Source organism: Micromonospora sp. NBRC 101691 (assembly GCF_030269285.1).
Taxonomy (GTDB): domain Bacteria; phylum Actinomycetota; class Actinomycetes; order Mycobacteriales; family Micromonosporaceae; genus Micromonospora; species Micromonospora echinospora.
Window position 1 is genome coordinate 1 of the sequence record NZ_BSTB01000024.1, and the last position, 57,671, is coordinate 57,671.

At 73.2% G+C, this 57,671-nt stretch carries 21 protein-coding genes (1 of these 21 running past the window's edge); 15 read left to right on the forward strand and 6 right to left on the reverse strand.

Annotated features, from left to right (window positions below; all coding sequences use genetic code 11):
* Positions 1–5,726 (reverse strand): non-ribosomal peptide synthetase (locus QSK20_RS27865; protein ID WP_285791586.1); only part of this gene is annotated, 5,726 nt, incomplete at its 3' end.
* Between the two features lie 257 nt (positions 5,727–5,983).
* Between QSK20_RS27865 and QSK20_RS27870 the strand changes: the two genes are divergently transcribed.
* Positions 5,984–6,541 (forward strand): hypothetical protein, encoded by a 558-nt coding sequence (locus tag QSK20_RS27870; protein ID WP_285791587.1) that lies wholly within the window; start codon positions 5,984–5,986, stop codon positions 6,539–6,541.
* An 84-nt stretch (positions 6,542–6,625) separates the two neighbouring features.
* Here QSK20_RS27870 and QSK20_RS27875 read toward each other — a convergent pair whose 3' ends face one another.
* Positions 6,626–7,225 (reverse strand): TetR/AcrR family transcriptional regulator, encoded by a 600-nt coding sequence (locus QSK20_RS27875; RefSeq protein ID WP_285791588.1) that lies wholly within the window; start codon positions 7,223–7,225, stop codon positions 6,626–6,628.
* 70 nt (positions 7,226–7,295) lie between these two features.
* Between QSK20_RS27875 and QSK20_RS27880 the strand changes: the two genes are divergently transcribed.
* The gene (locus QSK20_RS27880; RefSeq protein ID WP_285791589.1) at positions 7,296–7,838 is read left to right on the forward strand and encodes a hypothetical protein; all 543 of its coding nucleotides are present in this window, start codon (positions 7,296–7,298) and stop codon (positions 7,836–7,838) included.
* A gap of 42 nt (positions 7,839–7,880) precedes the next feature.
* On the opposite strand, the gene QSK20_RS27885 is transcribed toward QSK20_RS27880, so the two are convergent.
* The gene (locus QSK20_RS27885; RefSeq protein ID WP_285791590.1) at positions 7,881–8,213 is read right to left on the reverse strand and encodes a putative quinol monooxygenase; all 333 of its coding nucleotides are present in this window, start codon (positions 8,211–8,213) and stop codon (positions 7,881–7,883) included.
* A gap of 407 nt (positions 8,214–8,620) precedes the next feature.
* Here QSK20_RS27885 and QSK20_RS27890 point away from each other — a divergent pair, with 407 nt between their 5' ends.
* Positions 8,621–9,232, forward strand: a complete 612-nt coding sequence (locus QSK20_RS27890; protein WP_285791591.1) for a dienelactone hydrolase family protein — start codon at positions 8,621–8,623, stop codon at positions 9,230–9,232.
* 94 nt (positions 9,233–9,326) lie between these two features.
* Here the strand turns inward: QSK20_RS27890 and QSK20_RS27895 are convergent, their stop codons facing one another.
* Genes QSK20_RS27895 through QSK20_RS27905 form a run of 3 tightly spaced genes read right to left on the reverse strand, consistent with a single transcriptional unit; the run spans position 9,327 to position 12,203 of the window.
* On the reverse strand, positions 9,327–10,355 hold the full coding sequence (locus tag QSK20_RS27895; RefSeq protein WP_285791592.1) for a methyltransferase: 1,029 nt from the start codon (positions 10,353–10,355) through the stop codon (positions 9,327–9,329).
* The gene (locus QSK20_RS27900; protein ID WP_285791593.1) at positions 10,352–11,479 is read right to left on the reverse strand and encodes an aminotransferase class V-fold PLP-dependent enzyme; all 1,128 of its coding nucleotides are present in this window, start codon (positions 11,477–11,479) and stop codon (positions 10,352–10,354) included. Before QSK20_RS27900 ends, QSK20_RS27895 begins: the two co-directional genes overlap by 4 nt.
* A gap of 1 nt (position 11,480) precedes the next feature.
* Complete coding sequence (locus QSK20_RS27905; protein ID WP_285791594.1) at positions 11,481–12,203, reverse strand: tryptophan 2,3-dioxygenase family protein; 723 nt, start codon at positions 12,201–12,203, stop codon at positions 11,481–11,483.
* Positions 12,204–13,412: 1,209 nt separating this feature from the next.
* Between QSK20_RS27905 and QSK20_RS27910 the strand changes: the two genes are divergently transcribed.
* The 12 genes in view from QSK20_RS27910 to QSK20_RS27965 are tightly spaced (at most 51 nt apart) and all read left to right on the forward strand, a layout consistent with a single transcriptional unit that may run on beyond the window.
* Positions 13,413–21,524 (forward strand): type I polyketide synthase, encoded by an 8,112-nt coding sequence (locus QSK20_RS27910; protein WP_285791595.1) that lies wholly within the window; start codon positions 13,413–13,415, stop codon positions 21,522–21,524.
* A gap of 19 nt (positions 21,525–21,543) precedes the next feature.
* Positions 21,544–28,104, forward strand: a complete 6,561-nt coding sequence (locus QSK20_RS27915) for a type I polyketide synthase (protein WP_285791596.1) — start codon at positions 21,544–21,546, stop codon at positions 28,102–28,104.
* Positions 28,097–30,883, forward strand: coding sequence for a type I polyketide synthase (locus QSK20_RS27920; RefSeq protein ID WP_285791597.1), 2,787 nt, complete (start codon positions 28,097–28,099; stop codon positions 30,881–30,883). The genes QSK20_RS27915 and QSK20_RS27920 overlap by 8 nt, the downstream gene beginning before the upstream one ends.
* A gap of 5 nt (positions 30,884–30,888) precedes the next feature.
* A complete protein-coding gene (locus QSK20_RS27925) occupies positions 30,889–31,638 on the forward strand; it encodes a polyketide synthase (RefSeq protein ID WP_285791598.1) in 750 nt (249 codons plus the stop codon).
* A 23-nt stretch (positions 31,639–31,661) separates the two neighbouring features.
* Positions 31,662–32,909, forward strand: a complete 1,248-nt coding sequence (locus QSK20_RS27930) for a hydroxymethylglutaryl-CoA synthase family protein (protein WP_285791599.1) — start codon at positions 31,662–31,664, stop codon at positions 32,907–32,909.
* Positions 32,910–32,911: 2 nt separating this feature from the next.
* Positions 32,912–33,721 carry an enoyl-CoA hydratase/isomerase family protein gene (locus tag QSK20_RS27935; protein WP_285791600.1) on the forward strand — a complete coding sequence of 270 codons (810 nt, stop codon included), beginning with the start codon at positions 32,912–32,914 and terminating at the stop codon, positions 33,719–33,721.
* Positions 33,696–34,442, forward strand: a complete 747-nt coding sequence (locus QSK20_RS27940) for a polyketide synthase (protein WP_285791601.1) — start codon at positions 33,696–33,698, stop codon at positions 34,440–34,442. The genes QSK20_RS27935 and QSK20_RS27940 overlap by 26 nt, the downstream gene beginning before the upstream one ends.
* A 27-nt stretch (positions 34,443–34,469) precedes the next feature.
* On the forward strand, positions 34,470–34,718 hold the full coding sequence (locus tag QSK20_RS27945; protein ID WP_145832868.1) for a phosphopantetheine-binding protein: 249 nt from the start codon (positions 34,470–34,472) through the stop codon (positions 34,716–34,718).
* 51 nt (positions 34,719–34,769) lie between these two features.
* The gene (locus QSK20_RS27950) at positions 34,770–41,825 is read left to right on the forward strand and encodes a type I polyketide synthase (RefSeq protein WP_285791602.1); all 7,056 of its coding nucleotides are present in this window, start codon (positions 34,770–34,772) and stop codon (positions 41,823–41,825) included.
* Entirely contained in the window at positions 41,826–47,420 is a 5,595-nt protein-coding gene (locus tag QSK20_RS27955; protein WP_285791603.1) for a type I polyketide synthase, read from the forward strand.
* The gene (locus QSK20_RS27960) at positions 47,417–53,998 is read left to right on the forward strand and encodes a type I polyketide synthase (protein WP_285791604.1); all 6,582 of its coding nucleotides are present in this window, start codon (positions 47,417–47,419) and stop codon (positions 53,996–53,998) included. The genes QSK20_RS27955 and QSK20_RS27960 overlap by 4 nt, the downstream gene beginning before the upstream one ends.
* A protein-coding gene (locus QSK20_RS27965) for a type I polyketide synthase (RefSeq protein WP_285791605.1) crosses the window boundary here: on the forward strand, positions 53,991–57,671 show its 5' portion. Its footprint extends 1,293 nt past the window's final position; the window shows 3,681 of its 4,974 coding nt (coding positions 1–3,681); its start codon is at positions 53,991–53,993; its stop codon lies beyond the right edge, outside the window. Before QSK20_RS27960 ends, QSK20_RS27965 begins: the two co-directional genes overlap by 8 nt.

Here is a 57,671-nt window from a genome sequence, read left to right on the forward strand (position 1 = left end):
TGGTCGTCGGTGCGGCCGAGGAAGTGCAACTGGCCGGCGGCGTCCCAGCGGGCGAGGTCGCCGGTGCGGTACATGCGGGTGCCGGCGGGTCCGTGGGGGTTGGCGACGAAGCGGGTGGCGGTGAGGTGGGGTTGGTTGACGTAGCCGCGTGCGGTGCCGGCTCCGGCGAGGTACAGCTCGCCGGGTACGCCTGCGGGGACGGGTTGGAGGTGTTGGTCGAGGACGTGGAGGTGTGTGCCGCTCAGTGGGTGTCCGAGGGGGACGGTGGTGCCGGCCTGTTCTCCGTGTTTCCAGGGGTACTGGGTGACGCAGAGGGTCATTTCGGTGGGGCCGTAGGTGGTGCGGACGATGGTGGTGGGGCAGTTTTGGAGGGTGTGGTTGACGGCTTGGGCGGAGATGATGTCGCCGCCGGTGGTGACTTCGGTGAGTCCGGCGAAGGCGTCGACGAGTTCGTCGGCGACGACGCGGAAGAGGCCGGCGGTGAGGCTGAGTCGGGTGATTTTGTGTTGGTGGATGAGGTTCTGGAGGGCGGCGGCGTCGAGGTTGCCGGGTGGGGCGATGACGATTTGTCCGCCGGCGAGGAGGGGTCCCCAGAGTTCCCAGGTGGAGGCGTCGAAGGCGTGGGGGCTGTGGAAGAGGGTGCGGTCGTCGGTGTGCATGGTCCAGCTGGGGTCGCGGACGAGGTCGACGACGCCCTGGTGGGTGATCTGGATGCCCTTCGGTTCGCCGGTGGAGCCGGACGTGTACATCACGTAGCAGAGCTGCTGTGGATGCACCCTCGGCAGCGGCCCGTCGTCCGCCACCGGGTCGGCGTCGCAGCCCAGCACCCGACGCCCGGCGGAGACCTGGTCGGCGACCAGCTCGTGGTCGCGGAACGCGTCGTCGACGAGGATCACCGGAGATCCGGACGCCGCGACCACCGTCCGCATCCGGGCCAGCGGGTAGGCGGTGTGGATGGGCAGGTAGGCGCCGCCGGCCTTCAGCACGGCGAGGATGGCGACGACGAGGTCGACCGACCGTTGCATGAGCATCGGTACGGGCGTCTCGACGACCACCCCGGCCGCCCGTAGCGTCCGGGCCAGCCGCTCGGCGCGCTCCCGCAGATCCGCGTACGTCAGGACGGTCGAACCGTCAGTGACCGCGAACGCGTCCGGGCTGCGCGACGCCTGGTCGTCGAACGCCCCGACCACGCTGCACGCCACGGCCGCCGGGGTCGACGTCTGCGCTTGCCGTGCCCGCTCGCCGTCGACCAGGACGTCGAGCCGGCTGATCGGGGTGGCGGGTTGCCGGGCGACCTGGCGCAGGATCGCGTCGAGGCGCTGCCCGAGCAGTTCGACGGTCTCCTGGACGAAGAGGTCCCGCGCGTAGCCGATCGCGATGTCCAGGTCCCCGTCGACCGGCTCGTCCATGACCGTGAACTCCAGGTCGAACTTGGCGATGGCCAGCCGGGTCGGTTCCGGCGTGCAGTCCAGCCCTGGCAGGGGAGTGGCGCTCGGGGCGCGGTCGGCCCGGGACAGGGCGACCTGGAACAGCGGGTGCCGACCGAGGGACCGCGCTGGTTGCAGGTGCGTGACCAGTCGCTCGAAGGGGAGGTCCTGGTGGTCGTAGGCGGTGAGGTCGGTGTCGCGTACGCGGTGGAGGAGTTGGGTGAAGGTGGGGTTGTCGGTGGTGTCGGTGCGCAGGACGAGGGTGTTGACGAAGAAGCCGATCAGCTGGTCGAGGGTGTCGTCGGTGCGTCCGGCGACGACGGTGCCGAGGGGGATGTCGGTGCCGGCGCCGAGTCGGGTGAGGAGGGTGGCGATGGCGGCTTGGACGACCATGAAGAGGGTGGCGTCGTGGTTGCGGGCGACGGCGCGTAGCGCGGTGTGGGTGGCGGGGTCGATGGTGAGGTCGACGCGTCCGGCCCGGTAGGTGGCCTGGGCGGGGCGTGGGTGGTCGGTGGGCAGCGGCAGTTCCTCCGGCAGCCCGGCCAACGCCGTGCCCCAGTAGTCGAGCTGGCGGCTGACCTCACTGTCCGGGTCGTCGTCGGCACCGAGCAGTGCCTGCTGCCAGAGGGCGTAGTCGGCGTACTGGACCGGCAGCGGTTCCCAGTCGGGAGCGCGACCGGTGGCGCGGGCGCTGTAGGCGGCGGCGAGGTCGCGGGCGAGAGGGGCCATGGAGGCACCGTCGCCGGCGATGTGATGGAGGTTGACCAGGAGGAGGTGCTCCTGTTCGCCGGTGGTGATCAGGTGGACGGCGAGAGGCACCTCGCGTGACAGGTCGAAGGGGTGCGCCGAGGCGGTGGCGAGGAGGGCTTCGGCCTGCTCGGGGGTGACGGTGTGGTGCGTGAAGGTGGTGATTCCGGGGGCGGGGTCGAGGATCTGCTGGCCGGGTTCGCCGTCGGTCTCGGTGTAGAGGGTGCGGAGGATTTCGTGTCGGTTGACGAGGTCGTCGACGGCGGCGCGGAGGGCGTCGGCGTCGACGGTGCCGTGCAGGCGGGTGGTGACCGGCACGTTGTACGTCGCCGACGGACCCTCGATGCGGTGCAACACCCAGAGCCGACGTTGGGCGAACGACACGGGCAACGGATCCGGTCGCGGGGCGACGGTCAGCGCCGGGCGGGCGACTCCCGTGGTCAGGTGGGGTTCGAGGGTGGCGACGGTGGGGTTTTCGAAGAGGTGACGGACGGTGAGTTCGACGCCGAGGGTGGTGCGGATGCGGTTGACGAGGCGGGTGGCGAGCAGGGAGTGGCCGCCGAGGTCGAAGAAGTTGTCGGTGGTGCCGATGTCGGGGAGGCCGAGGACGGCGGCGAAGAGTTGGCTGAGCACGGTCTGCCGGGCGTTGCGGGGCGCGGCGTGGGTGCTGCTGGTGGTGTGGGCGGGGGCCGGTAGGGCCGCGCGGTCGAGTTTCCCGTTGGCGGTCATGGGGAGGGCGTCCATGGTCACGAAGGCGGTGGGGACCATGTAGTCCGGTAGCTGTGCGCCGAGATCCCGACGGAGGTCGGCCACGTTCACGGTGGTGTGGTCGGTGGGGACGAGGTAGGCGACGATCCGCTTCTCGCCGGGTTGGTCTTCGCGGGCGATGACGGCGGCGTGGCGGATGTCGGGTCGGGCGGTGAGGGTGGTTTCGATTTCGCCGAGTTCGATGCGGAAGCCGCGGATCTTGACCTGGTCGTCGGTGCGGCCGAGGAAGTGGAGGTGGCCTGTGGTGTCCCATTGGACGAGGTCGCCGGTGCGGTACATGCGGGTGCCGGCGGGGCCGTAGGGGTCGGCGACGAACCGGGCGGCGGTCAGGGCGGCCCGACCCAGGTAGCCACGGGCGAGACCTTCCCCGGCCACGTGGAGTTCGCCCGGCACACCGACGGGGACGGGCTGGAGGAACTCGTCGAGGACGTAGAGGTCGGTGTTGGCGACCGGGACGCCGATGGTGACGGGTCGGCCGGTGGGCAGTGGTCCGCCGCTGGCGCAGACGGTGACCTCGGTGGGGCCGTAGGAGTTGACCAGGCGGTGGTCGACGGACCAGGTGTCGACCAGCCATTGCGGACACGCCTCGCTCGCGGTGATCACCATCGCCCCGGCGGGAAGAACATCGGGACGGAGGGAGGCGAGCAGCGAGGGCGTGACCGTGACGTGGGTGGTCCGGGCGATCAGGCCGGCGTGCTCGTCCCCGGGGTCGAGGAGCCGTTCCGGGGCGAAGGGGACGACGGTGCCGCCGGCGAGCAGGGCCATCAGCACCTCCCAGACCGAGCCGTCGAAGCCGATCGAGGCGATCTGGAGGATGTGACTGCCGGGGCGGACCTCGAAGTCCTGCTGGTAGCGGTGGGCGAGGCGGCTGATGCCCCGGTGGGTGACCGTGACACCCTTCGGCGCGCCGGTCGACCCCGACGTGTAGATCACGTACGCCGCGTTGTCCAGGTGCAGCGGCGGGAGCCGGTGACCGGTGGGCGGGTCGGTCAGCCCTTCCCACGCCGCACCACTGGCCACGACGACCACTGCCGTCGCGGGTGAGGGCTGGGCTGCGGCGTCGTCGACGATCAGGACCGCCGGTGCGGCGTCACGGAGGATGAACTCCCGGCGGGCAGTCGGGTACGCCGGGTCCACCGGCACGTAGCAGCCACCGGCCGTGCTCACCGCGAGCAGGGCGACGACCAGGTCCACCGACCGTCGCATGCAGACCGCCACCGGCACGTCCGGCCCGACCCCGAGCCCCACGAGGTGGTACGCCAGCCGACCGGCCCGCGCAGCCAACTCCCGGTACGTGATCCCCACGTCGTCACCGTGGACGACCGCGACGGCGTCCGGGTGCTGCCGTACCTGCCGGTCGAAGAGCGCCGGAAGGGTCTCGCACGGCACCCGGGGCGTGGCGCGCTGGAAGCCGCCGAGGACCTGGCGGCGCTCCTCGGCGGTCAGCACCTGCACCGTGCCGACCCGCAGTGCGGGGTCGGCGGCGACCTGGACGAGCAGGGAGATCAGTCGTCGCCCCAGCGCCTCCGCGTTCGTCCGGGTGAACAGGTCCTCCGCGTAGATGAGGCCCAGCGTGAGTTCTCCCGAGCGGTGCTGCGGGACGAATCCGAAGTAGAGATCGAACTTGGCCGTCTCGAACGGTGGCCTCTCCGCGACGACGTCGAGTGTGTCCAGGTCGAGGACGAGTCCGCCGTCGACGGCGAACGCCACCTGGACCAACGGGTTACGCCCGGGCGACCGGGTCGGTCTGAGGTGTTCGACGAGGCGTTGGAAGGGGAGGTCCTGGTGGTCGTAGGCGGTGAGGTCGGTGTCGCGTACGCGGTGGAGGAGTTGGGTGAAGGTGGGGTTGCCGGTGGTGTCGGTGCGCAGGACGAGGGTGTTGACGAAGAAGCCGATCAACTGGTCGAGGGTGTCGTCGGTGCGTCCGGCGACGACGGTGCCGAGGGGGATGTCGGTGCCGGCGCCGAGTCGGGTGAGGAGGGTGGCGATGGCGGCTTGGACGACCATGAAGAGGGTGGCGTCGTGGTTACGGGCGACCGTTCGCAGCGCGTCGTGGGTGACCGGGTCGATGGTGAGGTCGACGCGTCCGGCCCGGTAGCTGGCCTGCGGCGGGCGTGGGTGGTCGGTGGGCAGCGGCAGTTCGTCCGGCAGCCCGGCCAACGCCGTGCCCCAGTAGTCGAGCTGGCGGCTGACCTCACTGTCCGGGTCGTCGTCGGCACCGAGGAGTTCGCGCTCCCAGAGGGCGTAGTCGGCGTACTGGACCGGCAGCGGTTCCCACTCGGGAGCGCGACCGGCCGTGCGGGCGGCGTACGCCCGGGAGAGGTCCCGGGCGAGCGGACCGAGTGACCCGCCGTCCCCGGCGATGTGGTGCAGGTTCAACACCAGCAGGTGTTCCCGCTCGGTGAGGGTGAACAGCCGTACCCGCAGCGGCAACTCGGTGGACAGGTCGAACGGCCAGCGGCAGGTCTCCGCGACCGCCGCGTCGACCCTGTCCGCCTCGACCGCCAGATGAACGGCGTCGACAGACGCGCCGGCAGCCGGCAGGACGCGCTGCACCGGTTCCCCGTCGACCTCCACGTACACGGTGCGCAGGATCTCGTGCCGGCCCACCACATCCCTTACCGCGGCGAGCAGCGCGTCGGCGTCCACCCGGTCACGGATGCGGGTGACGATCGGGATGTTGTAGGTCGCCGACGGCCCCTCCAGCCGGTACTGGAACCACAACCGCCGTTGCGCCGACGACAGGGGGAACTCGGTGCTCGCGTCGGCTCCAGCGGGATCCATCCCGGCAACACCTCGTACTCTCCGTGAATGGCCAGCTTCCCTGCGCCGTCGGAGTAAGGATCGAGGTGGACGCTCACCGGCAGCTTCCCGGATCCTTCCCGCCGAACCGCCGGGCGGTCGCGCCATGGTCCGGGCGGGAGCGTCGAGTCGTCGGGTCGGGCGAACACGAGTAAATTGCCGTTTTGGCCCGAATGATGCGCGTGCGGCTGCACACTGTCGAGGTAGGCGGAATGGGCTCGACAAGGAGGAGGCCGACGATGAAGGTGCGCACCCTGCTGCTGGCTCTCGCGGCGCCAGCCGTCGTGGCGCTCACGACGGGCGCGCAGCCCGCCGGCGCGCAGCCCGTCGCTGAGCTGCCCGAGCCGGTGATCATCGATTGGCCGACCCAGGACAAGCTCCTCGACTGGGCGGCGGCCGTGGAGCGCGAGGGCCAGCAGAATCACCCCGAGGCGTATGCCGGTGTGGCGATCGACCCCATCCTCGGCACGGTGATCGTGCACCGCGTCCCCTCGACCGGGTTCGATGACGCCGTACGCCGAGTGCTGCCACCGTCGGCCGCCGTGCGGTACGTCGACGCCGTGTACCCCGAACGGGAACTCGCCGCCTGGGCGGCCGGAGTGGTCGCGGACACCGACTACTGGCGGGAGCGCGGCGTCGAGCTGAACCTCGTCGGCAGCGTGCCCGGTCAGTGCGTCCTGGTGGGCACCGAGGAACCCGCGCGTGATGTCGCCCCGATCAGCGCGCGGTATCCGGGGTGGCCGCTCTGCCTGGAGCACGACGGCGGGGCGGTGCTCCTGACCGGCGACGAGGCCTGAGGTTTCCCACGCGGCATCGGGAAGAGAACCGCTGTGCGGCGAGCAGGGCCACGCCTGCCGGAGGCGGAGGTGCGGCGGTCCGCGTCAGGCGGCCGGGCGGACCAGGTCGTCGAGGTGGTGGACGAGGGTGGCCCGGACCCGGTCGGGCGGCATCACGTCGGGGTGCAACAGGGCGTGCAGGGCGAGCCCGTCGACCAGGGCGTGCAGCCGGGCCGTCTCGCTCGGCACGTCCCGGTCGGCGGCCACCAGGCCGGCGTCGGCGAGCGTGACGACGGCCAGTTCGGTGGCCCGCCGTACGCCGTCGTCGGCCTCGGCGATCCGGGCCCGTGCCACCGGGTCGGCCGGGCTCCGGGCGGCGAGCAGCAGCCACACCTCCATCTCCCGAACGCGCTGCCGGTCCAGGGGCAGGAACTCCTCCAGCATCCGTTGGACGACCTCGCGGACCGGCCCGGTCCAGTCCTTGGCGTGGAAGCGCCGGGTCGCCTTGGTGATGACGTGTTCCATGGCGAAGGCGAGCAGCTCGGTCTGGGTGGTGAAGTAGTGCCGCAGCGCGCCGGGTGACCAGCCGGCCTCGGTCGCGATGCTGCGGACGGTCGCCGCGGCGGCCCCGTCACGGTAGACGACGCGCCACATCGCCTCGGCCAGCTCGGCGCGTCGGGCCTCGTGGTCGACGATCTTGGGCAAGGCCCCTCCGGTCGGTGTGTGCGACCCGCTGCTACGGTTATCGCACAGCGTACTAAAAACGGGGTGGGACATGCTCGTCGGACTGATCATCGCGTGTGAGGTGGCCTTCTGGGTGGTGCTGGCGGCCGGGCTGATCGCCCGTTATCCGCTGCGGCGCCCTCGACTGGGTGCCGCACTGCTACTGGCGGTGCCCCTGGTCGATGTCGTGCTCCTGGTCGCCACCCTGATCGACCTACGCTCCGGAGGCACCGCCACGCTCGCGCACGGCCTCGCCGCCGCGTACCTCGGCTTCTCGGTGGCCTTCGGTCACAGCGTGGTCCGCTGGGCCGACCAGCGCTTCGCGCACCGCTTCGCCGGTGGCCCGCCGCCGGTCAAGCCGCCCCGCTGCGGCTGGGCCCGGACCCGGCACGAGTGGCGCGAGTGGGGCAAGGCCCTGCTCGGCTGGGCCGTCGCCTGCGCCCTGCTGGTCGGCGGGATCGTCCTGGTCGGCGACCCCGACCGGACGCGGGAACTGGAGGCCTGGATCGGCCGGCTCAGCCTGGTCGTCGTGGTCTGGCTGGTCTTCTGGCCGCTGTACTACACGGTCTTCCCGAAGCGGGAGCCGCGCCACTGACCCTGCCCGGCCGACCGGCGGCGTCGCTCCCGCGCCTCGTGGTCAGCCGCGGTCGGGGACGGCCATCTCGCCGAGCAGGGACCAGTCGTCCTGCGGGACGGTCACGTTGACGATGCGTGGCGTCTCGGCGAGGTGCGGTGGCAGGGCCTGCTGTGCCGCCGTGAAGTGTGGGGACTGGACGTGCGCCGCGCCGGCGGCTTCGTCGCGGAACGCCTCGATCAGGACGTACTCCGTCGGGTCGTCGACGCTGCGGGACCAGGCGAACCACAGGCATCCCGGCTCACGGCGAGTGGCCTGGGTGAACTCGTCGGCGATCTCGGGCCACCGGTCGGCGTGCTCGGGCAGCACCCGGAACTTGGCGGTAATGAAGATCATTAGTATCTCCCGTTTCGTCTTCCTGCTGTTCGGCCGGGGTCGACCGGCTCGGATCGTGCCGTACCCGATCCACCCCACCCTTGCACGTGCCCGGCCGTACCTGCGCTGATTCCACAGCCGGCGCCAACCACATGCCGATGAGCTCCTTCGTGATACGTTCGGCCCCGCTGTGCGTCGCTGCGACCTGAGGAGGTGAGACCGATCAACGCTGTGACAGGTCGGGGCTCCCTCCCTCGCATGGCCTAGGGAGTGCCCGAGAGAAGGCATCCCGAAAGGCTCGAAACGCTGTGCGCTTCACCTCCACGACGTCGTCCGATGGCGTCCTCGAACAACTCTTCACCCTCGGTGAGATTCCCGGCGTGCTGTGGACGCCGGTAGACGCCGTCGGTCCTCGCCCCCTTGTCCTGATGGGACACGGTGGCGGCCAGCACAAGAAGGCCCCCGGCGTCCTGTTCCGGGCACACCGCTTCGTGACCGCGTGCGGGTTCGCGGTGGCGGCGGTCGACGTGCCGGGCCATGGCGACCGGCCGAAGGACGAGGAGTACCACCGGATCGCGACCGAGAACCAGGCCCGCGTGGACGCCGGGGAGGAACTTGCTCCGCTGATCGCCGCTTTCCAGGCGCTCGTGGCGCGCCAGACCGTGCCGGAATGGCAGGCGGTCCTGGACGCGCTTGAGCAACTCGACCACGTCGGGGCTGGTCCGGTGGGCTACTGGGGGGTGTCGTTGGGCTGTGGGCTCGGCGTGCCGTTCGTCGCCGCCGAACCCCGGGTCCGGGCGGCCGTGCTCGGCCTGGGCGGGGCCCTCGCATCGGCCGAGGCCGCCGCGCGGATCACCGTCCCGGTGGAGTTCCTGCTCCAGTGGGACGACGAGCGGGTGCCCCGGGCCCAGGGCCTGGCGCTGTTCGACGCCCTGGGGTCCGCCGAGAAGAGCCTGCACGCCAACCCCGGCAGGCACGCGGAGATTCCGTCGTACGAACTGGACAGCACGTTACGGTTCCTCACCCGCCACCTCCGCTGACCACCGTCCTGCCGGGGCGGAGCACGTGACGATCGTGGTGGGAAACGGCCCTCCAGGGGGCCACCTCCCACCACGATCCATGCCGCTGCGGGTGTCAGCGCTCCGGCTTGTGGGCAGCGATCAGCTCCCAGCCGCCGGGGAGCACCTCGATCTTCTCGAAACCGGTCCCGGTCAGCAGGCTGGTGTAGAACTCCACCTCCCGCAGCCGGCTGACGCAGCTGTCCACCCCGATCAGGAAGTACGACCAGAAGAACTGCATCGCCAGCCGGTCCGGCGTACGGAACTCCTCGCAGATCAGCAGCATCCCGCCGGGCGGCAGCGCCGCGTACGCCTTCTCCACCAGCATCCGGGCGACGTCGTTCGGCCAGTCGTGCAGCACCCGGACGAAGGAGATCGTGTCGTACCCGGTGGGCAGCGGCTCGGCGAAGAAGTCGCCGCCGACGAAGCCGAGCCGGTCCGGGTCGGCGCACCCGGCGCGGGTCTGCTCGACCAGTGGCCCGACCGCCGGCAGGTTGTAGACGTCGACCCGCAGCTCCGGGGCGTCCCGGAGCACCCGGGCGGCGAGGGTGCCGTCGCCGCCGCCGACGTCGAGGAAGCGGCGACGCCCCGCCCAGAGCCGGTCGGCGTGCTGGCCGAAGACCTCGACCACCGGGCCGAGCCCGACCGACATGCTCTGCTCGAACGACGCGGTCTGCTCGTCGGTCTTCGGCGGCCAGGCGAAGTCGTCGTCGGTCATGCTGACCTCGCCGCGCAGGCTGTCGGCCAGCCGGCCGTGCAGCCGCCGCCACGGGTACCGGTCCCGGTCACGTTCGATCGAGCCCGGCCCGACCACCGCCCGGACGGCGTCCCGCAACCCGGGCACCGCCCGGTAGCTGGCCTCGGTGATGTGGTCGCTCTTCTCCTCCCGTTCGACGACGCCGACGCTCTCCAGGCAGTCGAGGAACTTGTAGAGCCGCAGCGGCCGTACGTCGAACCGGGTCGCCAGGTCGCCCAGGCCCACCGGACCGGGTTCCAGCGCGTCGAGCAGCCCCATGGTGTGGGCGGTCTCCAGCACGTCCATCGCCTTGCTGGCGTTGAACAGCAGGCTCATCAGCGCGCGCGGCGACAACGACGGTGTGCTCATCGGTGGTTCTCCTGCCATTCCTGAACTAGTGCGTCCATGAACTCGTCGATCTCGTCGAGGGTGTTGTAGACGTGCGGGCCGATCCGCAGGTAGCCACGCCAGCTGCACACCAGGTTCCGGGCGGCGAGCCGGTACTTCAGCGCCTCCCCGTCCGGGACGTCGAGGCAGACCACGCCGCCCCGCTCCGGGCCGACCGGGCTGACCACCGGGATGCCGGCGGCCCCGGCCCGGTCGACGACCCGCTGTGTGCAGCGCAGCGAGTGCGCCCGGATCGTCTCGATGCCCACCCCGGCCAGCAGGTCCAGGCCGACCTGGGAGATGAGCGAGGTGAGCGGGTACGGGGTGCCGCCGGCGAACCGCTGCGCGCCGTCCGCGAACCCGGTCGACGGCTGGAAGGTCAGCGCCCGGTCGCCCGCCTGCCAGCCGGTGGCCGCCGGTTCGAGTTCGGGCAGCAGGTCGGGGCGGACGTAGAGGAAGGCCGTCCCCGCCCCGCACATCCACTTGTGTGCGCCGCCGAGCAGGAAGTCGACGCCGAGCGCGGTGACGTCCAACGGCATGATCCCGACGGTCTGGAAGGCGTCGACCACCACCCGGGCCCCGACCGAGTGCGCGTGCTTCACCAGCCGGCCGAGGTCGACGGTGGCTCCGGAGATGAAGCTCGCGTGCGGTACGCACACCAGCAGCGTCCGCTCGTCGATCTGCTCCTCCAGGGCGTCCTGGTCGATCCGGGGGCCGCCGGTACCGACCACGACGGGCTGCGCCCCGTGCCGGCGGAACGCGTTCCAGATGAACGGCACGGTGGGGAACTCCAGGTCGGTGGTGACCACCCGGTTCCGGGGCGCCCGGTAGTCGAAGCAGGAGGCCACCCGGACCAGAAGCGCGCTCAGATTGGCGTCGGTGACCACGCTGCCGGGGGGCGCGCCGACGAACGCGGCCACCCCGTCGGCGTACCGGTCGAGCCCCTCGTGCCAGCCGCCCCAGACGTCGTCCCGCCAGGTGCGCAGTGTCTCCCAGTAGCCGGCCAGGACGTCCTGGACGCCCCGGGGCACCGCGCCGGTGGAGTTGCTGTTCAGGTAGACGCAGGTCTCCAGGACGGGGAACTGCGCGCGGAAGGCGGCGTCCACGTCAGCCCGCCGCGTCCGGGGTGATCCCGGTCGGGTCCGCCGGCCCCCCGACGAGCGCGGTACGCGCCTGCCACAGCTCCGGGAAGAACCGGTGGTCGATCAGCTTGGCCAGCCAGTTCGCCGGGCTGCCCGGGGTGCCCGTCGGGCCGTGGCTGCCGATCCGGATGGCGATCTTGTAGTGCCGTACCCGCCAGAGCGCCACCCGCTCGTCCCAGTCGACCATCGCCTCGGCCATCCGGTAGACCGGGTCGGCGGGGCTGCCCGCGTAGAGCTTGCGCAGGTCGATCTGCCGGTCGGCGAGGTACCGGGCGAACGCCTGGTCGAGCCGGCGGCTGGCGGCCTGCGCCTGCTTCCAGCCCGGCGACTCCGCGCCGGAGCCGTTGCCGAGCACCGGCACCAGGGCCTGGAAGGTGGCCGGCGGCAGGTACCGGAACATGTCCAACTGGTCGGTGACGAGCCGGACGGCGAGCGAGGCCCGACCCAGCAGGAGTTCGGCCTCCGACAGTTCGCCGTCGTCGACCCGACCGGCGGCCTCGGTCAACTCGGCCACCGCGAGCTTGAACCACAGTTCGGCGGACTGGTGCACCACCTGGAAGAGCAGTTCGTCCCGGTGGACCATCTCCGCCGGTTCCCGTTGCAGGGTGAGCAACTCGTCCGTACGCATGTAGCGCGCGTAGTCCGTGGCACCCTCGCCGGGGAGCACGGGCGAGTGGTCTCGCTTCACAGAATCGTCCCTTCCCTGGGTTTCGGTGCGTCCGTTCCCGGTGCGCCCGGGATCATCGCGCGGCTCATTATCCAGTGATGTCCGGCAATCGAAAGGACGCCCCCGGCGTATGGGTGACCGGCCGGAAGAGGTGCCCGCCGGCGCATGTGCCGGAATCGGCCGGCAATTCACCGGCGTGGCGTGTGGGTATGCGCGACGGTGGCGGGGCACGGGGTCGGACGGTGGCGACGCGCCGGCGGCGACGAGGTGGAGCCGTTCGGTGGACCACCAGCTGGCCGTCCGATGAGGACCGACCGGGCGGGTCGGCCGTCGTGGGGGAGCCGGACGGGTGGATGTCGGATGGTGGACACCGGGGCCGCGTCAGGTCGGGTCGAACGGCTTCCCCGGACCGGCGGGAGTCGGCCGCGAGGGGGGCGTTTCACGTGAGTAAACCGCAGGTAAAACCTTTGCTCCACAGTGGCGGGTGCGACGGGGTCGACTCCGGGCGGGTGGCGTGGTGGCGGGCCGGGTGGGTGCGGAATCCCGTGGCGGGCGGTGCCCCGGTCGGGGCTGGTAGGCGCCCTTTAATCGAGATATGTGCATTGGCCGAAATTATGAGGCGGTAAGTCATTCCACTGTGGAGCTGACTGGCCACTTAGTATCCTTGATCCACAAAAGAGTCCCAAAACCGACGTATCGAAAGTGGTTGCGTCGGCAACGACTGCCGCTGCTAGCATTCCGATGCGATCCGCTGGGGTTGCGGGAAAGAAGCCGCCGGGCCGATGCTGTGGCGGAATTGTTCATGGCTGTTCCGGCCCCCGGGCCGGTGGTGGCCCGTGCCCATTTCCGAGCTGCTGCGACAGATCGGTCGGGCGCGGGGCCGGATATTGGGGTGTGCTGTGGGTGAGGTTCCCGAACGGTCGACGTCCGACCGTACGCCATGGGCCGGAATCGGCACGCCGACGACGTGTTTCGCCGTTCCCGAGTTGCCGGACGAAGCTTTTCTCCGTCCGTCGCCACGGCGCGGCCCGGACCGGACCGCGCGCGAGCGTCGCCGGCCGGTGCCCGGGGCCGTCGTAGCGGCCGGGGGCGCCCGCACCTGCTGACCCGAGTACCCGAGCCTGCTACCCACCGCGTCGGCACCTCCCCGGCCGGTCGACCCGAGCCACCTCGACGACGAGGCATGGCCGGGCCCGGTCGACGGAGCAATCTCCCGTTGAGGACACGTCCATGCAGCATCCCGATCAGGCAGCGTCGCGTCACGACTCGCCCACCGCGCCGGCGGTGGAGGAATGGCTCCGGCAGCACCTGGCCGTCCAGCTCGGTCTGGACGCCGCTGGTCTGGACGCGCACGAGCGTTTCCACCGGTACGGTCTCACGTCCCTGCGCGCCGCAGGGCTCATCGCCGGCCTCTCCCAGTTTCTCGGGCGACCACTTCCGGCGACTCTTGTCTGGGACCATCCGACCATCGATTCGCTGGTGCGGTTCCTCAGCGAAGGTGACCGCACACCAGCTGTCACGGATTCCCGCCCCGTCGTGAGCGATTCGGAACCGATCGCGATCGTCGGAATGGCGTGCCGCTTTCCGGGAGCGCGGAACACCGAAGCCTACTGGCAATTGCTGACCGAGGGTCTCGACGCCATTACCGAGGTGCCGGCCGACCGGTGGGACGTCGACCATTTCTACAGTTCCGTTCCGGACGCCCCGGGCCGGACGCGCACCCGTTGGGGCGGTTTCCTCGACCAGGTGGACCGCTTCGACGCCGGGTTCTTCGGTCTGGCCCCGCGCGAGGTGATCCAGATGGACCCGCAGCAGCGGCTGTTCCTGGAGCTGGCCTGGGAGGCCCTGGAGGACGCCGGCATCGTCCCCGGGACCCTGAAGGACAGCCCCACCGGCGTGTTCTGCGGGGCGATGTGGCAGGACTACGCCCGGCTCGCCGCCCGCCGTCCCGAGGACGTCACCGCGCACACCGCGACCGGCCACGACCTGAGCGTGATCCCGGCCCGGGTGTCGTACCTGCTCGGACTCCAGGGGCCGAGCCTCGCCGTCAACACGGCCTGCTCGTCCGCCCTGGTCGCGGTCCACCTGGCCTGCCAGAGCCTGCGCTCCGGCGAGTCGACGGTGGCGCTCGCCGGCGGCGTCAACCTGACCATCGCCCCGGACAGCACGGTGGCGATGTCCAAGTTCGGGGCGATGGCGCCGGACGGCCGCTCCAAGGCCTTCGACGCGCGCGCCGACGGCTACGTGCGGGGTGAGGGCGCCGGCATCGTCGTGCTCAAGCCGCTGTCCCGGGCGCTCGCCGACGGCGACCCGGTGCACTGCGTGATCCGCGGCTCGACGGTCAACAACGACGGCTTCAGCAACGGGCTCACCGCCCCCAACCCGCAGGCGCAGGTGGCCATGCTCCAGGCCGCCTACCAGCGGGCGGGCGTGGCGCCCGAGCGGGTGCACTACGTGGAGACGCACGGCACCGGGACGTTCCTCGGCGACCCGATCGAGGCCAACGCGATCGGCGCCGTGCTCGGCGCGAACCGTCCCGCCGACCGCCCCCTGGTGATCGGGTCGGTCAAGACCAACATCGGCCACCTGGAGGCCGCCGCCGGCATCGCCGGCCTGATCAAGACCGCGCTGGCGATCCGGCACCAGAGCATCCCGCCGAACCTGCACTTCACCCAGCCGAACCCGCACATCGACTTCGCGCGGCTCCGACTGCGCGTTCCCGGTGCCGTCGAGCCCTGGCCGCACCCGGAGGAGAAGCCGCTCGCCGGCGTCAGCGCCTTCGGTTTCGGCGGCACGAACTGCCACGTGGTGCTGGAGGGGGCCACCCCGCAACCGGTCCACCTGCTTCCGCTGGCCGCCCCGGATCCCGCCGCGCTGCGCACGGCTGCCCGGGCGGTACGGGAGGCCGCCACCGGACCGGTCGCCCTGGCCGACCTCTGCCACACCGCCGCCCGCCGGCTCACCGACCAGCCGTACCGGCTCGCCCTGCCCGCCCGTACCCGCGACGATCTGGTCGGCCGACTCCACCAGTGGCTCGACACCGCCCCCGACCCCGTCCCCGCGCCGTCGTCGCCACCCCGGGTGGTGTTCGTGTTTCCGGGTCAGGGTGGTCAGTGGTGGGGGATGGGTCGGGAGTTGGCTCGTTCGGAGCCGGTGTTCCGTGGGGTGTTGGGGGAGTGTGCGGCGGCGTTCGCGGAGTTTGTGGACTGGTCGTTGGTGGAGGTGTTGGAGGGGGAGTCGGTTCCTGAGGGGATCGATGTGGTGCAGCCGGTGTTGTTTGCCGTCGAGGTGGGGTTGGCGGCGTTGTGGCGGTCGTGGGGTGTGGAGCCTGCGGCGGTGGTGGGGCATTCGATGGGGGAGGTCGCGGCGGCGTATGTCGCTGGGGCGTTGTCGTTGTCGGATGCGGCTCGGGTGATCTGTGAGCGCAGTGGTTTGTTGCGGCGGATTTCGGGTCGTGGGGCGATGGCGGTGGTGGAGTTGCCGGCTGTCGAGGTGGAGGCGGTGGTGGCTCCGTTCGGTGGTGCGGTGGTGGTGGCGGCGCTGAATGGGCCGGTGACGACGGTGGTGGCGGGTTCGTCGGAGGCGGTGGACGCGGTGGTGGCGTCGCTGTCGGGTCGGGGGGTGTTCGCGCGGCGGGTGCAGGTGGATGTGGCGTCGCACAGTCCGCAGGTGGATGAGCTGCGGGACGGGTTGGTGGCGCGGTTGGCGTCGGTGTCGCCGCAGGTGGCGGCGGTGCCGTTGTATTCGACGGTGCGGGGGGAGGTTCTCGCGGGTACGGAGTTGGATGCCGGGTACTGGTGGGAGAACCTGCGGGAGCCGGTGCGGTTCGCGCCGATGGTGGACCGCCTGCTGGACGACGGGCCGACCTGCTTCCTGGAGATCAGCCCCCACCCGGTCCTCGGTGCCGCCATCGAGCAGAGCCAGGCCCGACACCCCGGCCGGGGTGTGACGCTCGCCTCGACCCGCCGGAACGAGGACGAGCGCGCCGCGCTGCTCGACACGGTGGCCCGGCTCCACGAACTCGGGCAGCCGATCCACTGGCCGGCCCTGTACCCGCAGGACGTCGTGCCGGTGCCGTCCGCGCCGGACCCCGCCGCGTCGACCGACCCGGTCCGGCCCATCCCACAGACCGGGCCGGACGAGCCGAGCGGCGCCGGAGCCGTAGCCGGCGCTCGGGGCGCCGGGGACGCCGTGCTGCTGCCGCTGTCGGCGCACACGCCGGACGCGCTGACCGACCTGACCCGACGCACCGTGGACCTGCTCCGCCGTCACCCCAACCTCGACCTGCGCGACCTCGCCCACACCGCCGCCGTACGGCGTACCCACCACGGCGTCCGGCTCGCCGTCGCCGCCACCTCCCACGCGGACCTCCTCGCCCAACTCGACGCCCACCTCGCCGACGGTCGTCCGGCGGACCCGGTACCCGCCGGCCCGGCCCGCCGGGTGGTGTTCGTGTTTCCGGGTCAGGGTGGTCAGTGGTGGGGGATGGGTCGGGAGTTGGCTCGTTCGGAGCCGGTGTTCCGTGGGGTGTTGGGGGAGTGTGCGGCGGCGTTCGCGGAGTTTGTGGACTGGTCGTTGGTGGAGGTGTTGGAGGGGGAGTCGGTTCCTGAGGGGATCGATGTGGTGCAGCCGGTGTTGTTTGCCGTCGAGGTGGGGTTGGCGGCGTTGTGGCGGTCGTGGGGTGTGGAGCCTGCGGCGGTGGTGGGGCATTCGATGGGGGAGGTCGCGGCGGCGTATGTCGCTGGGGCGTTGTCGTTGTCGGATGCGGCTCGGGTGATCTGTGAGCGCAGTGGTTTGTTGCGGCGGATTTCGGGTCGTGGGGCGATGGCGGTGGTGGAGTTGCCGGCTGTCGAGGTGGAGGCGGTGGTGGCTCCGTTCGGTGGTGCGGTGGTGGTGGCGGCGCTGAATGGGCCGGTGACGACGGTGGTGGCGGGTTCGTCGGAGGCGGTGGACGCGGTGGTGGCGTCGCTGTCGGGTCGGGGGGTGTTCGCGCGGCGGGTGCAGGTGGATGTGGCGTCGCACAGTCCGCAGGTGGATGAGCTGCGGGACGGGTTGGTGGCGCGGTTGGCGTCGGTGTCGCCGCAGGTGGCGGCGGTGCCGTTGTATTCGACGGTGCGGGGGGAGGTTCTCGCGGGTACGGAGTTGGATGCCGGGTACTGGTGGGAGAACCTGCGGGAGCCGGTGCGGTTCGCGCCGATGGTGGACCGCCTGCTGGACGACGGGCCGACCTGCTTCCTGGAGATCAGCCCCCACCCCGTGCTGGCGGCGGGCATCGAGCAGAGCTGCCGGGCGCGCGGCGGTGACGGCGTGGTCCTCGCCTCCACCCGCCGCGACAACCCGGAGCGGCTGGCCATGCTGGACACCGCCGGCGAGCTGTACCGCCTGGGCGTACCGGTCGACTGGACCGCGCTGCACCCGACCCCGCGCGCGGTCGTCCGCCTGCCCGACTACCCCTGGCAGCGGGAACGGTTCTGGGCCGACGACCCGGCCACCGCGCCCGCCAGGGCCCCGCGCACCGGCGGCCACCCGCTCCTCGGCGGCCACGTCGAGTCGTCGCTGGACCCGGGGGCCCACCTCTGGACCACCGAGATCGACGTCGACGCGCTGCCGTACCTCGCCGACCACCGGGTACGCGGCCAGGTCGTCGTCCCCGCCACGGCGTACGTCGAGATGGCCCTGGCCGCCGCCGGTGAACTGCTCGGCACGCCGGCCCGGACGGTCGAGCACCTCGACGTCGTCGCGCCGCTCGCGCCGTCCGGGGAGCGGCCCACCACGGTCCAGGTGACCCTCACCCGGGACCCGTCCGGTGGGTTCGTGTTCCGCTGCGCCAGCCGGCAACCCGACGAGGACGGACAGCCGGCTGACTGGCAGGTGCACGCCCGGGGTATCGTCCGCGCCGGGGAACCCACCGTCGCCGACCATGACCCGGACGACGCCCCCCGGCCGGACGGACCGGGGCTGACCGGGGACGACCACTACGCGGCGATGCGGACCCGGGGTCTGGACTACGGGCCAGGCTTCCAGGGCGTACGGCAACTGTGGCGGGCCGACGGCGAGGCGTCCGCGCGGATCGACCTCGCGACGGACCTCTCCGGCGGCTACGGCGTGCACCCGGCGCTGCTGGACAGCTGCCTCCAGGTGGCCGTCGCCGCGCTGCCCGGCGCAGCCGACGACACCTGGGTGCCGGTTCGGATCGAGCGCCTCGACCTGCGGGAACACCCCGGGACGACGCTGTCCTGCCGGGCCCGGCTGCGGCCCGCCGAGGCCGGCGACGCGCGGTCGCGCACCGTCGACCTGGTGGTCCGCGCCGCCGACGACGACCGGGTCCTGCTGGTCGTCGACGGCCTGCGCCTGCACCGCCTGGCCCGCGAGGCGTCCGACGCCGGTCTGCTCCACGAGATCCGCTGGGAACCCCTCGTCACCCCGCCCGGCGACGCCGACTGGACCGGCCGGTGGCTGCTGCTCGCCGACCGGGACACCACCCTCGACGCCGCGCTGGCGGCCCGGGGCGGAAGCTGCGTCGTCGTCCGACCGGGTCCGACCTACCGACGACTCGCCGCCGACCGGTACGAACTCGACCCGGCCCGGCCCGAACAGCTCCGGGACCTGCTCGCCGACGCCTTCGGCGCGGACCGCCCCTGCCGGGGTGTGATCCACCGCTGGGCGCTGGACGCCGGAGGGCCGAAGCCCGACCCGACCGTCCTGGAGGACGCCCACCGGCTGGTCGCCGACAGCGTGCTGCACCTGGTCCGGGCGCTGCACGACCTCCCGCCGGCACAGCGGCCCCGGCTCTGGCTGATCACCCGGGACAGCCAGGCGGCGGCGCCGGGCGACCGGGTCTCCGCGCCGTTGCAGGCCCCACTGTGGGGACTCGGCCGGACCATCGCCCACGAGCACCCCGACCTGCGCTGCACCCGGATCGACCTCGGCGCGGACCTGCCCGACGAGAACTCCGCCCTGCTCACCGCGCTGCTCGCCCCGGCCGAGGAACCCGACCTGGCCCTGCGCGGCGACGACCTGCTCGTCTCCCGCCTGGTCGCCGGGGCCTCCGGCGCGGCGCCGACCGTGGCCGAGCCGGCCGGCGACCGCCCGTTCCGGCTCGAACTCGGCCGGGCCGGCACCCTCGACGGGCTCCACCTGCGTCCGTTCACCCCGGCCCCGCCGGGCCCCGGCGAGGTGCTCGTCGAGGTACGGGCCAGCGGCCTGAACTTCCGGGACGTGCTGAAGACGCTCGGGGCGTACCCCGGGCTGGACGACGCGGAGGTCACCCTCGGCGACGAGTGCGCCGGGGTGGTGGCCGCGGTCGGGCCGGACGTCACCGACCTGCGGGTCGGCGACGCCGTGGTGGCCGTCGGCAGCCGGTGCGTCGGCACCCACGTCCGGGCCGACGCGCGGCTGGTCGCGCCGAAGCCCGCCGGCCTCGACTTCGCCGAGGCCGCGACCATCCCGATCGCCTTCCTCACCGCCGCGTACGCCCTGGAACACCTGGCCCGGATCGAACCGGGCGAGCGGGTGCTGGTGCATGCCGCCGCCGGCGGGGTCGGCCTGGCCGCCGTACAGCTCGCCCAGGCCGCCGGGGCCGAGGTGTTCGCCACCGCCGGCAGCGCCGAGAAGCGCGCCCACCTGACCTCGCTGGGCGTGCCGCACGTGCTGGACTCGCGCAGCACCGCCTTCGCCGAGCAGGCACGCGCCGCCACCGGCGGGCAGGGCGTGGACGTCGTACTGAACTCCCTGGCCGGCGAGTTCATCACGCACGGCATCGCCGCGCTCGCCCCGTACGGGCGGTTCGTGGAGATCGGCAAGCGGGACATCTACCAGGACCGGCCGATCGGACTCGGCGAGTTCCGCCGTAACCTGGCCTTCTTCGCGGTCGACCTGGACCGCATGTTCACCGAGCGGACCGCGCTGCTCGGCGCGCTGCTGCGCCGGATCGTCGCCCGGGTCGACGCCGGAGAGCTGCGCCCGCTGCCCACCCACCGGTTCCCGGTCGCCGAGGTCCGCGACGCGTTCCACCTGATGGAGCAGGCCGGCCACATCGGCAAGATCGTGCTGACCGTGGCCGACCGGCGGACCGTCCCGGTCACCCCGGCCCCCGGTGCCGCCCGGATCCGCCCCGACGCCAGCTACCTGGTCACCGGCGGCTTCGGTGGGCTCGGCCTCGGCGTCGCCCGCTGGCTCGCCGACGCGGGCGCGCGCCAACTCGTCCTGGTCGGCCGCACCGGCGCGCCGGAGGACGCCCGGCCGGTCCTCGACGACCTGGCCCGGGCCGGGGTGGAGGTGGTCGCCCTCGCCGCCGACCTCACCGTCGCCGACGAGGTGACCCGGGTGCTCGACCACGTCCGGGGACACCTGGCCCCGCTGCGCGGCGTGGTGCACGCGGCCGGGGTGCTGGACGACGGCATCCTGCTCCAGCAGAACGCCGAACGGTACCGGCGGGTGGCCCGTCCCAAGGTCGACGCCGCGTGGCACCTGCACGACCAGACCCGCACCGAGGCGCTGGACTTCTTCGTCCTGTTCTCCTCGGTCACCTCCGTGCTCGGCTCACCCGGCCAGGGCGGCTACGCGGCCGGCAACGCCTTCCTCGACGCGCTGGCCCACGCCCGCCGCGCCGCCGGCCTGCCGGCGCTGAGCGTCAACTGGGGACCCTGGTCGGCGGTGGGCATGGCGGCCCGACTCGAACAGGACGGCCAGGAGGCGCTGCGCGGCCTGCGCGCGATCAGCCCGGAGCAGGGCGTCGCCGTCCTCGGCGGGCTGCTCGGGCGGGACACCGCCCAGGTCGCCGTGATGCCGTTCGACGCCGCCGAGTGGGTGGCCGCCTACCCGGCCGCCGCCCGCAGCAACCAGCTCGCCCACCTCGGCACCGACGCGGCCGGGCAGCCGGCGACGGCCAGCGCCCGCGCCGACTTCCTGGCCGCCGAGCCGGGACGCCGCCGCCGGACGGCGATGGAGGGCTACGTCCGCCAGGAAGCGTCCCGGGTGCTGCGCCTGGCCCCGGCCCGGATCGGCGTCGACACCCCGCTGCGCAGCCTCGGCTTCGACTCGCTGATGTCGCTGGAGCTGCGCAACCGCCTGGAGGCGGGTCTCGGCGTCCCGCTCTCCTCCACGGTGCTCTGGAACTACCCGACGATCGAGGTCCTCGTGCCCTACCTCGCCGAGCGGATGGCGATCCCGCTCGACCCGCCGGTCGTTCCGGACGAACCCGACGGCACCGACCCCGGCCCGGCCGTGCCCGGCCCCGCCAGGAAGCCGGGTGACCTTCCGGTCGACGACGACCTGGGTGGGCTCTCGGTCGACGACCTGGAGGCGCTGCTCGTGCAAGAACTCAACGACCTCGATTCCTGACGGCGGACAAGGAACCGACATGCCCTCAGCGGAACACTCCTCGGCGGCGACGCTGCACCGCGCGTTGACCGCGGTGCGCGACATGCGCGCCAAACTCGAGGCCAGCGAGCGCGCCCGGACCGAGCCGATCGCGGTCGTCGGCATGGCCTGCCGGTTCCCGGGCGGGGCGAACAGCCCCGAGGCGTTCTGGGCGCTGCTGCGCGACGGGGTCGACGCGGTGTCGGAGGTACCCGCCGACCGGTGGGACGCCGACGCCCTCTACGACCCGGACCCCACCGCGCCGGGCCGGGTCAGCAGTCGCTGGGGCGGCTTCCTGGACCAGGTGGACCGGTTCGACGCGGCCTTCTTCGGCATCTCCCCCCGCGAGGCCGACCAGATGGACCCGCAGCAGCGGCTGATGCTGGAGGTCGCCTGGGAGGCCCTCGAAGGCGCCGGGCAGACCACCGAACGGCTGGCCGGCAGCGCCACCGGTGTCTTCGTCGGCGTGCACAGCCACAGCAACGACTACACCTGGCTCCAGTACGCCGACCCGGAACGGATCGACACCTACACCGGCACCGGCACCTCGCACAGCGTCGTCGCCGGCCGGATCTCGTACCTGCTCGACCTGCGCGGGCCGAGCGTCGCCCTGGACACCGCCTGCTCGTCGTCCCTGGTCGCGGTGCACCTGGCCGTGCAGAGCCTGCGCAGCGGGGAGTGCCGGACCGCGCTGGCCGGCGGCGTGAACCTGGCGCTCGGCCCGCAGTTCGCCATGGCCACCACCAAGATGCGGATGATGGCCGCCGACGGCCGCTGCAAGACCTTCGACGCCGCCGCCGACGGCTTCGTGCGCGGCGAGGGCTGCGGCGCGGTGGTGCTCAAGCGACTCTCCGACGCCCGGCGCGACGGCGACCCGGTCCTGGCGGTGATCGCCGGCACGGCGGTCAACCAGGACGGCCGGACCAACGGCCTGACCGCCCCGAGCGGGCTGTCCCAGCGGCAGATCGTCGCGCAGGCACTGGCCAACGCGGGCGTCGAGCCGGCGGCGGTCGGCGCGGTCGAGGCCCACGGCACCGGCACCGCGCTCGGCGACCCGATCGAGATCGAGGCGCTGACCGAGGTGTTCGGCCCGGCGACCGAACAGAGCCGACCGGTCGCCCTCGGCTCGGTCAAGACCAACATCGGTCACCTGGAGGCCGCCGCCGGCATCGCCGGCCTGATCAAGGTGGTGCTGTCGCTGCGGCACGAGGCCGTCCCGGCGCACCTGCACTTCCGTACCCTCAACCCGAACGCCTCGCTGACCGGGACCCGGTTCGTCATCCCGACCGACCTGCGTCCCTGGCCCCGGGGCGAGCACCCCCGGTTCGCCACGGTCAGCTCGTTCGGCTGGTCCGGCACGAACGGCTGCCTGGTGGTGGGGGAGGCACCCGCCGAGGACGCTCCCGCGTCCGTCTGGGCAACCGCGTCCGCCGGGGACGCTCCCGCGTCCGTTGGGGGAACCGCGCCCGCCGGGGACGACCTTGCGTCGGCCGACCGGGTCGAGTTGCTGCCGCTGTCGGCCCGTAGCCCGCAGGCGTTACGCGCGTTGGCCGGCGCGTACCGGTCGATGCTGGCCGACACCGACGTGCCGCTGCGCGACCTGTGCTGGACGGCGGCCGTCCGGCGCAGCCACCACCCGTTCCGGGCGGCGGTCACCGGCCGCGACCACGCCGAACTGGCCGACCGGCTGGCAGCCGTCGTCGACGCCCCCGCCCCGGTCGAGGCGGCCGTCCCGGACGTCCCGGCGGGCCCGGTCTTCGTCTTCTGCGGCCAGGGCGCGCAGTGGGCCGGCATGGGCCGGGACCTGCTGGCGGCCGAACCGGTCTTCGCCGACACGCTGCGCCGCTGCGACGAGCTGTTCCACGCCCTCGCCGGCTGGTCGCTGCTGGACGAGATCCTCGCCGACGAGAGCCGGTCCCGGCTGGACCGCACCGAGGTCGCGCAGCCCGCGCTCTTCGCGGTGCAGGTGGCCCTCGCCGCGCTCTGGCGCTCCTGGGGCGTCGAACCCGAGACGGTCATCGGCCACAGCGTCGGCGAGGTTGCCGCCGCCCACGTCGCCGGGGTGCTCACCCTCCAGGACGCGGTACGCGTGGTGTACCACCGGGGCCGGGTCATGCAGCCGGCGCACGGGCTCGGCCGGATGGCCACCGTGGCGCTGCCGGAACACGAGGCGGCGCAGGCCGTGGCCGGGTACGGCGACCGGCTGGCCGTCGCGGCGGTCAACAGCCCCACCTCGACCGTGCTGGCCGGCGACGCCGACGCGTTGGCCGAGGTGCTGGCCGCGCTCGCCGAGCGGGACGTGTCCAGCCGGCCGCTGCGGGTCGAGTACGCCTTCCACAGCCCGCAGATGGCCCCCTTCCAGGACCCGCTGGTCCAGGCGTTGCACGGCGTCACGCCCCGCCCGGCCGTCGTGCCCATCATCTCCACGGTGACCGGACTGCCCGCCGCCGACGGTGACTACGGCCCGGCGTACTGGGCCCGAAACATCCGGCAGCCGGTCCGGTTCGCGGCGGCCCTGGCCCAGCTCGACGGGGCGGGCGCCGGGTGCACCGTACTGGAGGTCGGCCCGCAGCCGGTGCTGGCCCGGCCGATCGTCGAGCAGGCCGAGCGGCACGGCCGCCCCGGCGCGGTGCTGGCCTCGATGCGGGCCGGCACGGACGGCCGCGCGACGCTGCTGGCCGCGCTCGGCGGGCTCTACCGCGCCAACCACACCGTCGACTGGGCGCGCGTGCACCCGGCCCCCGGCCGGTGCGTGCCGCTGCCCGGCTACCCGTGGCAGCGCCAACGGCACTGGCTGCGCGGCACGCCCCGCCCGGCACACGGGACTCCGGTCCCGGGCGGGCACCCGCTGCTCGGCCGGCGGCTCCGTACCGCCGTGCCGACCTTCGACAACGTCCTCGACGCCGGCGGCTTCCTCGGTGACCACCGGATCCACGGCGCGGCGCTGCTGCCGATGACGGCGTACCTCGAACTGGCCCTGGCCGCCCACGGGGCCGCCCCGGCCCAGGTCACCGACCTGGTGCTGCACCAGCCGCTGGTCCTGGCCGACGACTCGCCCCGCGCGGTGCAGGTCGTGCTGACCCCCGACGCCGGGGCCGGGTGGTTGCAGGGGTCCCCTGCTACGCAGAAAGCGGTAACCGGGGACCCCTCCACGCACCCCGGCGGCACCGTGCAGGTGTTCAGCCAGGCGACCAGCGGCCCGGACGACCAGCGGTGGCACCGGCACGCGACCGGGAAGGTGGCGGAGTACACCCCGCCCCCGGCCGACCACCGTGACCCGGCGACGCTGCCCGACGGGCTCACGCCGGTCGACGTCACGTCGTTCCACCAGCGGCTCCGGTCGGCCGGCATCGCCTACGGTCCGGCCTTCACCGGCCTGCGCGAGCTGTGGCGCGGCACCGATGAGGCCCTCGGTCGGGTCGCCCTCGCCGACGACCTGAAGACCGCCGCCTACCGCTGGCATCCCGCCCTGCTCGACGCCGCCCTCCAGGTGTCCCTGGCCGCGTTCCCCGACGACCCGACCGACGCCTGGCTGCCGATCGGCCTGGACCGCTTCGCCCCGGTCAACACGCCCGGCCGGCAGGTGTGGAGCCACGCCCGGCTGCGCAGCCGCAGCGCCGAGGCCGCCGTCGCCGACGTCGAACTGCGCACCGCCGACGGGGTCCTGGCCGCCCGGGTCGAGGGGCTGCTGCTGCGCCGCGCCGACCGGCAGGCCCTGACCGGCACCGCCGCGCCCGGGATCCGGTACGAGATCGCCTGGGAACCGGCGGAACCGACCATCCCGACGACCGGTGCGGGCGACTGGCTGCTCCTGGCCGACCACGGCGGCGCCGGCGCCGCCCTCGCCGACCTGCTGCGGTCCCGGGGCGAGCGGGTCGACCTGCTGCCCCCGGACGCCGACCCGACCGGGCCGCTGCGGCACCCGGGCCGGACCTGGCGCGGCGTGGTCGACCTCGGTGGACTCGACGCGCCGCCCGGTGAGCCGGCCCTGGACGGGGTGCTGGCCGCCCACGAGCGGACCGTCCGCCGGGTGCTCGACCTGGTGTCCAGCCCGGCCGTCGACGACTCCACCGCGCCCCGGCTGTGGCTGGTCACCCGGGGCGCCCGGGCGGTCCTCCCCGGCGACCCGGTCGCGGTCACCCAGGCCCCCGCCTGGGGGCTGGCCCGCGCGGTCAACCGGGAACGCGCCGACCTGCGCTGCGGCTGCGTCGACCTCGACCCGACCGACCCCCGGCCGGTGGCCCCGGAACTGGTTGACCTGCTGCTCGCCGCCGACGGCGAGGAGGAGGCCGCGCTCCGCGACGGCGTCGTGCACGTGCCCCGGCTGGTGCCCGCCGGGCCGCCCGCCGGGGACGACCGCCCGGTGCGGCTGCGGATCCGGGAGCGCGGCGTGCTGGAGAACCTCACCCTCGAACCGGCCACCCGCCGCCAGCCCGAACCGGACGAGGTGCAGATCCAGGTCCACGCCACCGGCCTCAACTTCCGGGACGTGCTGAACACCCTCGGCATGTACCCGGGCGAGGCGGGCCCGCTCGGCCTGGAGTGCGCGGGCGAGGTGATCGCCGTCGGCGCGCGGGTCGACGACCTCGCCGTCGGGGACCGGGTCCTCGCGCTGGCCCCGGCGAGCTTCGCCAGCTACGTCACGGTCTCCGCTGCGCGGGTCGCGCCGATCCCCGCCGGGCTGGACTACGCCGAGGCGGCCACCGTCCCGGTCACGTACCTCACCGCCGCGTACGGGCTGCACCACCTGGCCCGGCTCAAACCCGGCGAGCGGGTGCTGATCCACGCGGCGGCCGGCGGGGTCGGCCTGGCCGCCGTGCGGCTGGCTCACGCCGCCGGGGCAGAGGTGTTCGCCACCGCCAGCCCCGCCAAGTGGCCGGTCCTCACCGACCTGGGCGTCCGGCACGTGTTCCACTCCCGCACCCTCGACTTCGCCGACGCGATCCGCGACCGCACCGACGGGCAGGGCGTCGACGTCGTGCTGAACTCCCTCGCCGACGAGTTCATCCCCCGCAGCCTCGGCGTGCTCCGCGAGGGCGGCACCTTCCTGGAGATCGGCAAGCGCGGCATCTGGGCCGCCGAGCAGGTCGCCCAGCTGCGCCCCGACGTGCAGTACCACCCGTTCGACCTGGGCGCGGTCGCCGACACCGAACCGGAGCTGATCCGGGCGACGCTGCGCGAGGTGACCGACGCGCTCGGCGCGGGCCGGCTCGCCCCGCTGCCGCTGCGCACCTTCCCGCTCCACCGGGCGGTGGACGCGTTCCGCCACATGGCCCAGGCCCGGCACGTCGGCAAGGTCGTGGTGACCCACCACCATCCGCCCGTGGTACGCCCCGACGCCACGTACCTGATCACCGGTGGCCTCGGCGGGATCGGCCCGGCGGTGGCCCGCTGGCTGGTCGACCGGGGCGCCCGGCACCTGGTGCTGCTCGGCCGCAGCGCGCCCTCGGCGGAGGTCGCCGCGACCCTGCGCGGCCTGCACCCCGACGCGCGGATCCACGTCCGGCAGGCCGACGTGGCCGACCGGGACGCGCTGGCCGGCGTGCTCGCCGAGATCGCCGCCACCCGGCCGCCGCTGCGCGGGATCGTGCACGCCGCCGGGGTGCTCGACGACGGGGTGCTCGCCCAGCAGACCTGGTCGCGGTTCGCCGGGGTACTCGCCCCCAAGGTGGCCGGCGGCTGGAACCTGCACCGGCTCACCCGGGACCTGCCGCTGGACTTCCTGGTGTTCTGCTCGTCGGTGGCCGCGCTGCTCGGCTCGGCCGGCCAGAGCAGCTACGTCACCGCCAACACGTTCCTCGACACGCTCGCCCACCACCGGCGGGCCCGGGGCCTCGCGGCGACCAGCGTCGGCTGGGGACCGTGGGCCGACGGCGGCATGGCCGCCCGCCTGGACGACCGGCAGCGGCAGCGTCTCGCCGCCCAGGGCTTCCGGGCCATGCCGGCGGACCAGGCCACCGACGCCCTCGGCCGACTGCTCGACGCCGGGACCACCCAGGCCGGGGTGTTCGCCGTGGACTGGCCGACCCACCTGCACGGATACGCCGATCGGCCACCGGCGCTGCTGGCCCGGCTGCGCCGCGCCGAGGCCACTCCCGCCGCCGGCCCGACCGAGACGGCCCCGACCGGTGGGGCCCGCGAGCGGATCGAGGGCGCGCACCCCACCGAACGCCGCCAGCTCCTCCAGGAGTACGTGCAGTGCGTCGCGGTGACCATCCTCGGCCTGCCCCCGGCGCAGCCGGTCAACCCGCAGCAGCCGCTGCGGGAACTCGGCCTGGACTCGCTGATGGCGGTCGAACTGCGTAACGCGCTGGGCGGGTTCGCCGGGCGGCACCTGCCCAGCACCCTCGCCTTCGACCACCCGACGGTGACCCGGCTGACCGACTACCTGCTCCGCGAACTGTTCCCCGAGCCCACGACGCCCCCGGCGGCCAGCACCCCGCCGACCCCCGACGGGCCGGCCGACCTGGTCGCCCGGGTCGCCGCGCTGGACGACGCCGACGTCGAGGCGCTGCTGGCCGCGAAACTCTCCGCCCTGGAGGTGAGGACCACCCATGAGTGACACCGGAGCCGCCGCGGCGACGCTCTCCCCGCTCAAGCGCGCCCTGGTCGCGATCGAGACCCTCCAGGCCCGCCTGGACGAGATCGAACGCGCCCGCACCGAACCCATCGCCGTCGTCGGCGTGGGCTGCCGGCTGCCCGGCGGCGCGAACAGCCCCGACGAGTTCTGGACCCGGCTGCGCGACGGCGTGGACCTGGTCTCCGAGGTGCCCGCCGACCGCTGGGACGTCGACGCTTACCACGACCCGGAGCAGTCCACCCCGGGCACGATGAGCAGCCGCGACGGCGGCTTCCTCGACCAGGTCGACCGGTTCGACCCGGGCTTCTTCGGCCTCTCCCTCGGCGAGGCGGCCAGCATGGACCCGCAGCAGCGGCTGCTGCTGGAGGTCGCCTGGGAGGCCCTCGAACACGCCGGGTGCGTACCGGCGAAGCTGGCCGGCACACACACCGACGTGTACGTGGGCATCAGCACCTGGGACTACTCCCTGCTGCTCGGCGGCGCGCCCATCCGGGGGCTCTCCGGCACCGCGTTCAGCATCGCCGCGAACCGCCTCTCCTACGTCTTCGACCTGCACGGCGCGAGCCTGGCGGTGGACACCGCCTGCTCGTCCTCGCTGGTCGCGGTGCACCTGGCCTGCCAGAGCCTGCGCGCCGGCACCGCCCGCACGGCCCTCGCGGGCGGCGTCAACGTGATGCTCTGGCCGGAGACCACGGCGGCGTTCTCCCAGGTCGGCATGCTCTCCCCGGACGGGCGCAGCCGCACCTTCGACGCCAGCGCCAACGGCTACGTACGGGGCGAGGGTGCCGGCATGGTCGTCCTGAAGCGACTCTCCGATGCCCGCGCCGACGGCGACCGCGTGCTCGCCGTCATCCGGGGCTCCGCGGTCAACCAGGACGGACACAGCAACGGCCTCACCGCCCCCAACAGCGTCGCCCAGGAGGCGGTGCTGCGGGCCGCCCTCGCCGACGCCCGGGTCGCCCCGCACCAGGTCGACTACGTCGAGGCGCACGGCACCGGCACCACCCTCGGTGACCCGATCGAGGTGCGCGCGCTGGCCGCCGCGCTGGGGCCGGGCCGCGACCCGGACCACCCGCTGCTCCTCGGCTCGGTCAAGACCAACACCGGGCACCTGGAAGCCGCCGCCGGCATCACCGGCCTGATCAAGGTGGCGCTGGGCCTGCACCACGGCGAGATCCCCCCGCACCTGCACCTGCGCGAGCTGAACCCGCACGTCGAGTGGCACGAGCTGCCGCTGCGGGTGGCCACCACCCGCACCGCCTGGCCGTCCCCGGCCGGGCAGCGGGTCGCCGGGGTCAGCTCGTTCGGCTTCGGCGGCACCAACGCCCACATCGTCCTCGGTGACGCGCCAACCGAACCCGCCCCGACCGCCCCGGCCCCGACCGACGACCGGCCGCTGCGGCTGCTGACCGTCTCCGGCCGCAGCGAGGAGGCCCTGCGCGACCAGGCCCGCCGGTACGCCGACCGGCTCGCCGCGCCGCCCACCCCGACGCTGGCCGCGCTCTGCCACACCACCAACACCCGGCGCACCCACTTCGCGCACCGGGCGGCGGTGCCGGTGACCGACCTGGCCGCCGCCCGCGCCGCGCTGACCGCGCTCGCGGCCGGCGACACCCCCGACGGGCTGCACCGGGGCACCGTCGCCACCGGCACCCGGCGCCGACTGGCGTTCGTCTTCCCCGGCCAGGGCGGCCAGCACATCGGCATGGGCCGCGAGCTGTACCGGACCGAACCGGTGTTCCGGCGGACCATCGACCGCATCGCCGAACTGTTCGACCCGCACCACCCCTGGCGGCTGCGCGACGTCATGTACCCCGCCGAGGGCGGTGTCCGCTACCCGATCGACGAGACCGAGTACGCCCAGCCCACGCTCTTCGCGATCCAGTGCGCGCTGGCCGAGACGTGGCGTTCCTGGGGCGTGCGCCCCGACGCGGTGATGGGGCACAGCCTCGGCGAGTACGCCGCCGCCTGGGTCGCCGGGGTGTTCAGCCTGGAGACCGGGGTCCGGCTCATCGTGGAGCGCGGCCGGCTCACCCGGACCCTGCCGCCGACCGGCATGATGGCCGCCTGCTCGGCCTCCGCCGATGACGTCACCGCCCTGCTCGACGGGTACGCCGGCCAGGTGGCGGTCGCCGCGGTCAACGGCCCCGAGCACACCGTCATCTCCGGCGAGAAGACGGCCGTGCAGGCGGTGCTGGAACGGCTGGAGGAGGACTTCGTCCTCACCCGCCCGCTGCGGGTGTCGTACGCGTCGCACTCGCCGCTGCTGGAGCCGATCCTCGACGAGTTCGAGAAGTCCATCACCGGGCAGGAGTTCGGCGAACCGCAGATCCCGTTCATGTCGACCTACCGGGCGACCATGCTCCGCTCGGGCGTCTGCCACGACCCGGCGTACTGGCGGCAGCAGCTGCGCGAACCGGTCCGGTTCCTGGACGCCACCCGGGCGCTCGCCGCCGAGGGCTACGACACCTTCCTGGAGATGGGCCCGAAGGACACCCTGATCGAGATGGGCAAGCGCTGCCTGCCCCGGGGCACCGGCCGGTGGCTGCGCTCGCTGGACCCGGAGGCCGGAAACTGGCAGACCCTGCTGGACAGCGCGGCCGGCCTGCACACCCACGGCGTCGACGTCGACTGGGACGCCTTCGAGGGCGACGCCCACCCGCCGGTCGACCTGCCGACCTACCCCTTCCAGCGGCGCCGCTGCTGGCTGGACCCGGAGCAGATCCGGGCGCACCGCCTGACCACGGAAGACCAGAGGTGACGGAGATGCCCGACGTACTCGAGGTGACCGCCGACGGGTCGGGAATCGTCCGGGTCGCCATCTGCGACCCGGAACGGGAGAACCGGCTCAGCTACGAACTGGTCGACCAGCTCATGGCGACCCTGGACAAGCTGGCCGGCGACGAGTCGGTGAAGGTGCTGCTGGTCACCGGCACCAGGGAGATCTGGTGCGCCGGCGGCACCCTTCAGATGCTCAAGGAGATGGCCAGCGGCGTGTACGACGAGCGCCGCCTGCTCGCCCTCTCCGACCGGTTGTTGAGCTTCCCGGTGCCGGTGATCGGCGCCCTCGAGGGGCACGCGGTCGGCGGCGGCCTGGCCCTGGCTCTCTGCTGCGACCTGACCGTCGCCGCCGAGAACCGCCGCTACGCGGTCAACTCGGCGAGCATGGGGTTCACCCCGGCGATGGGCCTGTCGGTGCTGCTGCCGGCCGCGGTCGGCCACCACTTCGCCGCCGAGATGATCTTCACCGGCAAGTACTACAAGGGCCGTGAGCTGGCCGGTCGGCGACTGTTCAACGCGGTCGTCCCCGCCGACGAGGTGCTGGCCCACGCCACCGACCTCGCCGAGCAGATCGCCGAGAAGCCCCGCTACGTGCTGGAACTGCTGAAGGAGACGCTGGCCCTGCCCAAGCGGCACCTCCTCCAGGACGCCATCGCCCGCGAGCCGCTGATGAACCGGGTCTGCTTCGCCCAGCCCGGCAGCGACGCCCTGCTCGACCAGACGTACCTGAACTGACCCGAGACGAGGAGAACACCCCCATGCGGGTAGGTATCGAGAAACTCAACCTGTACGGCGGTCGCGCGTACCTCACGATCGCCGACCTCGCCTCGGCCCGCGGCGGCTCCCTCGACGAGCTGGAACGCCGTCAGATGGTGCCCTACGAGGCCCGGTCGATCATCCCGCCGTACGAGGACCCGGTGACCCTGGCGGTCAACGCCACCGAACGGCTGCTCAGCGACGCCGACCGCGAGCAGATCGAGCTGGTCGTGGTCGCCACCGAGTCCGCCGTGGACTTCGGCAAGCCGATCTCCACCTGGGTGCAGCGGCACTCCCGGCTGCCCGCCCACAGCCGCAACTTCGAGGTCAAGCACATGTGCTACGGCGGCACCGCTGCGCTGCGCGTCGCCGCCTCCTGGGTCGCCTCGAACGTCCGCCCCGGCAAGAAGGCCCTGGTCATCAACAGCGACCTGAGCCGGACCCGCAACCACGTGCAGACCGAGGACGACGACCTCGGCGAGCTGATGGCCGGCGGCAGCGCGGTCGCCATGCTGGTCAGCGCCGAGCCGACCGTGTTCGAGCTGGAGCTGGCGAAGGCCGGCTACTGGACCAACGAACTCTCCGACGCGCTGCGCCCCAACTCGCGTACCGAGATCATCACCGGGCAAACCAGCTTCTACTCGTACCTCGACGCGCTCGAGGAGACCTACGAGCGGTACGAGCACCTCGTAGGCGAGGTCGACTTCGACACGTACTTCCGGAAGAACATCTACCACGCGCCGTTCCCCGGGATGACCCGCGTCGCGCACAAGACCCTGCTCAACCGGCTCGGCGTGTTCGACAAGGCGGCCATCGAGGCGAGCTGGCGGGAGCGGGTCGCGGACAGCACCCACTTCGCCCGCCGGATCGGCAGCGCGTACGGCGCGTCCACCTTCATCTGCCTGCTCGGCATGCTGCACGCCGGCAGCGGCTTCGCCGCCGGGGACCGGTTCTCCGTCTTCGCGTACGGCTCCGGCTGCCAGGCCGAGTTCTACAGCGGACTGGTCGGCGCGGACGCGCAGGCGTACGTGCGGGGCCTCGACGTGGACGCGCACCTCGACTCCCGGGTCCGTCTCGGCGTCGAGCAGTACGAGCAGATCGAGAAGGCGTGCGAGTCGAACATCGACGAGCCCACCTACGAGCCGCTGACCCAGGACGTCGGCGACCTGTACGCCCAGCGGTACGACGGCCAGCGCCTGCTCGTCCTGGAGGGCGTCCGCGACTACCAGCGCCACTACACCTGGAGCTGACCGTGGATCGCGCGGTTCGCTCCGAGATCGCCGACGGCGTCTGCTTCGTGACGCTCGTCGCCGCCGCCAACGGCAACGCCATCAACTTCGACCTGATCGACGGGTTGGAGGAGGCGCTCGACGCGGTGGACGCCGACCCGGACTGCCGGGCCCTGGTGCTCACCGCCGAGGGGGACACCTTCTGCCGGGGGCTCGACCTGGAGGCGTTCTTCGTCCACGGTCGACTGCCGGAACGCGAGCAGCTCCGTCGGCTGCCGGCCTGCCTGGCCCGGCTGCGGCGGGCCCGCGTACCGGTGATCGCCGTCGCGGACGGCGAGGCCATGGGCGGCGGCGTCGGTCTCCTCGCGGCCTGCGACCTGGTGCTGGGCACCCCGAACGCCCGGTTCATGCTCTCCGAACCGATCGTCGGCCTGGTGCCCGCCACCATCGTGCCGTTCCTGCTGCTGCGCGTCGGCCCGGCCCGGCTGCGGGCGATGACGCTGAGCACCCGGGGCGTCGAGGCCGCCGAGGCGCACACCTACGGCCTGGTCGACGAACTGGTCACCGGCGGCGTCGAGCCGGCCCTGCGGGCCCAGCTGCAACGGATCTTCCGGTCCGCGCCGGCGGCGCTGGCCGAGACCAAGCGCTACTACGACCGGTGCAGCGCCGCCGACCTGGACGGGCAGATCGAGGCGGGCCTCGACCTGTTCACCGGCTGGCTGGCCCGGCCGGACGTGCGGGAAGGGGTCACCGCGTTCGGGGAGGGCTTCGCACCACAGTGGTTCGCACGCTATCGAGGGCGGATGGATGTTCCAGGTCATTCGGGTACGTGAGGTGGAGCCCGGCATCGCCGAGCTGACCCTCGACGACGCCGAGCACGAGAACCGGCTCAGCGACCGGCTCTGCGACGAGCTGCTGGCCGCCCTGGCGCAGCTCGCCGCAGATCCGCAGCTCAGGGTGCTGCTGCTGCGCGGTCGGCCCGAGGTGTTCTGCGCCGGGGCCACCATGGACGCGCTGCAACGGGTGCTCTCCGGCACCCTGCACGTCAAGGACCTGCTGCTCTCCCGGCCCATGCTGGACTTCCCGGTGCCGATCGTCGGCGCCCTCGAAGGGCACGCGGTCGGCGGCGGCCTGGTGCTCGCGCTCTGCTGCGACCTCGTCGTGGCCGCCCGCAACCGGCGGTACAGCATGAACTTCGCGCGGATGGGCTTCACCCCGGCGATGGGCACCACCACGCTGCTGCCGGCCGCCGTCGGCGCGGCCACCGCCGCCGAGCTGACCCTGACCGCCCGCTACTACAAGGGCGCCGACCTCGACGGACGCGGCTTCTTCAACGCGGTCGTCCCGGCCGCCGAGGTCGTCGACACCGCCCTGGAGTACGCCCGCCGCATCGCCGAGAAACCCCGCCACGTGCTGGAGCTGACCAAGGAGAGTCTCGCCCAGCCCCGACGGCAACTGCTACGCGAGGCGATGTCCCGCGAGCACCTGATGCACCGGGTCTGCTTCGGCCGACCCGAGGTCGCGGACATCGTCGCCGAGACCTACCTCACCTGAGAAGTACCACCGAGAAGGAGCAACAAGATGGAACGCCAGCAGGTCGTCGACGTGGTGACCAAGCACATCCGACTCAACGCCGAGGGCCTCGACGACAAGCCCGTCGACACCTCGAAGTCGATGAAGGAGTTCGGCCTCGGCAGCCTCGACATCGTCGAGATCGTGTCGGCCTCGATGCGGGAACTCAAGATCCGGGTGCCCCGGACCGAACTGGCCAACCTGTCCAACGTCGACGAACTGGTCGACCTCTTCCTCAAGGTTAAGCAACAGCAGTAGGTCCCCGTCCAGCAGGAGCAGTAGGCGCCACGCGAGGAAGGGTTGAGCCGAATGGCCCCCGAGCGCAGTCACCCGTCGGACCCGACACCCCGGTCCGCAGCCGAGCCGATCGCCGTAATCGGTCTGAGCTGCCGTTTCCCCGGTGCCGGCGACGCCGACGCCTTCTGGCGTCTGCTCGTCGGCGGCGGGGACGCGATCACCGAGGTCCCCCGGGACCGGTGGGACGTCGACGCCCTCTTCGACGCCGACCTCGCCGAGCCCGGGACGACGAACAGCCGCTGGGGTGGCTTCGTCGACGGGGTGGACCGGTTCGACCCCCACTTCTTCGGCGTCTCCCCGGGTGAGGCGGCCAGCATGGACCCGCAGCACCGGATGCTGCTGGAGGTCACCTGGGAGGCGCTGGAACGGGCCGGGGTCGTCCCGGGGCGGCTCGCCGGCAGCGACACCGGCGTCTACGTCGGCATCGGCACCGACGACTACGCCCAGGTCGCCTTCGACGACCCGGCCAACCTGAACGCCTACTACGTCACCGGCAACGCGCTCAGCCTCGCGGTCAACCGGCTGTCGTACCTGCTCGACCTGCACGGCCCGAGCCTGGCCCTGGACACCGGCTGCTCGTCGTCCCTGGTCGCCGTGCACCTGGCCTGCCAGAGCCTGCGCTCGGGCGAGACCACCGTCGCCCTCGCCGGCGGCGTCAACCTCATGCTCTCGCCGAAGGCCACCATCGGGCTCTCCCAGACCTGGATGATGGCCGCCGACGGGCGCTGCAAGAGCTTCGACGCCGCCGCCGACGGCTACGTCCGGGGCGAGGGCTGCGGGATGGTCGTCCTCAAGCGGCTCGCCGACGCGCGCCGTGACGGCGATCCCGTCCTCGCCGTCATCCGTGGCACCGCGATGAACCAGAACGGACGCGGGGAGGCGCTGACCGCCCCGCACGCCGGCTCCCAGGAGGCCGTCGTCCGCGACGCCCTGCGCGACGCCGGGGTCACCCCCGACCAGGTCGACCTGATCGAGGCGCACGGGGTCGGCACCCCGCTCGCCGACGTGGTCGAGGCGACCGCCCTGACCAGCGTCTTCGGCCCGGCACGGGACGCCGACCGGCCGTGCGCGCTCGGCTCGGTCAAGACCAACATCGGCCACCTGGAGATGGCCGCCGGCATCGCCAGCCTGATCAAGGTGGTGCTCACCCTCCAGCACGGGACCATCCCCCCGCACCTGCACCTCGACACGATCAACCCGCAGACCGGGCTGGCCGACGCGCCCTTCGTCCTCCCGGCCACGCCGCTGCCCTGGCCGCGCGCCGACCGCCCCCGCCTCGCCGGGGTCAACTCGTTCGGCCTCGGCGGCGTCAACGTGCACCTGGTGGTCGCCGAACCCCCGGCCGACGTCCGGTCCGTGCCTCCGGCCGACGTTTCGTCCGTGCCTCCGGTGGACGTTTCGTCCGTGCCTCCGGTCGGTCGGTCGGCCGGGCCGGCGGCCGTGCCCGCGTCGCGGCACAGCGCCGAAGCGGACGGACCGGGTGCCGGCAGCACCGACGGTGGAGACGGCGGGCCGCTGATGCTGCCGCTCTCGGCGCGCAACGCCGCCGCGCTGCGCGCCCTCGCCGAGCGGTACGTCACGCTGCTGACCACCCCGGACGGGCCCGACTTCAGCGCCGTGTGCGCGACCGCCGCCACCGGACGCACCCACTTCGCCCACCGGCTCGCCGTCGTCGCCCCCGACGCGGCAACCGCCGCCGCCCGGCTCACGGCCTGGCTCGCCGGCACCGACGCCCCCGACGTCGCCCCCGATGTCCACCACGGCGTCGTCGCCCCGGCTGAGGTGGTAGCAGGGGACCCCTCCTCATCAAAAACCGGTAGCAGGGGACCCCTGCATGCACCCGGGGCGAGCGGGCAGGCGGTTCGGTACGTGTACGGCGACGACCCGGCGGAGCCGGATGCCGGACGGCCGCCCCGGGTGGTCCTGCCGACCTACCCGTTCCAGCGGAAGCGGTACTGGATCGAGTCCCGCCCGACCGACCGGGCCGAGCGGACGGCGGAGGTGCCGGAACTGGTCCGGCTGGTCGCCGGGGCCGTACCGGCCGAGCGCCGCACCCGGCTCGCCGACGCGCTCGCCAACCTGGTGGCCGAGACCCTCGGCACCGAGGACGACACCCCGATCGACCCCCGACAGGGCTTCTTCGCCCTCGGCATGACCTCGTTGATGGCGGTCGACCTCCAGAACCGGTTGCAGCGGGCGCTCGGCGACGCGTACCGGCTGCCGCTGACCCTGGTCTTCCAGTACTCGTCGGTCGCCGCCCTGACCGACCACCTCGCCCGCGAGGTGTTCGGGCTGGACACCCCCGCGCCGGCCCGCAGCCTGCCGGCCGCCCCCGCCCTCACCTCCGACGCGCTCGCCGCCCTCTCCGAGGACGAGGCGCTGTCGCTGCTGCGCCGACACCTGACCGACGCCGACAGCGACCTTTCCCCGGTCAAGCAGGCGCTGCTGGCCCTGGGCCGGGACACCACCGCCGCCCGGCCTCCGCTCGGGGAGCCGATCGCGGTGGTGGGTATGGGCTGTCGTTTCCCCGGTGGGGTGGATTCGCCAGCGGCGTTCTGGGACGTGTTGTCGCAGGGCGGGGAGACGGTCGGCATGGTGCCGGCGGACCGGTGGGACGTGGACGGGTTCTTCGATCCGGACCCGGATGCGCCGGGGAAGTCGTACACCCGCGCCGGTCACTTCCTGGCTGGGGTGGACGGGTTCGACGCCGGGTTCTTCGGGGTGTCGCCGCGTGAGGCGGTGAGTCTGGATCCGCAGCAGCGGCTGCTGCTGGAGGTGGCCTGGGAGGCCCTGGAACACGCCGGCCAGGTCCCCGACCAGCTTGCCGGCACCCGTACCGGGGTGTTCGTCGGCCTGATCAGCAACGAGTACATGCAGCTCCAGCTCAAGCTCGGCGACCCCACGGTCATCGACACCTACTACGGCACGGGCGGCATCGGCAGCGCCGTCGCCGGACGGCTGTCGTACCTGCTCGGCCTGCACGGGCCCAGCCTGATGGTCGACACGGCGTGTTCGTCGTCCCTGGTCTCGGTGCACCTGGCGTGCCGGAGCCTGCGGTCGGGTGAGTCGGATCTCGCGCTCGCCGCCGGCGTCAACCTCATGATCATTCCGGAGTCGCACATCTTCCTCTCCCGCGCCCGGGCGTTGTCGTCGGACGGTCGGTGCAAGACGTTCGACGCTGCCGCCGACGGTTACGGCCGGGGGGAGGGCTGCGGTGTGGTGGTGTTGAAGCGGTTGTCGGACGCGCGGCGGGACGGTGACCGGGTCCTTGCGGTGGTTCGTGGGTCGGCGGTGAACCACGACGGTCCGAGCAGTGGTCTGACGGTGCCGAACGGTCTGGCGCAGCAGGAGTTGATCCGGACGGCGCTCGCCGACGCCGGGGTCGCGCCCGCGGACGTCGACTACGTCGAGGCACACGGCACCGGTACGCCCCTCGGCGACCCGATCGAGGTCGCGGCACTCGGCGCGGTGCTGGGCGAACGCCGTACGCCTGATCGGCCGCTGCTGCTCGGCTCGGTGAAGGCCAACATCGGGCATCTGGAGGCCGCCGCCGGGGTGGCCGGTCTGATCAAGTCGGTGCTGGCGTTGCGGCACGGGCAACTGCCACCACAGGTCAACGTCAGCACCGTCAACCCGCGCATCGCGCTCACCGAGATCCCCGCCGAGATTCCCGTCACCGGCACGCCCTGGCCCCGAGGCGACCGGCCCCGGCTCGCCGGCGTGAGTTCGTTCGGGATGAGTGGAACGAACGCGCACCTGGTCGTGGGGGAGGCACCAGAGTCGCCGGACCCGGCGGCGTCGTCCGTGGAGCCCGGACGTTCGGCGTACGTGTTGCCGTTGTCGGCGCGGGACGAGTCCGCGTTGCGGGTGGTGGCGCAGCGCTACGTCGATCTGTTGGACGGTGCCGGCGCTCCGGATCTCGGGTTGGTGTGTGCGGCGGCTGCGGTGACGCGCAGTCATTTCCCGCACCGTCTGGCGGTGGTGGCTCCGGATTCGGCTGCCGCTGTCGCCCGGTTGCGGGGTTGGCTGGCGGGCGAGGAACACCCTTCGGTCGCCCATGGTGTGGTGCCCACGGGGCGGCGCCCGAAGGTGGGCTGGTTGTTCACGGGTCAGGGTGCGCAGTCGGTGGGGATGGCGCGTGTCCTGTACGAGTCGGAGCCGGTGTTCCGGGCCGAGCTCGACCGGTGCGCGGGGCTGCTGGCGGCCGAGCTTGATCAGCCGTTGCTGGAGGTGCTCTTCCCGGCCGACGGCACGGACGTGATCGATCAGACCGGTTTCACGCAGCCGGTCTTGTTCGCGGTGGAGTGGTCTCTCGCGGCGTTGTGGCGGCACTGGGGTGTCGAGCCGGACGTGGTGTTGGGCCACAGCGTGGGTGAGCTTGTTGCCGCGTGTGTGGCGGGGGTGTTCTCCCTGGAGGACGGGCTACGTCTGGTTGCGGCTCGCGGTCGGTTGATGCAGGCGTTGCCGGCGGGTGGGTCGATGGTGGCGGTGTCGCTGCCCGAGGAGAAGGTCCGTCCGCTGCTGGACGGCACCGATCTTGTCGTGGCGGCGGTGAACAGCCCCGTGGAAACCGTGATCGCCGGCCCCGTCGAGGTGCTGGACGTCGTTCGGGAGAAGTTCGCGGCCGACGGGGTGAAGACGACCGTGTTGCACGTCTCGCATGCCTTCCATTCGCCGTTGATGGCGCCGATGCTGCCGGCGTTCCGGGAGGTCGCCGGGTCGGTGGTGTTCCGGTCGCCGCAGCGGACGGTGGTGTCGAACGTGACCGGTGCGGTGGCCGGGGACCATGTCGCGTCTGCGGGGTACTGGGTGGAGCATGTGTCGGCTCCGGTGCGGTTCGCCGACGGGGTGCGGGCGGTTCTGGCGCAGGGGTGTGACGTCGTGCAGGAGGTCGGGCCGCATCCGGTGTTGTTGGCGGCGGGTCGGCAGTGTGTGGACGACGACGGCTCGGTGCGGTGGTTGCCGTCGTTGCGGCGGGGCCGGGACGACCGGCAGCAGCTGCTGACCGCCGTCGCGAGCCTGTACGCGCAGGGTGTGGAGCTGGACTGGAAGGCGATCACCGACGGGATTCCCGCCCGGGCGGTGGACCTGCCCACGTACCCCTTCCAACGCCGACGCTACTGGGTCGACACGTCCCGCCTGCCCCGGTCTTGGGGGAGCGACGACAGTGACTGGCTCTACCAGGTGGACTGGCGGCCCCAGGAGATCACCGCAGCGGAAGACGAGAGCGATGCGGGCCGCTGGTTGGTCTTCGCGGACGCCGGTGGGGTCGCCGAGTCCGTCGTCGCCGCGCTCCGGGCCCGGGGCGATCGATGCCTCCTGGTCCGTGCCGGTGACCGGTACGCGGCCCTGGGCGACGACGTCTGGCAGGTCGCACCCGGGCAGCCGGACCACTTCCGCCAGCTCATGGGGGACACCGGTGCGATCACCGGCGTCGTCCACCTCTGGAGCCTCGACCACGTGTCCGCCGCGCCCGAGGACCTGCCGGTGGCCCACGAGCGGATCTGCGCCAGTCTGCTGCACCTGGTGCAGGCCGTCGCCCCGCTCGACCTGGCGGTGTCCCCACGGATCTGGGTCGTCACCGGTGGCGCCCAGGCCGTGGCCGGGGAGCCCGGCCCCGCCGCGCCGTACCAGGCGCCGGTCTGGGGGCTGGGCACCGTCATCGGACTCGAACATCCCACGCTGTGGGGTGGGCTGATCGACCTGGATCCCGCCGCCGATGCGGCCACTGCCGTGGTCGCCAGCCTCCGGTCGTCCGCAGGTGAGAACCAGATCGCCTGGCGGGGCGGGCGCAGCCACGTCGCCCGGGTCGTCCGTGCCGGAGCCGCGCCGTCGGACACCCGGCCGAAGGTCAGCGCCGACGGCACCCACCTGGTCACCGGTGGTCTGGGCGCACTCGGGCTGCTGGTCGCCCGGTGGTTGGTCGACCGGGGCGCACGGCACGTCGTCCTGGTCGGACGGCGCGGGCCGTCGGAGGCGGCCGAGGAGACGCTCCGCGCCCTCACCGGGCAGGGCGCGCAGGTACGCGTGATCCGGGGAGACGTCGGCCGGGCGGACAACGTACGGACGATCCTCGCCGAGATCGAGACGTCCATGCCGCCGCTGCGGAGCGTCTTCCACGCGGCCGGCATCCTCGACGACGGGGTCCTGCACCAGCAGAGCTGGGACCGGTTCGAGCGGGTCCTCACGCCGAAGGTGACCGGTGCCTGGCACCTGCACCAGCTCACCCGTGGGCTTCCACTGGACCACTTCGTGCTGTTCTCGTCGATCGCCTCCCTGCTCGGCGCACCCGGCCAGGGCAACTACGCGGCGGCGAACGCGTTCCTGGACGCGCTGGCCCACCACCGGCACGCGTCGGGCCTGCCGGCGCTGAGCGTGAACTGGGGCGCGTGGGGCGACTCCGGCATGGCCGCCGCGCTGACCGACCGCGACCAGCAGCGCTGGACCGCCCGGGGCATCGGCGTCATCCCGCCGGAGCGGGGGATCCGGCTGCTGGAGCGGATGATGGCAGGTGCGGTGCCGCAGGTCGGGGTCGTACCGGTGGACTGGGCCCGCTACGCCGAGCAGTACCCGCTCGGCGCGGCCCGCCCCCTGCTGGCCGAACTGGTCCGGCCGGAGCCCGCCGCCGACCGGTCGCCGACGGTGCCCGCCGCCGGGCCCCGGCTGCGCGAGCGGTACGTGGCCCTGCCGGACGCGAAACGCCGGATCGCCCTCACCGAGCACGTGACCGGCGAGCTGGCGCGGATCCTCATGCTCGACGAGGCGTCCCTCGACCCGCAGAAGGGTTTGTTCGACCTCGGCCTGGACTCGCTGATGGCGTTGGAGTTCAAGAACCGGGTGCAGGCCGCCTTCGACCACGAGATGCCCACCACGCTGCTGTTCAACTACCCGACGGTCGACGCGGTCGTCGGCTACCTCGACACCGTGCTCTTCGGGCAGCGGCAACCCGAACCCGAGGGTCCACCCCCGACAGAGCCGGGTGACGACCTCGAAGCGCTGCTGGACAACCTCGAGCAGATGTCGGACGACGAGATCGACCGGCTGTTCACGAACGAAGGGCAGGCGTAGATGAGCGAGCTCCAGGAGAGGCTGGCCAACCTGCCGCCCAAGCGCCTCGCGCTGCTCGTCCTCGACCTGCAGAAGCGCCTCGACGCCCAGAAGCGGTCCACGCCCGAGCCGATCGCCGTGGTCGGTGTGGGCTGCCGGTTCCCGGGTGGGGTGGACTCGCCGACGGCGTACTGGGACGTGCTGTCGCAGGGCGTGGACGCGGTCGGCGAGGTGCCGGCGGACCGCTGGGACGTGGACGCGTTCTTCGACGCGGACCCGGACGCCCCCGGGAAGATGTACACCCGTGCCGGTCACTTCCTGGCCGGGGTGGACGGGTTCGACGCCGGGTTCTTCGGGGTGTCGCCGCGTGAGGCGGTGAGCCTGGACCCGCAGCAGCGGTTGCTGCTGGAGGTGGCCTGGTCGGCCCTGGAGGACGCCGGGCAGGTACCGGCCCGGTTGGCGGGCAGCCGTACCGGGGTGTTCGTCGGCATCGGTACCGACGACTACTCGCTGCTGCTGCGCTCCGCCGACCCGGCCGGCATGGACGCGTACACCGGCACCGGTAACGCCTTCAGCGTCGCCGCCGGACGGCTGTCGTACCTGCTGGGGTTGCAGGGACCGAGCATGGCCGTGGACACGGCGTGCTCGTCGTCGCTGGTGGCGGTGCACCTGGCGTGCCGGAGCCTGCGGTCGGGCGAGTCGGACCTCGCGCTCGCCGCCGGGGTCCACCTGGTCCTGACCCCCGAGGGCACCATCTACCTCTCCCGGACCAAGGCGTTGTCGCCGGACGGCCGGTGCAAGACGTTCGACGCTGCCGCCGACGGTTACGGCCGGGGGGAGGGCTGCGGTGTCGTGGTGTTGAAGCGGTTGTCGGACGCCCAGCGCGACGGTGACCGGGTCCTCGCCGTGGTTCGTGGGTCGGCGGTGAACCACGACGGTCCGAGCAGTGGTCTGACGGTGCCGAACGGTCTGGCGCAGCAGGAGCTGATCCGGACGGCGCTCGCCGACGCCGGGGTGGCGCCCGCCGACGTCGACTACGTCGAGGCACACGGCACGGGCACCTCGCTGGGCGACCCGATCGAGGTCGACGCGCTGGCCGCCGCCCTCGGCAAGGACCGGCCGGCGGACCGTCCGCTGCTGGTGGGCTCGGTGAAGACGAACATCGGTCACCTGGAGGCCGCCGCCGGGATCGCCGGCCTGATCAAGGTGGTGCTGGCGTTGCGGCACGACCGGGTGCCGTCGCACCTGCACTTCCGTACGCCGAACCCGCACATCCCCTGGGACCGGATCCCGGTCGAGGTCGCCACCGGAACCCGTGCGTGGCCGCGCGGCGGGAAGCCCCGGGTCGCGGGCGTGAGTTCGTTCGGGATGAGCGGCACGAACGCGCACCTCGTCGTGGCCGAGGCGCCCGCCGTGCCGGAGGCCGCCGACACACGGACCCCGGACCGTTCGGCGTACGTGCTGCCGTTGTCGGCGCGCGACGACGCCGCGCTGCGGGTGGTGGCCCAGCGGTACGCCGACCTGTTGGACGGTGCCGGTGCCCCCGATCTCGCGTCGGTGTGTGCGGCGGCTGCGGTGACGCGCAGTCACTTCCCGCACCGCCTGGCGGTGGTGGCCCCGGACTCGCCGACGGCGGTGTCGCGGCTGCGGGGTTGGCTGGCCGGAGCCGAGGACCGGTCGGTCGTGCACGGTGTGGTGCCGGTGGGTCACCGCCCTCGGGTGGGGTGGCTGTTCACGGGTCAGGGCGCGCAGTTCGTCGGGATGGCGCGTGCGCTGTACGACTCCGAGCCGGTGTTCCGGACCGAACTCGACCGGTGCGCGGAGCTGCTGGCGGCCGAGCTTGATCGGCCGCTGCTGGAGGTGCTCTTCCCGGCCGACGGCACCGACGTTCTCGACCAGACGGGGTTCACGCAGCCGGTGCTGTTCGCCGTCGAGTGGGCTCTTGCCCGCGTGTGGCGGCACTGGGGTGTCGAGCCGGACGTGGTCCTGGGCCACAGCGTGGGTGAACTCGTCGCGGCGTGTGTGGCGGGGGTGTTCAGCCTGGAGGACGGGCTGCGTCTGGTGGCGGCACGCGGCCGGTTGATGCAGGCGTTGCCGCCGGGCGGGTCGATGGCGGCAGTGTCGTTGCCGGAGAACGAGGTCCGTCCGCTGCTGGACGGCACCGGTCTGGTCGTGGCGGCGGTGAACAGTCCGGTGGAGACGGTGATCGCCGGCCCGGCCGACGTGCTGGACGCCGTCCGGGCAGAGTTCACGGCCGACGGGGTGAAGACCACGGCGCTGCACGTCTCGCACGCCTTCCACTCACCGCTGATGGAGCCGATGATCCCGGCGTTCCGGGAGACGGCCAAGGAGATCAGCCCACGGGGTCCGCAGTGCACGGTCGTGTCGAACGTGACCGGCGGGCTGGCCGACACCGGATACGGCTCGGCGGACTACTGGATCGAGCACGTGTCGGCTCCGGTCCGGTTCGCCGACGGTATGCGGGCGGTTCTCGACCAGGGGTGCGACGTCGTGCAGGAGATCGGCCCGCACCCGGTCCTGTTGGCCGCCGGTCGGCAGTGCGTGGACGACGACACCCCGGTGCGGTGGTTGCCGTCGCTGCGGCGGGGCCGGGACGACCGGCAACAGCTGATGACCGCGGTCGCGGGTCTCTACGCGCAGGGTGTGGACCTCGACTGGAAAGCGATCACCGACGGGGTCCCCACCCGGACGGTGGAGCTGCCCGGTTATCCCTTCCAACGCCAGCGCTACTGGTCGCCGGCCGCTCCCCGTCGGTCCCGGAACCTACCCGTCGGGGACGCCGGCCACCCGCTGCTCGGGCGGACCCTCTCCTCGCCCGCGCTCACCGGCACGGTCCACGAGACGGTGCTCAACCGGCTGTCCCACCCGCTCCTCGCCGAGCACCGCATCTACGACCAGATCGTGGTGCCCGGCGCCCACCACCTGGTGATGCTGGCCGCCGCCGCCGAGGGCCGGAACGCCGCCCCGGTCCTGACCGACGTCGTCTTCCCGCAGCCGATGCTGCTCGGGGCGGACGAGGACCGGGTCGTCCAGGTCGTTCTCGCCGCCTCCGCCGACCAGGACGGGTCGATCCAGTTGGTCAGTCGCAGCGCCGACGAGCCGACGTGGACGACCCACGCCACCGGCACCCTCAGCGAGGCGCCGCAGGTCGGCGCGGAGCCGCACGAGACGCCGGCCGCGATCCGGGAGCGGTGCGAAGCCGACCCGGACTACGTCGACTGGTTCTACGACACGGGCTGGCGGGACGGCCTCGAACTGGAGTCCGGGTTCCGCTGGCAGAGCCGGATCTGGCGACGCGACGGCGAGGCCCTGTGCCAGATGCGCGCCGTGCGGGACAGCGACCGCCACGAGCGGTACGCCCTCCACCCGGGCCTGGTCGACGCCAGCTTCCAGATCGTCGGCGCGACCCTGCCGACCGCCGGCCGCGAGTTCACCGTGTACGTGCCGCTCGGCGTGGACCGGTTCCGGCTGCACTGCACCGTCGAGGGGCAACTCTGGGGCCATGCCCGACTGCGGTCCGGCAGCGACCCGAACGACGAGACGCTCACCGCCGACGTCCGGCTGGTCGACGACGAGGGTCGTCTCGTCGCCGAGTCGTACGGGCTGCACCTGAAGCGGGCCGAACGGTCGGCGCTCCTGCGCGCCGGCCAGGCCCGCGCCACCGGGCTGTTCCACGAGGTGGCCTGGCAGCCCGAACCGCTGCCGGCCCCCGCAGCGGAGGCCCCGGGCCGGTGGCTGGTCTGCGCCGACCGGCCCGGTGTCGGTACGGCGCTGGCGGAACGACTCCGTGCTCGTGGGCAGGAGGTCGTCCTCGCCCACCCGGGTCCGTCCACGGAGGCCCTGGACGACGGGACGTGGCAGTTCGACCCGGCCGACCCGACCCGGCTCACCGCGCTGCTCGACACCGTCGCCGCCGACCGGACCGTCCCGTTCCGGGGCACGGTGCTGCTGTGCGGGCCCGCTACGGGTGGAGACGAGCCGCGGCTGTCCGACCTCACCACCGACCAGGCGTCGACGCTGCGTACCGCGCTGCACCTCCTGCGGGGGTTGGCGGTTCTGGAGAGCGCGAAGTTGCACCTGGTCACCCGGGGCGCGTGTGCGACCACCGCCGGCTCGCCCGTGGCGGTGGCGCAGACCCCGCTCTGGGGGCTGGGCAACGTCGTCGAACTGGAACACCCCGAACTGTGGGGCGGACAGGTCGACCTGGATCCCGCCACCACCGACGCGGACGCGGCGACCGCCCTGCTCGGCGAACTCCTCTCGCCGCCGACCGGGGACCGGGTCGCCGTACGGGGGCCGGAGCGGCTGGTCGCCCGACTCGTACCGCAGCGGGTCGGGCCCGTGCCGGACGCGGCGGTGACCGTCCACGCCGACGCGACGTACCTGGTCACGGGTGGCCTCGGGGCGCTCGGCCTGACCGTCGCGCGCTGGCTGGTGGCGCGCGGCGCCCGGCACCTGGTCCTGGTCGGTCGACGTGAGCCCACCGGCGAGGCCGTGGCGGCGCTCGACGGGCTGCGGGAGTCGGGTGCCGAGGTCACCGTCGCCTCGGCGGACGTCGCCCGGCCGGAGGACGTGGCGCGACTGGTCGCGGCGGTCCCGGCCGACCGGCCGCTGCGCGGCGTGGTGCACGCGGCCGGTGTGCTGGCCGACGGCGTGCTGCTCCAGCAGCCCTGGGCGGACTTCGTCCGGGTGCTGGCACCCAAGGTCGACGGTGGGTGGAACCTGCACCAGGCGACCCGGGACCTGCCGCTCGACTTCTTCGTGCTGTTCTCGTCGGCGGCGTCCCTGCTCGGCACCGCCGGTCAGGCCAACTACGCGGCGGCCAACGCGTTCCTCGACGGGTTGGCCCACCACCGCCGGTCACAGGGCCTGCCGGCGGTCAGCGTCAACTGGGGACCGTGGACCGAGGCCGGCATGGCGGCCCGCGCCGGCCAGGCCGAGGGACGGTGGGCCGCCCAGGGCATCGGTGGGATCACCCCCGAGCAGGGCACCGAGGCGCTGGAGGCGATCCTGCGTGCCGGCCCGGTCCAGGTGGGTGTCCTGCCGGTGACCTGGTCGACGTACCTGCGTCGGTTCGCATCGGACGGCACCCCGGCGCTGCTGCGGGAACTGGCCCGCACGACGCGCGGCCCGCAGCCGCGCACGGCCACGCCACCACCCGAGGACCGGCTGCCCGAACGGCTCGCCGCGGCCCCGCCGCAGGACCGCCTCGACCTGCTGCGTCGGCACGTACGCGACCAGGTGGTGGCGGTGCTCGGCCTGCCGGCGACCTACCACCTGGAGCCCCGGCAGAAGTTCTTCGAGATCGGCCTCGACTCGTTGATGGCGATCGAACTGAAGAACACGTTGCAGGGTCAGCTCGGGCGGACGCTGCCCTCGACGGTCGTCTTCGAGTACCCGACCGTCGAGGCCCTCACCGAATACCTGGCCCGCGACGTCCTCGCCCTGAAACTGGACGTGGCGAAGGAACCGGCACCGGAGCCGTCCGCCCGATCCTCGGAGACCGTCGAGCGTCTCAAGGACCTCTCCGAGGACGCCCTGGAAGACCTGTTGGCGAAGAAGCTCGCATCTCTTGCGGAGCGGAGAAGGAAATGACCGAAGACCCGACGCGCGGCGAGCAGTCCGCGCTCCTGCGCGCGTTCGTCGCCATCGAGGAACTGGAAGCCGAGCTGGACGAGGTCCGGCGGGCCCAGCACGAGCCGGTCGCCATCATCGGCGCGAGCTGCCGCTTCCCGGGCGGCGGTGACGGCCTGGCCGCCTTCTGGCGGGTGCTGCGCGACGGCGTGGACGCGGCCGGTGAGGTGCCCCCGGAGCGCTGGGACCTGGCGGACTTCTACCACCCGGACCCGGACCGGCCCGGCCGTATGTACACCCGGGAGGGGCACTTCGTCGACGGCGTCGACCAGTTCGACCCGGCCTTCTTCGGCATCGCCCCGCGTGAGGCCGCCAGCCTCGACCCGCAGCAGCGGATGCTGCTGGAGGTGTCCTGGGCGGCCCTGGAACACGCCGGTCAGGTGCCGGACCGTCTGGTCGGGACCCCGACCGGAGTCTTCGTCGGCATCATGACCAACGACTACCTCCAGTTGCAGACCGGCGCGGGCGACCCCACCCAGCTCGACCTGTACGCCGGCACCGGCAACGACCTCAGCTTCCCGGCCGGGCGGCTGTCGTACCTGCTCGGGTTGCAGGGGCCGAGCATGGCGGTCACCACCGCGTGCTCGTCCTCGCTGGTGGCGCTGCACCTGGCCACCCGGAGCCTGCGTGCGGGCGAAACCGACCTGGCTCTGGTCGGCGGGGTCAACGCGATGCTCGCCCCGGACGCCTTCGTCACGCTGTCGAAGATGAAGGCCCTCGCCGTGGACGGCCGGTGCAAGACCTTCGACGCCTCCGCCGACGGTTACGGCCGGGGCGAGGGCTGCGGCGTGGTGGTGTTGAAGCGGCTGTCGGACGCCCAGCGCGACGGTGACCGGGTCCTCGCGGTCGTCCGGGGCACCGCCGTGAACCACGACGGCCCGAGCGGCGGCCTGACCGTCCCGAACGGCCTGGCGCAGCAGGACCTCATCCGGGCGGCCCTCGCGGACGCGGGCGTCGAGCCGGGCGACGTGGATTACGTGGAGGCACACGGCACGGGCACCTCGCTGGGCGACCCGATCGAGGTACGCGCCCTAGCCTCGGTGCTCGGCCGGGACCGGCCGGCGGATCGTCCGCTGCTGGTGGGCTCGGTGAAGACCAACATCGGGCACCTGGAGGCTGCTGCCGGAATGGCCGGTCTGATCAAGCTGGTGCTGGCGTTGCGGCACGAACAGATGCCGTCGCACCTGCACTTCCGTACGCCGAACCCGCACATCGACTGGGACGGCCTTCCGGTCCGGGTTCCGGTCGCCCCGACCCCCTGGCCCCGGGGCGAGCGCCCCCGCGTCGCCGGCCTCAGCTCCTTCGGCATGAGCGGGACCAACGCCCACGTCATCGTGGGTGAGGCCCCGGAGGCGGTCGCGGCGGAGGTTCCGGGCCGTTCGGCGTACGTGCTGCCGTTGTCGGCGCGCGACGATGCCGCGCTGCGGGTGCTGGCGCAGCGGTACGTGGACCTGCTGGATGACAGTGCTGTTGACTTCGGGTTGGTGTGTGCGGCGGCTGCGGTGACGCGCAGTCATTTCCCGCACCGTCTCGCCGTGGTGGCCCCGGATTCGGCCACCGCTGTCGCCCGGTTGCGGGGTTGGCTGGCGGGTGAGGAGGACCGGTCGGTCGTCCATGGCGTGGTGCCTGCCGGTCGTCGAGCCAGGGTCGGTTGGTTGTTCACGGGTCAGGGTGCGCAGTCGGTGGGGATGGCGCGTGTCCTGTACGAGTCGGAGCCGGTGTTCCGGGCCGAGCTCGACCGGTGTGCGGAGCTGCTGGCGGGTGACCTCGAACGGCCGTTGCTGGAGGTGTTGTTCCCGGCCGACGGCACGGACGTGATCGATCAGACCGGTTTCACGCAGCCGGTGTTGTTCGCGGTGGAGTGGGCTCTGGCCCGGCTGTGGCGGCACTGGGGTGTCGAGCCGGACGTGGTCCTGGGTCACAGCGTGGGTGAGCTGGTGGCGGCGTGTGTGGCGGGGGTGTTCTCCCTGGAGGACGGGCTACGCCTGGTCGCGGCTCGCGGCCGGTTGATGCAGGCCCTCCCAGCGGGTGGGTCGATGGTGGCGGTGTCGCTGCCGGAGGAGAAGGTTCGCCCGTTCCTGGAGGGCACCGGTCTCGTCGTGGCGGCGGTGAACAGTCCGGCCGAGACGGTGATCGCCGGCCCGGCCGAGGCGCTCGACGCGGTGCGGGAGAAGTTCACGGCCGACGGGGTGAAGACGACGGCGCTGCACGTGTCGCATGCCTTCCATTCGCCGTTGATGGCGCCGATGCTGCCGGCGTTCCGGGAGGTCGCCGGGTCGGTGGTGTTCCGGGCGCCGCAGCGGACGTTGGTGTCGAACGTGACCGGTGCGGTGGCCGGGGACCATGTCGCGTCTGCGGGTTACTGGGTGGAGCATGTGTCGGCTCCGGTGCGGTTCGCCGACGGGGTGCGGGCGGTTCTGGCGCAGGGGTGTGACGTCGTGCAGGAGGTCGGGCCGCATCCGGTGTTGTTGGCGGCGGGTCGGCAGTGTGTGGACGACGACGGCTCGGTGCGGTGGTTGCCGTCGTTGCGGCGGGGCCGGGACGACCGGCAGCAGCTGCTGACCGCCGTCGCGAGCCTGTACGCGCAGGGCATCGACCTGGACTGGAAGGCGATCACCGACGGGATCCCCGCCCGGGCGGTGGACCTGCCCACGTACCCCTTCCAGCGCCAGCGCTACTGGTCGGCGCCCGCGCCGGGCAGCCAGAGCCGTCGCCGGGCGGGAGACCACCCGCTGCTCGGGCAGCGGCTGCGAACGCCCTCGTTGCGGGACACGGTCTTCGAGACGCCCCTGAGCGCCGCGACCTACCCGCTCCTGGCCGAGCACAGGCTGCACGAGCAGCTCGTGGTGCCGGGCGCGCACCACGTCGCCATGCTCCTGGCGGCAGGAGCCGGGAGCGGCACCCCGGCCCCGGGCCTGCGGGACGTCCTGTTCACCCAGCCGCTGGTGCTGCCGGACCCGGGTGAGCGTCCGGTGCAGACGGTCGTCACGACGGCCGACGGGACCACGCGACTGGTCACCTTCGACGACCCGGACTGGACGGAGTACGTCACGGCCCGGCTCGACCCGGACGACGTACCGGGACAGACGCCCCCGGACCTGGACGCGGTCACGTCACGGTGCGACCGGTCGCTCGACGACCTCGACACCTTCTACGGCCGGGTCAGCGACGCCGGGCTGGACCTCGGGCCGAGCTTCCGTTGGCTCGACGGGGTCCGCACCGGTGACGGGGTGGCGGTGAGCGGCATCCGGGTGCCCGGACAGCTCGACCCGACCGTGCCGTACCCGGTGCACCCGGGTCTGCTGGACGCCTGCTTCCAGCTGCTGGGCCTGACCAGGCCGCAGCCGGAGGACGGCCTGTCGATCCACGTCCCGTTCCGGGTGGAGCGGCTGCGGGCCGTCCCGTCCACCGATGCGGAGCTGCGGGCGTACGCCTGGAGCAGTGGGTCCACCACCGGGGAGGTGGTCGGGGACGTCGTGGTGGTCGACCGTGCCGGCCGACTGGTCGTGGAGCTGCGTGGCCTGCGGCTGCGGCACGTCGACCCGGCGATGCTGCGCCCCCCGTCGCCCCGGACCGACGACCTGCGGTACGAGATCACCTGGCCGGTCGCCGGCCCGGCCGGGCCCGCCGAGACGCCCGCCGTACCGGGCGCCTGGCTGGTCTTCGCCGACGCGGACGGGCTCGGCCGGGAACTGGCCGCGCGGCTGACCGCCGAAGGCCACACCTGCACCCTCGTCCGGCCCGGTACGGTGTTCGCCCAGGACGACCCGCACACGTACCGGATCGACCCGGCCCGCCCCGAGGACGTCACCAGGCTGCTCGACGCGGTCGGCGCCACCGACTGGCGTGGCGTGCTGCACCTGTGGGCGCTGGACAGCCCCGCCGACCCCGACGCGGACCTGACGGCGCTCCAGGACGTCCAGCGGACCACGCTGCGCAGCACCCTGCACCTGGTCCGGGCCCTGGCAGCGGGCGGCCGGTCGCCCCGGACGTACCTGGTGACCCGGGGCGCGCAGGCGGTCGGCGAACCGGCCGGGCCGCTGGCGCTGGCGCAGGCCCCGCTCTGGGGGCTGGCCGGCGCGGTGGCCCTGGAACACCCGGAGCTGCGCTGCACCCGGATCGACCTCGACCCGACCGGCGACCCCGCCACCGACCTGGCGTTCCTGACCGCCGAGCTGCGGTTCGACGGGCGGGACGACCAGGTCGCCCGGCGCGGCGACCAGCGGCACGTGGCCCGCCTGGCCCGCTGCGGGACGGACGACGGCAGCCGGCCGCTGGCGCTGCCCAGTGTCGAGTCGTTCCGGCTGGACGTGGCGACCCCCGGGGTGCTGGACCAGCTGGTGTTCCGCCCGGTGGCCCGGCGGGCACCGGAGCCGCGCCAGGTGGAGCTGCGGGTCCGGGCGACCGGCCTGAACTTCCGCGACGTGCTCAACGCGCTCGGCATGTACCCGGGCGAGGCGGGACCGCTCGGCCTGGAGTGCGTCGGCGAGGTGGTGGCCCTCGGCGCGGACGTCCCCGGCCTGGCGGTGGGGGACCGGGTGGTGGCCCTGGCCCCGGCCAGCTTCGGCAGCTTCGTGACGGTCGACGCCGACCTGGTGGCCCCGCTGCCGGCGGTGGTCGGGGACGCCGACGGCGCGACCATCCCGGTGACCTTCCTGACCGCCCTGTACGCACTGGAGCACATCGCCCGGCTCGCGCCGGGCCAGCGGGTGCTGGTCCACGCGGCGGCCGGCGGGGTGGGCCTGGCCGCGGTGCAGCTCGCCCAGGCCGTCGGCGCCGAGGTGTACGCGACGGCCAGCCCGGCCAAGTGGCCGGTGCTGCAACGCCTGGGGGTCCGGCACCTGTCGAACTCGCGGACCCTGGCGTTCGCCGACGAGATCCGCGAGTGGACCGGCGGGACCGGGGTCGACGTGGTCCTCAACTCGCTGACCGGGGACTTCATCGTCGAGAGCCTGCGCCTGCTCCGCCCCGGCGGGCGGTTCGTCGAGATCGGCAAGCGGGAGATCTGGTCCGCCGACCAGGTGACCCGGCTCCGGGACGACGTCACCTACACCGCGTTCGACCTGGTGGAGCTGTCCCGGGACGAGCCGGCGACGGTCCGTTCCCTGCTGGACGAGCTGATGCGGCGGTTCGCCGCCGGCACGCTCCAGCCGCTGCCGTGCCGGGTGTTCGGGCTGACCCGGGCGGTCGACGCGTTCCGGTACATGGCGCAGGCCCGGCACGTCGGCAAGATCGTCGTCAGCCACGACGACTCGGCCGTGCCGCCGGAGGCCGACGACCTGGTTCGCGCCGACGGGGCGTACCTGATCACGGGTGGTCTGGGCGGTCTGGGCCTGCACGTGGCGCGCTGGCTCGTCGACCGGGGCGCCGGGACCCTGGTGCTGGTGGGCCGCAGCGGCGTCACCGACGCCAACCGGGCGGACGTGGCGGCGCTGCGGGACACCGGAGCCCGGGTCGAGGTGGTCCGTGCCGACATCGCCGATCCGGACGAGGTGACCCGGCTGGTCGGTGAGGTCACCGCGACCCTGCCACCGCTGCGTGGGGTCGTGCACGCGGCCGGCGTGCTGGACGACGGCATCTTGCTCCAGCAGGAGTGGACGCGCTTCGAGCGGGTGCTCGGGCCGAAGCTCGCCGGGGCGTGGAACCTGCACCGCGCCACCCGCGGCCTCGACCTGGACTTCTTCGTGCTGTTCTCGTCGGTCGCCTCGATGCTCGGCTCCGCCGGGCAGGGCAACTACGCGGCCGGCAACGCCTTTCTCGACCTGCTGGCCGCCGACCGGCGTCGGCAGGGGCTGCCGGGGGTGAGCGTGAACTGGGGCCCCTGGCGGGGCGCGGGCATGGCCGCCGGCGTCGACGACGACCGGCAGTGGGCGCTGCGCGGCATGGGTCTGATCGACCCGGAGCGGGGGGTCGCCGAGCTGGCGGCGGCGCTCGGCCAGCCCCGCGCGCAGGTGGGTGTCGTCGCTGTCGAGTGGGGTGCCTACCTGCGGCAGTACCCGACCGGGCTGCGGCCCCCGCTGCTGGACGACATGGCGGCCGGAACCACCGCTGACGCGGGGGGTCCGGCGGCGGGCGGCGCCGACCACCGGGCGCTGTTGACCCTGCTGGCCGACGCGGCGCCCGACGACCGGCACGACCTGATCGTGGGGCACGTACGGGACCTGGCGGCCCGGGCCCTCGGCCTGACCGCCGCGCACACCCTGGACACCCGGCGTCCGCTCAACGAACTCGGCCTGGACTCGCTGATGGCGGTGGAGTTGCGCAACGCGCTCAGCCTCAGCGTCGACCGGTCGCTGCCCGCGACGGTGCTCTTCGACTACCCGACCGTCGAGGCGCTGGCCGGATTCGTCGCCGGGGAACTCCAGCCCGCCGAACCGGCCGCACCGACCGGCCCGCCCCCGACCCGGTCGGCGGCACCGACCGTGGACACGGATCGGGACGCCTGGCTGGCCGAGATCGAACAGCTCTCCGACGCCGAGGTCGAAGCCCTCCTGGAGCAGGAACTCTCCCAGTCACGGAACAGGAACCACCATGAGTGACAGCGCCGCCCGTACCGACCATCTGACCCCGCTGCAACGGGCGCTGCTCGGCATCCGCGAGCTGCGCGCCCAGCTCGCCGAGGTGGAGCGCGCGAAGACCGAGCCGATCGCCGTGATCGGCATGGGCTGCCGGCTGCCCGGCGGCGCGAACGACCCGGAGTCGTACTGGCGGTTGCTGCGCGACGGCCGGGACGTGATCCGGGAGATGCCCGCCGACCGGTGGGACACCGACGCGTACTTCGACCCGGACCCGGAGGCCCCGGGGAAGATGAGCACCCGCTGGGGCGGCTTCCTCGACGGGATCGACGGCTTCGACCCGGGGTTCTTCGGCATCTCGCCGTGGGAGGCGGCGAACATGGACCCCCAGCAGCGGCTGATGCTGGAGGTGGCGCAGGAGGCGTTCGACGACGCCGGCCAGCTGCGCGACCAGTTGCAGGGCAGCCGCACCGGCGTCTTCGTCGGCCTGGCGCACAGCGAGTACGGCTGGCTGAACTTCAACAACCCCGACCTGGCGAACGTCTACACCGCCACCGGCTCGTTCGGCTCGATCGTGGCGAACCGGTTGTCGTACGTCTACGACCTGCGCGGCCCCAGCTACACCATGGACGCGGTCTGCTCGTCGTCGCTGCTGGCCGTGCACCAGGCGTGCGAGAGCCTGCGCAGCGGCGACTGCACGATGGCCCTGGCCGGCGGGGCGGGACTGTTCCTCAAGCCGGAGGGCTTCGTCTGGTTCACCAAGCTCGGCGTGATGTCACCGGACGGCCGGTGCAAGGCGTTCGACGCCCGGGGCGACGGCATCGTGCTCGGCGAGGGCGTGGCGGCGGTGGTGCTCAAGACGCTGTCCCGGGCGATCGAGGACGGCGACCCGATCTACGCGGTGCTGCGCGGCAGCGCGGTCGTCCAGGACGGCCGCAGCAACGGCCTGACCGCGCCGAGCCGGCTGTCGCAGGAGGCGATGCTGCGCGAGGCGTACGAGCGGGCCGGCGTGGACCCGGCGGCGGTGCAGTACGTCGAGGCGCACGGCACCGGCACCATCCTCGGCGACCCGATCGAGGCGCAGGCCCTCGGCACGGTCCTCGGGGCCCGCCGGGACGCCGACCGCCCGCTGATGATCGGCTCGGTCAAGACCAACATCGGGCACCTCCAGATGGTCGGCGGCCTGGCCGGGCTGATCAAGGTGGTGCTGGCGATGAAGCACCGGCAACTGCCGGCCAGCCTGCACTACACCGAGGGCAACCCGCACATCCCCTTCGACGACTACCGCCTGCGCGTGCAGGACACTCCGGGCCCGTGGCCGTACGACGGGCCGCTGCTGGCCGGGGTCACCTCGCTCAGCTTCGGCGGCACCAACGTGCACGTGGTCGTCGAGGAACCGCCGCCGCCGGCCCCCGCCCCGACGTCCGGCGACGACGACCGGGCCCGGCTGCTGCCGCTGTCGGCCCACGACCCGGCCGCGCTGCGTGACCTGGCCGGCGCGGTGGGGGAGTTCGTCACCGACCCGACCGTCGACCTCGACGACCTCTGCCACACCGCGAGCCTGCGCCGCACCGCGTACGACGAGCGGCTCGCGGTGAGCTTCACCTCCCGTACCGACCTTCAGGGCAAGCTGGCCGCGTTCTCCGGCGGCGCGGTGCGGCCCGGTCTGTCCACCGGCGACAAGTCGCAGCACGTCCGTCGCCGGCTGGTCTTCGTCTTCCCCGGGCAGGGCGGCCAGTGGGTCGGCATGGGCCGGCGGCTGCTGGACACCGAGCCGGTCTTCCGGCAGGCGATCGAGGAGTGCGCCGCCGCGCTCGCGCCGTACGTGTCGTGGTCGCTGCTCGACGAGCTGCGCGCCGACGAGGCGACCTCGCAGCTCGACCAGATCGACGTGGTCCAGCCGATGACCTGGGCGGTCCAGGTGGCGCTGGCCGCGCTCTGGCGGTCCTGGGGGATCGTCCCGGACGCGGTGGTCGGGCACTCGATGGGCGAGGTCGCGGCGGCGCACGTCGCGGGCACGCTCAGCCTCGACGACGCGGCCCGGGTGATCTGTCGGCGGAGCTGGCTGGTCCGCCGGATCCGGGGCCGGGGCACGATGGCCGTGGTGGAGCTGCCGCTTCACGAGGCGCGGGCCGCCATCGCCGGCCTGGAGGACCAGCTCGCCATCGCGGTCAGCAACAGCCCCACCTCCACCGTCCTCTCCGGCGACACCACCGCCGTCGAGACGGTGCTGAAGACGCTCACCGAGCGGGACGTGTTCTGCCGCCAGGTGAAGGTGGACTTCGCCTCGCACAGTCCGCAGGTGGACGAACTCCGCGACGACCTGCTCGCCGAGCTGCGCGACGTGCGGCCCCGCGAGTCGACCGTGCCGATCCACTCCACGGTCACCGGCCGGCCCACCGACGGGCGGGAGTTCACCGCCGACTACTGGGCCGACAACCTGCGCGAGCCGGTGCTCTTCGCCACCGTGCTCGGGCAGCTGCTGGAGAGCGCGCCGACGGCGGTCATCGAGATCAGCCCGCACCCGATCCTGCTGCCCTCGGTCGAGCAGTGCGCCCGGCACGCCGACCGGCCGGTGGTGGCGCTGCCCTCGTTGCGCCGGGACGAGGACGAGCGGTCCGTGCTGCTCGGCACGCTCGGCGCGCTCTGGACGGTCGGCCACCGGGTGGACTGGCGCCGCCAGCACCCGACCGACCGGCCGGTGCTGCGCCTGCCGTACTACCCGTGGCAGCGGCAACGCTGCTGGCTGGAGTTCGGCCCGACCGGGGCGACGTCGGCCCCGGCCGTGGCGACCGTGCCGTCGTCGACCGAGCGGTACTTCCGGGCCGCCGCGCCCGGTGGCGAGCACTTCTGGGAGCTGCCCGTCGACCGGTCCGCCTGGCCGGACCTCGACGACCGGCCGACCGTGCCCGAGGCGGTCCATCTCGATCTGGCGCTCACCGCGGCGACCTCCCTGGCCGGGACGCCGGCCTGCGCGCTGACCGACGTGACCTTCGAGGCGACCCAGGGACCGGGGAGCGTCGCCCAGGTGGCGGTCACCGGCCCGCGTGACGGCACCGCCGGCTGGGAGGTGTACGGCCGACCCATTGGAGCGGACGGGCCGTGGATCCGGCACGCCCGGGGTGCCCTGCGCACCGTCACCGCCGCCGGGCGGCCGTACCTGCCGCCGCAGGAGACCCCGGACGCGATCCGGCAGCGGTGCGGCACCGAGGTGCCGGGCAGCGCGTACCGGAACAGCCGGACCGCGGCGGGGCTGCCCGACAGCGCTGGCGCGCGTACGGTGCGGCAGCTGTGGCGGCGCGACGGTGAACTGCTGGCGCTGCTCGCCGCCCCGGCCGCCGACGGCGGGTCGCCGTTGGACTGGCGGCTGCTGGACGGTGTGTTCGACCTGCTGCCGGTCGTCGCGCCGGACCCGGCCGCCGCCACCGCCGGATACCGGCCCACGGCGGTCGAGCGGCTGCGGGTGCACCGGCGGGCGACCGGCGAGCTGTGGGCGCACGTCCAGCTCCGCGAGGTCGGCGACGACACGCTCACCGGTGACGTCCGGCTCCTCGACGCCGAGCTGCGCCCGGTCGCCGAGGTGACCGGACTGCGATCCACCCTGGGCGTACGCGAGGAGACCTCGGCGGGCGCGCTCCCGGCCGCCACGGCCACCGTGCCCCGGCTCCGCGCCGCCCTGCCCGGCGCCCCGGTCGAC

Coding starts and splice junctions, on each gene's coding strand:
- QSK20_RS27870 (WP_285791587.1), top strand. CDS start 5,984: ATGAAGGTGCGCACCCTGCTGCTGGCTCTCGCGGCGCCAGCCGTCGTG.
- QSK20_RS27880 (WP_285791589.1), top strand. CDS start 7,296: ATGCTCGTCGGACTGATCATCGCGTGTGAGGTGGCCTTCTGGGTGGTG.
- QSK20_RS27885 (WP_285791590.1), bottom strand. CDS start 8,213: ATGATCTTCATTACCGCCAAGTTCCGGGTGCTGCCCGAGCACGCCGAC.
- QSK20_RS27890 (WP_285791591.1), top strand. CDS start 8,621: ATGGGACACGGTGGCGGCCAGCACAAGAAGGCCCCCGGCGTCCTGTTC.
- QSK20_RS27895 (WP_285791592.1), bottom strand. CDS start 10,355: ATGAGCACACCGTCGTTGTCGCCGCGCGCGCTGATGAGCCTGCTGTTC.
- QSK20_RS27910 (WP_285791595.1), top strand. CDS start 13,413: ATGCAGCATCCCGATCAGGCAGCGTCGCGTCACGACTCGCCCACCGCG.
- QSK20_RS27915 (WP_285791596.1), top strand. CDS start 21,544: ATGCCCTCAGCGGAACACTCCTCGGCGGCGACGCTGCACCGCGCGTTG.
- QSK20_RS27920 (WP_285791597.1), top strand. CDS start 28,097: ATGAGTGACACCGGAGCCGCCGCGGCGACGCTCTCCCCGCTCAAGCGC.
- QSK20_RS27925 (WP_285791598.1), top strand. CDS start 30,889: ATGCCCGACGTACTCGAGGTGACCGCCGACGGGTCGGGAATCGTCCGG.
- QSK20_RS27930 (WP_285791599.1), top strand. CDS start 31,662: ATGCGGGTAGGTATCGAGAAACTCAACCTGTACGGCGGTCGCGCGTAC.
- QSK20_RS27940 (WP_285791601.1), top strand. CDS start 33,696: ATGTTCCAGGTCATTCGGGTACGTGAGGTGGAGCCCGGCATCGCCGAG.
- QSK20_RS27945 (WP_145832868.1), top strand. CDS start 34,470: ATGGAACGCCAGCAGGTCGTCGACGTGGTGACCAAGCACATCCGACTC.
- QSK20_RS27950 (WP_285791602.1), top strand. CDS start 34,770: ATGGCCCCCGAGCGCAGTCACCCGTCGGACCCGACACCCCGGTCCGCA.
- QSK20_RS27955 (WP_285791603.1), top strand. CDS start 41,826: ATGAGCGAGCTCCAGGAGAGGCTGGCCAACCTGCCGCCCAAGCGCCTC.
- QSK20_RS27960 (WP_285791604.1), top strand. CDS start 47,417: ATGACCGAAGACCCGACGCGCGGCGAGCAGTCCGCGCTCCTGCGCGCG.